Genomic DNA, 57,671 nt, shown 5'->3' with positions numbered 1-57,671 from the left:
GATCCGCCGGGTACGCGCACGCATTTCGGACGGGCTGATACCGGCAGTGTCATCGATGAACAGCTTGCGATCATTGAGCAGGTTGACCGCAGACGTCAGCCGCGGCCAGTCATCGTCGTCGAGCTGACCCGCGCGCACCTTGGTCTGGTCGATGCGCCCAAGCGACGACAACATACGCATGATCAGCGACTCACCTGGCATCTCCAGCGAGTAGACCAGAACCACCTTGTCACTGCGCAGCACCGCGTTCTCGACAAGGTTCATGGCAAACGTGGTTTTACCCATCGACGGACGTCCGGCAACGATAATCAGGTCGGCGGGCTGCATTCCGCTGGTCTTTTCGTCGAGGTCGGTATACCCGGTGGACAGGCCGGTGATGGCGTTATCACTGTTGAACAGGGTATCGATACGGTCGATGGCCTTGGTCAGCAGGTCGTTGACGCTGACCGGACCGCCCGTCTTGGGGCGCGCTTCGGCGATCTGGAAGATCTGCCGTTCAGCCTCGTCAAGAATTTCTTCGGCGGTACGGCCTTCCGGGTTGAACGCACTGTCGGCAATTTCGGTGCTGATGCCGATCAATTGCCGCAATGTGGCACGGGCCCGGACAATCTGCGCGTAGGCCTTGATGTTGGCGACAGAAGGCGTGTTTTTCGCCAGCTCACTGAGGTAGCCCAGGCCGCCTACTTGCGAGGTCTGTCCTTCCTTGTCCAGCTGTTCAGCCAGGGTGACCACGTCAATCGGGCTGTTCTGGTCGGCCAAACGGGCGATGGCGCGGAATATCAGGCGGTGGTCATGTCGATAGAAATCACCATCGGAAACTTGATCGAGCACCCGCTCCCAGGCGTTGTTATCCAGCATCAAACCACCGAGCACGGCCTGTTCGGCCTCGATGGAATGTGGCGGCACCTTCAGGGCAGCGGTTTGCAGATCGTATTGTTCGGGGGTGGAAATATCGTTCATGGCCACTTCAATTCGAGGTTTGCAGAATGGGGATGGCACAAAGACAAAGGGCACGACCTGTGAACAGGATCGTGCCCGATGTTAATCCTCTGGCAGCAATGCCGCCAGACGATTACGTATTGCTTAAGCAGCCACTACGACAACGCGTACGGTCGCTTCTACGTCGCTGTGCAGGTGCACGGCTACGTCGTATTCGCCAACGTTGCGGATAGTGCCGTTCGGCAGACGAACTTCGCTTTTTGCAACTTCAACGCCGGAGGCGGTCAGTGCATCAGCGATGTCGTGCGTACCGATCGAACCGAACAGCTTGCCTTCGTCACCAGCGGTGGCAGTGATAGTCACTTCCAGCTCAGCCAGTTGGGCAGCGCGAGTTTCGGCAGATGCTTTCTTGTCTGCAGCCAGTTTTTCCAGCTCTGCACGACGCTCTTCAAACGCAGCCACGTTGGCAGCGGTTGCAGCGGTTGCTTTGCCGTAAGGCAGCAGGTAGTTACGACCGTAGCCGGCCTTAACGTTTACTTTGTCGCCCAGGTTGCCCAGGTTGGCGACTTTTTCCAGAAGGATCAGTTGCATGTGGAAATCCTCTTAACTTTTAACCTTCACCGTTCGCAGGACCATTGCCGGAATCTTTCGAACTCCGGCGACCGCGAAAATCAATCAGGCTGTCGACAATGGCAATTACCACGAGCAACGGATAGATCAGTTGCATAAACACCAGCAGCGTTATGTACATCCCTACCAGCCAGAACCGGGAAAGCCGCTTTTCAGCAACCAGACCGTGGATCAGAGCCAGCCCCGCAAACACCAGCGGTACGCTGCAAAGCGGTGTAAGCATTGCTATCTGCGGACCGAAATTCGGCCCCACCAGCATGCACACCAACAGCGCCAACGCAGACACCAGCGGGAGTTTCACAGCGCGAAATTCACGCCCGAAACCACCAGGGTTGTACAACATCGCTTGCCAGTACCGCCCAAGAATCAGGCACAACACACTGACAATTTGCAGCACAGCCGCTATCAGGCCATTCAGGACGGGTGCAATCAGTGCCCCCAGACGCGCTCGCTCTTCTACGTTCAACTGCTCGTAGAGCCCGGCCAGCATTGTCGGCAGATGCTTTTGCAGCTCCTGCGACATTGCTTCCAGAGGTTCGCGAAAAACCGTGCCCAGAATTACTGCATACACCACACCCAACGCCACGCTGACCAGCAGCACGCGGACCCAGGACTCGCTGGCACGCAAAACCATTGCCAAACTCAGCGAACCGGCCAGCACCATGGCTGTACGAGGTTCGCCGAAATACCACCAGACCAAAGCCGGCAGCAGAGCCCAGGACAGGACATCAACGGCATCACTGAACCCGCGTCGCAGGAGCACAAGGCACCCTGCGGCAGCACTCAACCAGAACAACAGCGGCAATGCCGCACATCCAGCCACTACAAGAGTGGCCTGCATACGGCCGCGCATGATGAATTCAGCCAGGGCACGCATGCTTTCTATCCTTTGTTACGTTTTGTCGACTACCTGGTCTCAGCGGCCGTGGCTGTCGGTGTAGGCCAGCAGGGCCAGGAAGCGGGCACGCTTGATAGCGGTGGCCAGCTGACGCTGATAACGTGCTTTGGTACCAGTGATACGGCTTGGAACGATTTTGCCGGTCTCGGATACGTAGGCTTTCAGAGTGTTGAGATCTTTGTAATCGATCTCTTTGACGTCTTCAGCGGTGAAGCGGCAGAATTTACGACGACGGAAGAAACGTGCCATGTAATTGGCTCCTCAAAAGGTCCGTGGATTACTCGTCAGCGTTATCGCTAACGTCGCTGTTGTCGCCGTCATCGCCATCGGCGCTGTCGGAGTGCTCAGGACGGTCACGACGCTCACGGCGCTCACTGCGGTTCTCTTCAGCCTTGAGCATCTCGGACTGGCCAGTTACGGCTTCGTCGCGACGGATGACCAGGTTACGGATCACAGCATCGTTGTAACGGAAGTTGTCTTCCAGCTCGGCCAGAGCCTTGCCAGTGCACTCAACGTTCAGCATCACGTAGTGAGCCTTGTGAACATTGTTGATTGCGTAAGCCAGTTGACGACGGCCCCAATCTTCCAGACGGTGGATTTTGCCGCCGTCTTCTTCGATCAGCTTGGTGTAACGCTCTACCATGCCGCCGACTTGCTCGCTTTGATCCGGGTGGACCAAAAAGATAATTTCGTAATGACGCATGAATGCTCCTTACGGGTTGTAGCCTGCCGCTCAAAAGCGGTCAGACAAGGAGTGAATGACACTGTTGGTCTTGCTCAGGGACAGGCACATGCGCGCCTGCCGTGACAGCAAGGGGCGCAATTGTAGAGAAGGGTCGAGGGAGGCGCAAGGCAATTGGTGAATTAATGAGCAGATCGCATGGCGCGACCTGCTCACTCTGGCCAGGCGCCGAAATCAGGCCTTTTTGCCGGCAGCCTTGACGCTGCGCTGACGCAGCGCTTCAAACAGACACACGCCGGTCGCGACCGACACGTTCAGACTGCTGACACTGCCCGCCATCGGCAGACGCACCAGATAATCGCAGTGCTCGCGGGTCAGGCGACGCATGCCCTTGCCTTCCGCGCCCATGATGATGATGGTCGGGCCGGTCAGATCCTGTTGATACAACTCGACCTCGGCCTCGCCTGCCGTACCGACAACCCACAAGCCGCGCTGCTGAAGCTTTTCCAGCGCGCGCGCCAGATTGGTCACAGCCACCAGCGGAATGACTTCGGCCGCACCGCAGGCGACTTTTCGCACAGCTGGCGTCAAGGTCGCAGACTTGTCCTTGGGCACGATCACGGCCAGCGCACCTGCCGCATCGGCGGTACGCAGGCAGGCGCCGAGGTTGTGCGGATCGGTCACGCCATCAAGCACCAGCAGCAACGGCGAACCTTCGCTGCGGTCGAGTAGCTCGTCGAGCATTGCCTCGCCCCAGACCTGACTCGGGCTCACATCGGCAACCACACCCTGATGCACGCCTTCGACCCAGGCATCCATTTCGCGACGCTCCGCCTGACCAATGGTCACGCGATTCTCACCCGCCAGCGCCACCAGCGTCTGTACGCGAGGGTCGTTACGACCCTCGGCCAGCCAGATGTGCTTGACGCGTTTCGGGTGATGACGAAGTAACGCTTCTACGGCGTGAACGCCGTAGATTTTTTCCAGCTGACTCATGACTTGGCCTTGGGTTTACGAGCGCCACCGCTTTTCGCGGTTGGCGCGGAGCCCGATTTTGACGGACCTTTACGGTGTTTACTGGCCGGCTTGCTCGACGAAGGAGCAGAGCCCGACCTGTCAGACTTTCCCGACGACGCCTTGCTACCACCCTTCGCGTCTGCCAGAAGGGCTTTTTTCAGCTCGCGGCTTTTACGCACTTCTGCGTTTTTCGCCGCCGCATCGCTCGGGCGATACGCTTCGGTACTGCTCTCCTTGGCAGAAGCGCTACGGCGACCGGACTTGGCAGGCGCCTTTTCCTTTTCCGTCGTTGTAGTGGCGGCAGGCGGCGCAGTGTCATGACCACGACGCTTGCGACCAGCCGGCGTTGCAGCCGCTGCGGTTTCGGAAATCTCGAAGTCGATCTTGCGCTCATCCAGATCAACACGCATGACACGCACTTCGACGCTGTCGCCCAGACGGAAATTACGTCCGGTACGCTCGCCGGCAAGGCGGTGATGCAGGGGGTCGAAATGGTAGTAATCACCCGGCAGAGCCGTAACGTGAACCAGCCCTTCGACGTAGATGTCAGTCAGCTCGACGAACAGGCCAAAGCCGGTTACCGCCGTAATCACGCCCGGGAATGACTCGCCCACGCGATCTTTCATGTACTCGCACTTGAGCCAGTTGACCACGTCGCGCGTAGCCTCGTCGGCACGGCGCTCGCTCATCGAGCATTGTTCGCCCAACTGATCGAGCAGCGCGTCGTCGTACGGGTAGATACGCGCCTTCGGAATCGTTGCAGCACCGGCACGACGTACGTGTGGAGTATCCTGCTTGGAGCGGATAACGCTGCGAATCGCACGGTGCGTCAGCAGATCCGGATAACGACGGATCGGCGAGGTGAAGTGCGTATACGCTTCATAATTGAGACCGAAGTGGCCGTTGTTGTCCGAGCTGTAAACGGCCTGGCTCAACGAACGCAGCATGACGGTCTGAATCAGGTGGTAATCCGGGCGGTCACGAACGGTTTCAAGCAGCGCCTGATAATCCTTCGGTGTCGGACCTTCCTTGCCTTTGTGCAGCGTCAGACCCAGCTCACCCAGGAATGCACGCAGTTTTTCCAGACGCTCTGGCGGCGGACCATCATGGACGCGGTACAACGCGGGAATTTCGTGCTTCTTCAAGAACTGCGCGGTGGCCACGTTGGCGGCCAGCATGCACTCTTCGATCAGCTTGTGAGCATCGTTGCGAGTGGTCGGACGGATTTCGGCAATCTTGCGCTCGGAACCGAAGATGATCCGGGTTTCCTGAGTTTCGAAATCGATCGCACCGCGCACATGACGCGCACCCAGCAACACCTTGTACATGGCGTAAAGCTGCTTGAGGTGCGGAACCACGTCGCCGTATTCGCCACGAAGGCTTTTGGCTTCAGCTGTTTTCGGCTGTTCCAGGATCGTGCTGACCTTGTTGTAGGTCAGGCGAGCGTGGGAGTGGATGATACCTTCGTAGAATACGTAGTCAGTCATCTCGCCGGTCTTGGAGATGGTCATCTCGCAAACCATGGCCAGACGATCAACGTGCGGGTTCAGCGAGCACAGGCCGTTGGACAATTGCTCAGGCAGCATGGGCACGACGCGCTCGGGGAAGTACACCGAGTTGCCGCGAACCTGGGATTCAGCATCCAGCGCCGAGCCGATTTTCACGTAGCTCGATACGTCGGCAATGGCCACGTAGAGCTTCCAGCCACCGGAGAACAAGCGCAGTTTGCCCGGCTTGGCTTCGCAATAAACCGCGTCGTCGAAATCGCGAGCGTCTTCGCCGTCGATGGTCACAAAAGGCAGGTGGCGCAGGTCTACGCGATTTTCCTTGTCCTTCTCTTCGACTTCCGGCTTGAGCTTCGCTGCTTCCTTGAGTACAGCCTCAGGCCACACGTGCGGAATATCGTAAGTGCGTAGCGCAACATCGATTTCCATGCCCGGCGCCATGTAGTTGCCGACCACTTCGACCACATCACCCTGCGGCTGGAAGCGCGGCGTTGGCCAGTGGGTGATTTTCACCTCGACGAACTGGCCGATCTTCGCATTATTGTTGCGGCCCGGTGTTACCAGCACTTCCTGCTGGATTTTCGGGTTATCGGGTACAACAAAACCAATGCCACTCTCTTCGAAGTAGCGACCAACAATGGTTTCGTGAGCACGCGAGATCACTTCGACAATAACGCCTTCGCGACGACCGCGACGGTCAAGGCCGGAAACACGCGCCAGCGCCCGGTCACCGTCGAACACCAGACGCATCTGCGCCGGGCTCATGAACAGGTCATCGGAACCGTCGTCCGGCACCAGAAAGCCGAAACCGTCACGGTGCCCGGAGATGCGACCCAGAATAAGGTCAAGCTTGTCTACCGGTGCATACGTGCCACGACGGGTATAGATCAACTGGGCGTCACGCTCCATTGCCCGAAGGCGGCGGCGCAGAGCCTCGAATTGATCTTCGGTGGTCAGGCCGAATTCTTCGACCAGTTGCTCGCGACTGGCCGGCGAACCGCGCTCGGCAAGGTGCTGCAAGATCAGCTCACGGCTGGGAATAGGGTTTTCGTATTTTTCCGCTTCACGAGCGGCCTCGGGATCGAGGGACTGCCAATCGGCCATTAGATAGTTTTCACCTTGTATATATAGGGGTTAGTTTGGCATAGACCTCATGAAACGGGAAATTTCACGCTCAAACCACTCGACAAAAAGCCTCCCTGACCACGCTGCAAGACCCGAAACACACCGCTCGCGATTTTTTTCGACTTTTTTTCATCGCCGGGGTTTACAGCCTAAAAAGCGCTCCGTATAGTGCGCGCCATCGGCAGGTTGATGCCTTCCGATACTGCCCAGATGGTGAAATTGGTAGACACGCCAGCTTCAGGTGCTGGTGACCGCAAGGTCGTGGAAGTTCGAGTCTTCTTCTGGGCACCAATTCAGGCAGCAGACTACAACAGTCTCAAGCCTCACAAAAACCCGCGAAAGCGGGTTTTTGCATTTTCAGGTTTTGATTATTAAATCAAAACAGGGGTTTACAGAGCAAAATGATCGCCGTATAGTGCGCCCCATCAACGGCGGAGACGCTGCTGATGCTGCCCAGATGGTGAAATTGGTAGACACGCCAGCTTCAGGTGCTGGTGACCGCAAGGTCGTGGAAGTTCGAGTCTTCTTCTGGGCACCAATTCAAAAAAACCGAGCCAATGGCTCGGTTTTTTGCTTTCCGACTTCAGAAAAGCCCCCCCCCTTCCGCAGGCATGGCAGCGCCACATTTGCAGCGCTGCATGATGCTCAAGCCCGAAACTGCCCCAGGCTCGCCTTCAACTGCGCAGCCAGCCCGCTGAGTACCTTGCCGCTAGCAGTCGTCTCGACCACCGCCTCGGCAGCACGCTCGGCCTGAGCATGAATCACCTCGACCCGACCGCGAACGGCCTGCGCGCCTTCAGCCTGATGTACAGCCGCCTTGGTTGCCAGACCGATGGCAGCATGCACTTGCTCGACGGACGCCTGCACGGTCTGCTGGCGTTTGGCGCTGTCACGTAATACTTCCAGCCCTTCCTTGGCCTGTCGGCCAGCGATGCCGATGGCAGCGACCGCCTCTTTCGCGCCGCGCTGCAAGGCGATGATGTGTTCCTGAATATCGCCCGTCGAGCTTTGTGTCTTGCTGGCCAGCGCACGCACCTCGTCAGCCACCACGGCAAAGCCCCTGCCCGTTTCACCCGCGCGTGCGGCTTCAATGGCTGCGTTGAGTGCGAGCAAGTTGGTTTGCTCGGCAATACCGTGGATAACTTCCAGCACGACCTCGATCTGCTGGCTTTGCTGCGCCAGACGCTCTATGACCTGCGCACCGGTTTCAACCTGCCCGGCCAGCGCCTCGATCAAACCGCCGACCTGATTGGACGTGCGGGTGTTTTCATCGGTCGCTTGTTTGATATCGACCACCTGACGCAAGGCCGCCTGCATCGCCTGGCTTTCCGACTGCGCCTCATCAGCCATCTGCTCCAGCGCCTTGAGGCTGGCCGCCACTTCATCACGCTGCAGCTCGGCCGCCGCATCAGCTCCGGCGTTACGCTGGCTCATGACACCGATTTCCTGCCCGGTGCGCTGCGCCACCTCGCCCGCCTCACGAACGATAGGCTGCAACTTGTCGATGAAGCGATTGACCGCCGCCGACATGTCGCCGATCTCGTCATTGCTGTCCAGCTTGACGCGCTTGGTCAGGTCGCCCTCACCCGCAGCCAAATCATTCAGTGCCGCGATCAGCAGGTGCAACTTGCTGACCACACGACGTCCGAGCACTACCGCGAGTAACAGCAGTACGCCCAGGCCGACCAGCGCCAGCCCCATGCCGATCCGCCAGCGCAACGTTTCGGCGGCTTGCTGAACCGCCACACGTGTATTGGTGGTCATTGCAGCACCCGCCGTCTGAGCGGATTGCAAGCGCGTGCGCAAGGCGGTCGAACTGTCTTTGGAGGCACTGGCAAGGCTGTCGGAAACCAGTTGCTCACCACTGGTTATCAGGGTGGCGAAACGCTTGTCCAGCGCAGCGAGATTTTCCTCGACCGTTGCCGTGGACACCCCCATGCGCACCTTGCCGATCTCGACACCGTTAGGGCTGATAGAGGCCTCGACGTAATACACCGACGGGTCGTTTTTCGCGGCATTGAGGATCTTGTCCATCGCCCGCTCGCCTTCACCCTTGGCCAGCAGCGCCTTGACCAGCGGGTTATCGCGGTTCATGTACCGCGTAAGGTGCTCACCTGCGGCGTCGTCATAGACCACAAACAACACGTTGGGATTGCGCTGAGCGCGTCGGGCAAATTCGGAAAGGGTTGGCGTGTCGTTGTCCCACATGGCGCGCGGGGCAACCGCAGCCAGTAGCTCGGCCATGTCAGTGGCGGACTCTCTCAGGTCTTTTTCCAGCGTGGCACGCAGTTGGGCCTGCTCTTCCTTCAGGCGGGTAGAAAGTCCGACGCTCAAGCGCTGACGCGTACTGGCTGAAAGCGAGTCGAGGCTCGACGTCACTTCGCTACTCGCCAGCTCCAGCTCGGAGGAAAGATGTTGCGAATCTACCCCAAGGCGATTGGCAAGGTCAGCCTCAAGCGCCGTGACCGTGCTCCGGGTAAGAGCAACCGCCACGATGACCTGCACCAAAAGGGCAATGCCCAGGGCAATGAAGACCGGGCGCAGCAGACGGCTTTGCAATAGAGATAAGACAGCAGACACAGGAGAATCCCTCCACCCTCAGCGCCATTAAAATGATGGCACTTTTCTGTCATCTTTGTAGCAAGCGCCGTGCCGTGACACAAGTCTCACTTTTGCCGCGATTGAATCCTGCGGACGCTGAAAACAAAAAGGGCCGCAAACGCGGCCCTCTTGATACAGCGCGGCGAAGTATTAGCCGAACGGGTGACGCAGCACGATGGTTTCGTTACGGTCAGGACCGGTCGAAATGATATCGATAGGCGCGCCAACCAGCTCTTCGACGCGCTTGATGTAGGCGCGAGCGGCTGCAGGCAACTCTTCCAGGGTCTTGGCACCCAGCGTGGATTCGCTCCAGCCAGGCATTTGCTCGTAGACCGGACGCAGACCCAGGTAGCTGTCGGCGTCAGTAGGTGCGTCGATGACCGCGCCTTCTTCGTTCTCGTAGCCGACGCAGATGTTGATGGTCTCAAGACCGTCAAGCACGTCCAGCTTGGTCAGGCACAGGCCCGAGATGCTGTTGATTTCGATGGCGCGACGCAGGATGACGGCATCGAACCAGCCGCAACGACGAGCGCGACCGGTGGTAGCGCCGAACTCATGACCACGCTTGGCCAGGAAAGCACCGACATCGTCGAACAGCTCGGTCGGGAACGGACCCGAACCCACACGCGTGGTGTAAGCCTTGGTAATGCCCAGAATGTAATCCAGGTACATCGGACCAAAACCCGAACCGGTAGCGATACCGCCAGCAGTGGTGTTGGAGCTGGTGACGTACGGATAAGTACCGTGGTCGATGTCCAGCAACGAACCCTGGGCACCTTCGAACATAATGTCCTTGCCGTCGCGACGCATCTCATGCAGCGCAGCGGTGACGTCGAGCATCAGCGGCTTGAGCAGATCGGCGTATTCCATGCACTCGTCGAGTGTCTTCTGGAAGTCGATGGCAGGCTCTTTGTAGTAATTGACCAGCACGAAGTTGTGGTAGTCGAGCAGCTCGCCCAGCTTGGCCGCGAAGCGTTCGCGATGGAACAGGTCGCCAATGCGCAGACCGCGACGCGCAACCTTGTCTTCGTAAGCCGGGCCGATACCACGACCGGTGGTGCCGATCTTGAATTCGCCGCGGGCTTTTTCACGCGCCTGGTCCAGTGCAACATGGTACGACAGGATCAGCGGGCAGGACGGGCTGATGCGCAGACGCTCACGCACTGGAATGCCTTTCTCTTCCAGCTTGATGATTTCGCGCAGGAGCGCGTCTGGAGCAACCACTACACCGTTACCGATCAGGCACTGCACGCCTTCGCGCAGTACACCGGACGGAATCAGGTGCAATACGGTTTTCTCACCGTCGATCACCAGTGTGTGACCAGCGTTGTGGCCACCCTGATAGCGAACTACGGCGGTAGCATGTTCGGTCAGCAGATCAACGATCTTGCCTTTGCCCTCATCACCCCATTGAGTGCCCAGGACTACGACATTCTTACCCATAACACTTGTCCTCATTCACGCAAACTTGGTGCCGGCGGCGGCCGGCAGGAATACTCAAGAAGCCAGCGGCATTACCTGCCAGTGCTCGCCATGCTGAATCAATTGCCGGTCACAGTCGGCTTCACGCGCGGCGCTCGCCTGCTGCCCAGGCAATGCCTGAACCACACGCTGACCTTCACTGCGCAACTGGCAAACCTGCTGCCAGAGTGCCGCATCCGTACTGTCCGGCACCCAGATGCCACCAGACGGTAAGACGATTTCTGCCTGCCCCAGGGTAACCAGGGTTTTCAGGTCGGTAGAAAAGCCGGTCGCCGGACGGGCGCGGCCGAAGTCGGCGCCGATGTCATCGTAACGACCGCCCTGCGCGATCGACTGGCCCACGCCAGGCACGAACACCGCAAAAACCACACCGGTGTGGTAGTGATAGCCACGCAGCTCGCCGAGATCGAAGTACAGCGGCAACTGCGGGAAACGCGCAGCCAGACGCTCGGCGATCGCCAGCAGATCATTCAGCGCAGCCAATACCGGCGCAGGTGCGCCAGCCAGACGGTCGCGCGCCGCATCCAGCACCTCACGACCACCACACAGATCAACCAGCGCGCGCAGCATTGAAGCCAGCTCTTGCGGCAGATCGGCGGTCAGGGCAACCACTTCATCAATAGCCTTGCGCTGCAGTGCATCGAACAACTGCTGCTCGACTTCTCCCGACAGGCCAGCGGCACGCGCCAGACCACGGTAGATGCCGACATGCCCAAGGTCCATGTGCACGTCCGGCACATCGGCCAGTTGCAACATGGCCAGCATCAGGCTGATGACTTCAACGTCACTGCTCGGGCTGGCATCGCCGTACAGCTCGGCGCCCAGTTGAATGGGGCTGCGCGAGGAGGACAGTGCGCGCGGCTGGGCGTGCAGAACGCTGCCCGCATAGCACAGACGGCTCGGACCTTCACGCTTGAGGGTGTGAGCATCGATGCGTGCAACCTGCGGCGTGATGTCGGCGCGAAAGCCCATCTGCCGGCCCGATTGCGGGTCGATAACCTTGAAGGTGCGCAGGTCCAGATCCGAACCCGCGCCAGTCAGCAGGGATTCGAGATACTCGATATGCGGGGTGACGACGAACTCATAGCCCCAGCTCTGAAACAGATCCAACACCTGACGGCGCGCTACTTCAATGCGCGCCGCTTCCGGTGGCAGTACTTCTTCGATGCCATCTGGTAGCAGCCAGCGGTCGACCGTTGCCATTACGCCATTCCCCTGTGATCCAGGCGGCCAGCCTACAGGCCAGCCTTGAGTGAAGCAGAAAGTGGTGCGCTGTATGACGGGCACGACAAATGCCCGAGACAGGTCTTGCAGACCACTTTCCTCGAAAAATCTTGCCGCGTTCTGATTCAGATACGGCCAATCAATCGTGCAGACGCAAAAAAGCCGGGAATTTCCCGGCTGCCGCATGATACACACGTTTCACCGTACGTTCACCCCACCGGGCGGTTTTGCCGCCCGGCGGGTGATTAATTACGGCTTGGCTTTTTCCAGATAGCGAAAGAATTCGCTGTTCGGATCAAGCACCATCACGTCGCTCTTGTTCGCAAAGCTTTCACGGTAGGCACGCAGGCTACGATAAAACGCGTAGAACTCCTGATCCTGACCATACGCCTTGGAGTAGATCGCGGCAGCCTGGGCATCACCATCACCACGCGCTTCTTCCGACTCGCGATAGGCTTCTGCCAGCAACACACGACGCTGACGATCGGCGTCGGCACGAATGCCTTCAGCCAGCTCGTTACCCTTGGCACGATGCTCGCGGGCTTCACGCTCACGCTCGGTGCTCATACGCTCGAAAACGCTGCGATTCACTTCCTTCGGCAGATCGATGGCCTTGACCCGGACATCGACAACTTCGATACCCAGCTCTTTCTCGGCCATGCGGTTCAGCGAACCGGTGATATCAGCCATCAGCGCATCACGCTCACCCGACACGACTTCGTGCAGGGTGCGCTTGCCGAACTGGTCACGCAGGCCGGATTCCAGACGACGCGAAAGACGCTCGTCGGCGATCTGCTTGAGGCCGGAAGTCGCGGTGTAGAAACGCTCCGCGTCCTTCACACGCCACTTGGCGTAGGCATCGACCATGACCGCTTTCTTTTCCAGCGTCAGGAAACGCTGGGTCGGTGCATCGAGGGTCAGCAAACGACCGTCGAACTTGCGCACCTGGTTCACATAAGGAACCTTCACATGCAGACCTGGCTGAACGTCCGCCTGGACCACACGACCGAATTGCAGCAGAACCGCGCGCTCGGTCTGGGACACTATGTAGAAGCTGTTCCAGGCGATGACTGCCAGTACCACGCCGACAATAAGGGTGATCAGTGATTTGTTACTCATCAGCGAGTCTCCCTGGTACGTACTTCACCACGCTGCTGAGCCTCATTCGCCCGGGCAGCGGCGGCAGCAGCGGCAGCAGCGGCAGCAGCGGCAGCATCATTAGCCGACTGCGATGGCGTACCTGAATTGGAGCCATTGCCGTTACTGCTGCGGCTGCTCTCGATCATCTTGTCGAGCGGCAGATAAAGCAGATTGTTCTGCCCCTTGTCGCCGGTCACGAGAACCTTGCTGGTATTGCTGAAGACTTCCTGCATGGTGTCCAGATACAGACGCTGGCGGGTAACTTCAGGAGCCTTGCGGTACTCGGCAACCAGTTTGGTAAAGCGATCCGCCTCACCCTTGGCGCGGGAAACGACTTCATCGCGGTAGCCGTTGGCATCTTCAAGGATGCGCTGAGCCTGACCACGGGCTTCCGGAATCACGCCATTGGCATAGCTTTCAGCCTGGTTACGCGCACGCTGCTCGTCTTCACGGGCGCGGATCACGTCATCGAAGGCTTCCTGAACTTCACGCGGTGCCGCGGCGCTCTGTACGTTGACCTGAGTGACGGTGATGCCGGTACGGTAGGTATCGAGGAAGCGTTGCAGACGCTCCTTGATTTCGCTGGCCATCAGTTCACGACCTTCAGTCAGCACCTGATCCATTGCCGTGGAACCCACGACATGGCGCAGCGCACTTTCAGTGGCGTGCTGCAGGCTGATCTCAGGCTGGTCGACGTTCAGGACGAAGTCTTGCAGGTTGCTGATCTTGTATTGCACGGTCAGTGGCACTTCGACGATGTTCTCGTCTTCGGTGAGCATCTGGCCCTGCTTGCTGTAGGCTCGCTCGCGAGTCACGTTTTCCATGTACTTGCGATCGAACGGCGGGAAGTAGATGTTGAGACCCGGCCCTACGGTTTCGTGGTATTGACCGAAACGCAGCACGACAGCCTGCTCCTGCTCGTCAACAACATAGATAGCGCTGTAGAGCCAGAAAGCGACGAGCACGACCAGGCCGATACCGAGCAAGCCAAAGCCACCGCCCTTGCCTGAACCGCCACCACTGCCGCCGCCATCGCTGCCGCGTTTGTTACCGCCGCCGAACAACCCCTTCAGGCTTTCCTGCAGCTTACGGAAGGCCTCGTCGAGATCAGGTGGTCCCTTGCGGTCGCCGCCACGGCGTTTGCCACCCCAGGGATCTTGATTATTCGAGTTGCCACCCGGCTCATTCCAAGCCATAGCGCTCTCCATCTGATAAAGCAAAGACGCGCCCGCGGCGCGCCGACCAATGCTACAGAATGCTCGCGAAAGCCGTACAACGGCTTTCTCGTGCTTTTATTGCAAAGTGTGTTGCTCGATGAACTCCAGCGGCTGCAATCCTTCGCGACTCACCAGTCGATTGAGTTCAACGCGCGGCAGTCGTACGGCCAACACGCTGGCACCTTCCTCGTCATGCGTTTCGCTCTGCACCGCACCCAATTCGAAAAACTGGGCGCGCAGCCGGGCAAGACTCTGAGGCAAAAGCAGCGTGCCTACAAACAGGTCGTCGCCGAGCAGTTCGGCGATAGCCTGCTTGAGCAGATCAAGCCCTCGACCATCACGGGCAGACACCCAGACACGCTGCGGCTTGCCATCGGCATCCCGCTGTATCTGAGGCTCCACGCCTTCAAGCAGATCGAGTTTGTTATAGACCTCAAGGATCGGCAAGCCCTCGGCACCGATCTCACCGAGCACAGCCATGACCTGTTCGATCTGCGACATGCGGTCAGGCTCGTGGGAGTCGATCACATGCAGCAGTAAATCGGAGTTGCTCGACTCTTCAAGCGTCGCTCGAAACGCTTCTACCAGTTTGTGCGGCAGATGGCGAATGAAGCCTACGGTATCGGCCAGCACGATAGGCCCCAGGTCATCGAGCTGCAGACGACGCAAGGTCGGATCGAGCGTGGCGAACAGCTGGTCCGCCGCAAACACATCCGAATCGGTCACCGAGTTGAAAAGGGTCGATTTGCCGGCGTTGGTATAGCCCACCAGTGAAACCGAAGGGATGTCGGCGCGGCGGCGTCCACGACGTGCCTGATCGCGCTGGCTGCGAACCTTCTCCAGCCGCCCTTTGATCTGCCGCAGGCGAACCCGCAGAAGACGTCGGTCGGTTTCGAGCTGGGTTTCCCCAGGACCGCGCAGGCCGATACCACCTTTCTGACGCTCAAGGTGAGTCCAGCCACGGACCAGACGCGTACTCATATGCTCAAGCTGGGCCAGTTCGACCTGAAGCTTGCCTTCGTGGGTACGTGCGCGCTGCGCAAAAATATCGAGGATCAACCCCGTACGATCAAGCACGCGACACTCGAAAACGCGTTCGAGGTTACGTTCCTGACTGGGCGTGAGGGTGTGATTGAAGATAACGAGATCAGCCTGTTCGGCCTTGACCTGGTCGCGAAGCTCCTCGACCTTGCCAGAGCCAATCAGGTATTTGGCCGATGGCCGATGACGCGGCACGTTGATAAACGCAACGGTATCGGCACCGGCCGATATGGCCAGCTCCTGAAACTCCTGCGGATCTTCGCGCGCCTCAGGGTCCTGACCATCCAGATGAACGAGAATTGCACGTTCACCACCACTGTGGCGCTCAAAGAACAAGGCAGACTCCTATCAGGCGTTACCTGGCTCGGCGTCTGCGCCGTCAGCGTCGGTAGCGCTGGGAAGGCGAATCGGGCGAACCGGTACGACGGTGGAAATGGCGTGTTTGTAGACCATCTGGCTGACAGTATTCTTCAGCAAAATGACGAACTGGTCGAAAGACTCGATCGTGCCCTGCAGCTTGATACCGTTGACCAGGTAGATCGATACCCCGACCTTCTCTTTTCGCAAGGTATTCAAGTAAGGGTCTTGTAGCGAATGCCCTTTTGACATGTGCCGCACTCCTTTAAGGATCAATAAATAATAAATCGAATTCGATTGGCTTACCGGCCACCCCCCAAGGATAGACGGCTATTGCAGGGACTCAGCTCAATATGGAGACCGATCCCAGGTATTTCAAGGCGCGCGACAGATTGTCGCTGGCCAGACTGTCCAGCCAGTGCAAATCCTCCCAGCTGCGTAGCCAGGTGAACTGCCTTTTGGCCAACTGGCGCGTTGCAATAATGACGCGTTCCTGCATTTCATCCCGCGTCAGCTTCCCATCCAGGTGATCCCAGACCTGGCGATAACCGACGGCTCTTATCGAGGGCAACCCGGAATGCAGGTCGCCTCTTGAGCGCAATGCCAGTACTTCGTCCAGAAACCCCTGATCCAGCATTTGCTCAAAACGTAGCGCGATGCGTTGGTGCAGCACCTTGCGATCAGCCGGAGCGATGGCAAGGTTCGCGACAGTATAGGGCAATTGCTGACGCCCTGATGCCGCCGCTTCGGTACTTTGCGCAGTTTGTTGCTCGCGGTGTGCCGTCATGCTCATTCCGCTGACCCGATACACCTCGAGCGCCCTGATCAGTCGTTGCGGATCATTGGGGTGAATGCGCGCCGCCGAAACGGGGTCGACCACCGCCAATTGATCGTGCAATGACTGCCAGCCATAGGCCTGTGCATCAGCTTCAAGCTGTGCCCTTACCTGCGCATCGGCAGCCGGCATATCCGCCAACCCGTGCAATAGAGCCTTGAAATACAACATAGTGCCGCCGACCAGCAAAGGAATATTTCCGCGCGCGGTAATTTCCGCCATGGCCGCCAGGGCGTCACTGCGAAAATCGGCTGCGGAGTAGCTTTGCGCCGGGTCGAGGATGTCGATCAGACGGTGTGGATATTCAGCCAGCTGTGCTTTCGAAGGCTTGGCGGTGCCGATGTCCATGCCGCGATAGACCAACGCCGAATCGACGCTGATCAGCTCACAAGGCAGCACTTTGCTCAGTTCTATCGCAAGGTCGGTCTTGCCTGCGGCGGTAGGCCCCATGAGAAAGATGGCCGGAGGTAAAGCATTCATTCATTGACCGCGCAGGAATAATTTATCCAGGTCATTGAGACCCATCTGGGTCCAGGTAGGACGACCGTGGTTGCATTGCCCGCTGCGTTCGGTGTTTTCCATGTCACGCAACAGGCCGTTCATTTCCGGGATGGCCAGACGCCGATTGGCGCGAATCGCGCCATGACAGGCCATGGTCCCGAGCAACTCGTTCATGTGTGCCTGCACCCGGTCGCTGGTGCCGTACTCCATCAGATCCGCCAGCACATCGCTGACCAGCCGATTGGCCTCGGCCTGCTTGAGCAACGCAGGGATCTGGCGGATCGCCAGGGTTTCCGGGCCAAGCCGCTGCAGCTCGAAGCCCAGGCGCTGAAACGTCGCGATATGTTCTTCAGCGCAGTCCGCTTCACGCTGGCTGACCGCGAGAGATTCGGGCACCAGCAACGGCTGGCCACTCAGGCCTTCATTGGCCATCGCTATTTTCAGGCGCTCATACATGATTCGCTCGTGGGCGGCGTGCATGTCCACCAGCACCAGCCCGTGAGCGTTTTCAGCGAGGATGTAGATACCTTTGAGCTGCGCCAGCGCATAACCCAGCGGCGGAATATCGCCGGGCGACTCCGGCAGCGACGAGGACGCTGCACTGGGCAGCGGTGCGAAGAATTCACGGTAGGCGCTTTGCGCTTCGGCCACCGGCACGCCAGAGGTGGGCCGAGGCGTATATTGATACTGATAACCGCTGCCAGCGCCGCCACCGGCAGCAGGCCGGGCAAAAGGCTCGCCCTGCGGCTGTTCCAGCACGTTGTTGGCCAGACGCATTTCACCCTGCGGCCCGAACTCACCGGCCTCAGGTCCGGTAGGCCGAGGCTCGGCGGCGACCGGTACGCTGCCACCCAGCTGGTTTTCCGGACGCACATCACCCAATGCACGGTGCAGGGTGCCGTAAAGAAAGTCGTGCACCATGCGCCCGTCGCGGAAGCGTACTTCATGCTTGGTCGGGTGAACGTTGACGTCCACAGCGGCCGGGTCGACCTCGAAAAACAGCACGAACGTGGGGTGACGGCCGTTGAACAGCACGTCGCGATACGCCTGACGCACCGCATGAGCGACCAGTTTGTCGCGCACCGCACGCCCGTTTACGAAGAAATATTGCAGGTCTGCCTGGCTGCGCGAAAATGTCGGCAGCCCTACCCAGCCCCACAGATGAAGGCCATTGCGCTCGATCTCAATGGGTAACGCCTGCTCCAGGAAGCCCGGCCCGCAAATGGCCGAGACACGCCGCGCTCGGGCGGTATCGTCATGCGCTTCATGCAGGCTCAACATGGTCTTGCCGTTGTGACGCAAATGGAAGGCCACGTCGAAACGCGCCAGCGCCATACGTTTGATGACTTCCTGCAGGTGATCGAATTCGGTTTTTTCGGCCTTGAGAAACTTGCGTCGGGCAGGCGTGTTGAAGAACAGGTCGCGCACTTCAACGGATGTGCCTACCGGATGCGCTGCCGGCTGAACGCGCGGTGCCATGTCACGGCCTTCGGTTTCCACCTGCCAGGCCTGATCGGCGTCGCGGGTGCGCGAGGTCAGCGTCAGGCGCGCCACGGAGCTGATCGAAGCCAGCGCTTCGCCGCGAAAACCGAGGCTCATGACGCGCTCGAGGTCCTCCAGATCGCGAATCTTGCTGGTGGCATGTCGCGCCAGCGCCAGCGGCAGGTCATCCGAGGAAATACCGCCGCCATCGTCACGCACTTTCAACAACTTGATACCGGCCTGCTCGACATCGACATCAATGCGCCGCGCGCCGGAGTCAAGGCTGTTTTCCAGCAGCTCCTTGATAACCGACGCTGGACGCTCGACGACTTCGCCGGCCGCAATCTGGTTGGCCAGACGCGGACTGAGCAATTCGATGCGCGCAGCGTTCAGGACAGTCTGAGCGTTATCGGCTTCGGTGCCGTCGAGCAGAAGATCGGTCATTGCTGAGTCGCCACCTCGGAACTTGGAATGCGCAGATCCTGGCCAATCTTCAGTTCATCGCTTTTCAGATTGTTGGCGCTGCGCAGCGTGGCAATGTTCATGTCATAGCGCGCTGCGAGCATGGCCAGGGTTTCGCCGGAGCGGACCACATGGTTGCGTGGCCCTTGGGCCAGCTTGCCGTTGTCACGCAGCCAGGCAATATAAGTGCCCTGTGGCGGGTTCTGCTGGAAGAACTGCTTCACCCCGGAATTGATCGAACGCGCCAACGCCTGCTGGTGCGACGCAGAACTGAGCTTGTTGGCTTCGTTGGCGTTGGAGATAAAGCCGGTTTCTACCAGAATCGACGGGATATCCGGCGACTTGAGCACCATGAAGCCCGCCTGCTCGACGCGCGATTTGTGCAGCGAGGTGACGCGGCCAATATTGCTCAGCACCTTCTGGCCGACGTTCAGGCTAGAAGACAGCGAAGCGGTCATGGACAAGTCCAGCAACACCCCGGCGAGCATGCGGTCCTTGTCATCAAGGCTTACCGCACCGGCACCACCGATCAGGTCGGAACGGTTTTCACTGTCCGCCAGCCAGCGTGCGGTTTCGGAGGTCGCACCGCGATCAGACAAGGCGAACACCGAAGCGCCAAACGCCGCCGTGGACGGCGCAGCGTCAGCGTGAATGGACACAAACAGGTCGGCCCCCTTGGCGCGGGCGATCTCGGTACGTTTGCGCAACGGAATAAAGTAGTCACCGGTCCGCGTCAGTTCGGCGCGATAGCCTTTCTCGGCATTGACCTGGCGCTGCAGCTCCTTGGCGATCGACAGCACCACGTTTTTCTCTTTCTGCCCGGCACCGCCGGAGGCACCCGGGTCTTCACCGCCGTGCCCGGCATCGATCACCACGACAATGTCGCGCTTGCCATTGGGCACCGGGGTCAGCTTGATTTCAGGCTTGGCCGGGCTGACCGGGACAGCGGGCGCGGTATTGGCCGCGGTATCCGGGATCACCGGTGTCGGGTTGGCATCGGCGGCGTTATCGAACAGGTCGACCACCAGACGGTTGCCGTACTGCTGGTTCGGCGCAAGCGTGAAGCTTTTGGGCGTCACCGCCTTTTTCAGATCGATGACCACGCGCAGATCCGTCGGCGTGCGCTGGGCAGAGCGCATGCTGTTGATCGGCGTATTGGCTGTCGAGACATTCAACGGGCCACCGAGTGTCGCGCCATTGATATCGATCACCAGACGATCAGGCGAAGTCAGGGTGAATACGCTGTGCTGGACAGGCCCGGACAGGTCGAATACCAGACGTGTGTTGTCCGGTGCTCGCCATAAGCGGACACTTTTTACTTGCGTAGCGGCAACCGCCTCGACAGCCAGGGCCATCAGCAGCAGACCAACTACAGTAACCAGCGCGCGCATGCGCATACCTAACCCCATATCTATTTGAATTCCAAAGCCAAAGTGGCACACCAGCGTTCGCCACGCGAGCCCAGCGGGCTCAATATCACGGACCGACCTTCTCCGTGCGGGCCAATGGTAATGGTCAGGTCAGGCTTTGGCAAAAAGCCTGCACCACGCTGGGGCCATTCAATCAGACAAAGTGCATCGCCGTCGAAGTAATCACGCACCCCCATGTACTCAAGCTCTTCGGGATCGACCAGACGATAAAGGTCAAAGTGAAAGACCCGTATGGCACCTATTTCGTAGGGCTCGACCAGCGTGAAAGTAGGACTCTTGACAGCCCCGGCATGCCCGAACCCGCGAATCATTCCCCGCGAAAGAGTGGTTTTTCCAGCGCCCAGATCGCCATCGAGAAAGATGACGCCCACGCCTTCGGTAACTGCGGCCAGGCGTGCACCAAAATTCATCATGGCCTCTTCGCCAACCACATGCAGCGTTAAATCAGACACGGTTGCAGCTCCTCCAATAACTGACGAATGGCAGGAATAATATCGCTGGCCGCCAGCCCGCGACCGTATTCACCGACTTTCTGACCGGCGCTTGCATGCAGCCACACCGCCAGACAGGCCGCATCGAATGGCGTCAGATGCTGCGCCAGCAGCGCACCGATCAACCCGGCCAGCACGTCCCCCAGTCCGGCGGTGGCCATGGCCGGATGACCGCGGTCGCACAACGCCAGTTGTCCGCTCGCATCGGCGATCAGGCTGCCAGAGCCCTTGAGCACGCAAACTGTATCGAACTTGCGCGCCAGCGCCCGCACAGCAGCGGCCCGGTCAGCCTGAATGTCTTTGATGCCGACGCCCAGCAAACGCGCGGCCTCTCCCGGATGCGGAGTGATGACGCAGCCTTTGGGCAGGCTCACCGCCCCGGCGGCCAGCATATTCAGAGCATCGGCATCCCAAACCTGAGGCCGCTCGGCGTTGGCGGCAGCCGACAGCAAACTACGCCCCCAGGCGGCCTGCCCCAGCCCCGGACCGACCACCAATACGCTGGCCGGCTCGATCAACGCCATCAACTGGTTCGCCGAGCGAATGGCCGCACTCATGATTTCCGGCATGCGCGTCAAGGCGGCCGGAATATGTTCGGCGCGGGTCGCCAGCGTCAGCATGCCTGCCCCGCTGCGCAGGGCGCTTTCGGCGCTGAGCAAGGCAGCACCGCCGAAACCGTGATCGCCACCAATGACAAGCACCCGGCCGAACATGCCTTTATGTGCAGTACGCGGACGCGATGCCAGCGTCGGCAGACTGGATGCGCTCAGACGCTTCGCGCTGACCGGCACCTGCGCAACCAGCGCAGGGTCGGCGCGTAAATCATCAAACACCAGCTCGCCCACCAGGTCCGCCGCATCGCCCGTCAACAAGCCCAGTTTGAGGCCTATGAAGGTAACGGTCACATCGGCACGCACCGCCACGCCCAGCGCTTGGCCGGTGTCTGCACTCAAGCCCGACGGGATGTCCACGGCGGCGACCGGCATGCCGCTGGCATTGATCGCCTTGATGGCCGAAACGTAGGGCTCGCGCACTTCGCCATTGAGCCCGGTACCGAGCAAGGCATCCAGCACCACGCCGGTCAGCGGCTGTCCGGCCCATACCTGAGTGTCGATGCCGGAAGCCGCCGCGTGCGCCGAAGCGGCATCACCGCTCAATGCAGCCGGGTCGCCGACAGCCAGCACCCTGACTTGCCAGCCTGCCTTGTGCGCCAGCGCGGCCACCAGATACCCGTCACCGGCATTGTTGCCACGCCCGGCCAGCACGGTCAGTTCATTGGCCTGCGGCCAGCGTCGGGGTATCGTCCGCCATAGCGCCTGGGCAGCGCGCAGCATCAATTCCAGGCCTGGCGTACCGGCAGCAATCAGCCGTGCATCAAGGTCGCGGACCTGCGCGGCGCTGTACAGCGCGTCGGGTAAATGAGGTTTCGTGTCGAACATGCGTCTATAGGCTCCGATGTCTGGCAGAATTATACGCACCTTGGCCCCGGTTTCTCTCTGCGCATGTCCGCTATTACTGCTGTACTTCCCACTTCCGATGATCTCGCCGCCCTTGCCGTCTCAATCAAGGCATGGGGGCGTGAGCTGGGCTTTCAGGAAGTGGGGATCAGCGGCCTGGACCTGGCAGAGCACGAGCAGCACCTGCAACGCTGGCTCGATGCAGGCTATCACGGCGAAATGGACTATATGGTAGCCCACGGCAGTAAACGTTCCCATCCGGAAGAGCTGGTGCCGGGAACGTTGCGCGTGGTGTCGCTGCGCATGGACTATCTGCCCGGCGACACCGAGATGGCCCAGCGCCTGACAGAACCGGAAAAAGCCTATGTGTCACGCTATGCCCTGGGCCGTGACTATCACAAGCTGATCCGCAAGCGCTTGCAGCAACTGGCCGAGCGCATTCAGCAGGCCATCGGGCCGTTTGGTTTTCGGGCGTTCGTGGACAGCGCGCCAGTGCTGGAAAAGGCGATTGCCGAACAGGCCGGGCTCGGCTGGATCGGCAAGAATACGCTGGTGCTCAACCGCAAGGCGGGAAGCTTTTTCTTTCTCGGCGAGCTGTTTGTCGACATCCCGCTGCCGGTCGATGCGCCGCATGCGACTGAACATTGCGGGCGCTGCACGGCCTGCCTGGACATCTGCCCGACGGCGGCCTTTGTCGGGCCTTATGTGCTGGACGCACGGCGCTGTATTTCCTACCTGACCATCGAGCTCAAGACTGCGATCCCCGAAGAGCTGCGGCCCTTGATCGGCAATCGGGTGTTCGGTTGCGACGATTGCCAGATTGTCTGCCCGTGGAACCGCTTTGCACGGCCAACCGAGCAGAGCGATTTCCAGCCGCGCCACAACCTGGACAACGCAGGGCTGGCCGAGCTGTTTTTATGGGATGAAGACAAATTCCTCAGCAGTACAGAGGGCTCGCCCCTGCGCCGCGCCGGGTACGAACGCTGGCTACGCAATCTGGCTGTCGGACTGGGCAACGCGCCCTCCACCATCCCGGTGATCGAAGCCCTGCACGCACGGCGCGACTATCCCTCGGAACTGGTCAGGGAGCATGTGGAATGGGCGCTGCAGAGGCATGGGGTGGCAGACGCAGGGGGCTAACGCGTCTGAGCGGGCCGGGCGACGCTTAACTTGCGTGGGAGCGGACTTGTCCGCGAACTGTCGGGAACCTGCAGCAAAAACGGTCGCCTTGGTGCATCAGACACAACAGAGTCAGCAGGTTTCAGGGCCGCTTCGCAGCCCATCGCAGCCGTCGTGACCTCCTGAAGCTCCCACGCCCTCCGGGCAGAAGACCACTCTGCGGGCATCTCAGGATGCGAATGAAGCAGAGTGCTGCGTATGGGCATGCAGCTCCGGGCGTTCTGCGCCCTCTTCAGGGCTCGTCTTTATAGACGAACTTGGGCATTTCCCAGCGGAATCGGATCGCCAGCAGGCGCAGCAGCAGGCCGCCGAACAAGGTGATGAGCACGGCCTGTTCATCCGGCAGTTGCAGGTACTGGCACAGCAAAAAACACCACGCGACCAGAAATGAAACGCTGGCATACAGTTCGCGACGGAAGATCAGCGGGATGTCGTTGCAGAAGATGTCGCGCAGGATGCCACCGAAGACCCCAGTGATGACACCGCACACTGACGCGATCACCAGACCATGCCCGGCTTCCAGCGCAGTCATGCAGCCGATCAGGGTGAAGGCCACCAGCCCCAGTGCATCCAGCACCAGAAACAACGAGCGCAGGTGGCGCATCAATGGCGCGATAAAGATCGTCACCAACGCTGCCACACTGGTCAATATGAGGTATTCCGGGTGCTTGACCCAGGTCAGCGGGTAATGGCCGATCAGCACATCGCGCACCGAGCCGCCGCCCAGCGCTGTGACGCAAGCGATCAGCACCACGCCGAACCAGTCCATTCCTCGACGGCCCGCAGACAGCGCGCCAGTCATGGCTTCAGCAGTGATGGCAATCAGATAAAGCATCAGCAACATGGCGGGGACTCTGCGACAAAGGCGCGCAGTCTAACCAGCCGACCAGCGCACTGAAAGAGTGCAGCGAAGATTATTCACTGCACGCGCGAGTCTTGATCAAGGCTTGATGAAGTGCTCACGATAAAAGCGCAGCTCGGCAATCGACTCGCGGATGTCATCCAGCGCCAGGTGGGTGCTGCCTTTCTTGAATTTCAGCTCGGGGGACCAGCGCGCAGCCAGTTCCTTGAGGGTCGAGACATCCAGATTGCGGTAGTGGAACCAGTTTTCCAGCGTCGGCATGTGGCGATACAGGAAGCGGCGATCCTGGCAGATGCTGTTGCCGCAGATCGGCGAACTGCGCTCCGGCACCCACAGCTTGATGAACTCAAGGGTCTGCGCCTCGGCTTCAGCCATGCTGATGGTGCTTTCGCGTACTCGCTGGGTCAGGCCCGAGCCACCGTGCTGGCGGGTGTTCCACTCGTCCATTTTCGCCAGCGTTTCGTCACTCTGGTGCACAGCGATCACCGGGCCTTCGGCCAGGGTGTTCAGCTCGCTATCAGTGATGATCGTGGCCATTTCGATGATGACATCGGTATCAGGGTCCAGACCGGTCATTTCCAGATCGATCCAGATCAGGTTCTGCTTGTTCTGCATGTGTCGACTCCTCAGCGTAGGCGCGCAGTTTAGCTCACCCTGCCGTGCTAGACTCCTGCCGATCAATCGTACTGCCTAATTCATCGGTTACATCACATCGGAACACCCATGGCCAAACGCCAACTCAATCGTCGTCAGAACTGGCGCATCGAAAAAATTCAGGGCGAGCGTGCTGCCCGCGCTGCAAAACGCGAGTCCGCTACGCTTGAAACACTGGAAGGCGGCGACCTCGGCCCCGAACAGACCGGCCTTGTGATTGCTCACTTCGGTGTACAGGTCGAAGTCGAGGCTCAGGAAGGCGAAGCAAGCGGTCAGGTCTTCCGCTGCCACCTGCGCGCCAACCTGCCGGCACTGGTCACGGGTGATCGCGTTGTATGGCGCGCCGGCAATCAGGGCATTGGCGTCATCGTTGCGCAACTGCCCCGCACCACCGAACTGCGCCGCCCGGACTCACGTGGCCAGCTCAAGCCTGTGGCTGCCAACGTCGATCTGATCGTGATCGTGTTCGCGCCCATGCCCGAGCCACATGCCAACCTGATTGACCGCTATCTGGTGGCCGCCGAGCATGCCGGGATTCGTCCGCTGCTGCTGCTCAACAAGGCTGACCTGATCGACGAACAGAACGCGCCCGCGCTCAATGCGTTGCTGGCGGTCTACCGCACACTGGGTTACCCGGTGCTGGAAGTGTCGGCGCATCATGGCGATGGCATGCAGACACTGCAAAGCCAGCTTGATGGCCACATCAGTGTGTTCGTTGGCCAGTCCGGCGTCGGCAAGTCTTCGTTGGTCAACAGCCTGCTGCCGGAAACGGATACCCGGGTCGGGCCGTTGTCCGAAGTCTCCGGCCAGGGCACACACACCACCACAACCGCCCGCCTGTTCCACTTTCCGCGTGGCGGCGATCTGATCGACTCACCGGGTATCCGCGAATTCGGCCTGGGGCATGTCAGCCGTGCAGACGTAGAAGCTGGCTTCATCGAATTCAACGACCTGATCGGCACGTGCCGCTTTCGCGACTGCAAGCATGACCGCGAACCGGGCTGCGCCCTGCTCAAGGGGCTTGAAGATGGCCGCGTGCAGCAACAGCGCATGAACAGCTACCGTTCGATCATTGCCAGCCTGCCGCAAGACAGTTACTGAGCACCGAACGCCGCACACAAAAACGCCGCGATGATCGCGGCGTTTCTGTATCGGTTGCAGCTCAGTTCTGGGCTGGCTCGACCCGCAACTTGCCATCGTCAAAGATATTCAGCTTCTGCCGGATCTCGTGAGGCTGGGCGTATGCCCGTGGGTCTGGCGGTGCCCCGACCGAAGCACCCGGAGCAGCGGGAGTAGCAGGAGTAGCAGGAGTAGCAGGAGCGGCGGGCGCAGGTTTGGACTGAGGCGCACCACCGGAGTTCTGGTCGCCTTCGATACGCTGCTGAGCCTTTTTGGTCAAAACCACAATGTCGATGCGGCGGTTGACCGGATTGGTCGGGTTCTCGTGATCATAAAGAGCTGACGAGGCATAACCCACCACCCTGGCCACCTGTGAGTCCGGATAGGTACCGGCCACTAGCGCACGACGTGCAGCATTGGCGCGGTTGGCCGACAGTTCCCAGTTACCGAATCCGCCGTTGCCTACAAAAGGTGTCGCGTCGGTATGACCGCTGATGCTGATCTTGTTCGGCACGCTTTTGATGGTGTCAGCCATTGCCAGCAGGATGTCTTCGAAATAAGGCTTGAGACGTGCGCTGCCCGAGTCGAACATCGGCCGGTTGTCAGCGTCCATGATCTGGATACGCAAACCGTCCTGGGTGATCTCGAACAGAATCTGGTCCTTGAATTTCTGCAGTTGCGGGTTTTCCTCGACCTTGTTCTGCAGCTCTTGCAACAGCATCTCCAGACGCTCCTGCTCGACCTCTTCAGCTTTGGTCTCGGAAGTCTCGGCCTCAAGGGGCACGGTGTCAGGTGACGGCGTGGTCTTGACCTCAGGGTTCAGCGTCTGATTCGGCGACATCTCGGGCGAGCCGCCCAGGTCGATCACATACGGCGAACCGCTGTCCGAAAAACCGACCGGGTCCTTGAAGTAACCGGCCACCGCGAGCAACTGTTCGGGCGTGGCAGAAGACATCAGCCACAGCACCAGAAAGAACGCCATCATCGCCGTCGCGAAGTCGGCAAACGCGATTTTCCAGGCACCGCCGTGATGTCCGCCACCAAAGCGCTTTACGCGCTTGATGATAATCGGCTGATTATTTTCCATGACTTAGCGACCGCGAACCGCTTGTTCCAGCTCGCTGAAGCTGGGGCGATGCAGCGGGTAGAGAACCTTGCGGCCAAATTCGACGGCCAGCGAAGGCGGCATGCCGGAGGCCGACGCCACCAGCGACGCCTTGATGCTCTCATAGACGTTCATTTCTTCCTTGGCATCATGGGCAAGGCAGGTGGCCAACGGACCGAAGAAACCGTATGCCGCAAGAATACCGAAGAAGGTACCTACCAGCGCCGCACCTACGTGCATGCCGATTGCAGCCTTGTCGCCCGACCCCAGCGACGCCATGGTCACCACGATACCGAGTACCGCCGCCACGATACCGAAGCCAGGCATACCGTCGGCGATACCGGTAATGGCATGGGATGGATGCTCGAGCTCTTCTTTCATGCTCAGCAGTTCCATGTCGAACAAGCCTTCCAGCTCGTGAGGAGCCATGTTGCCGGACGACATGATGCGCAGGTAGTCGCAGATGTACGCGGTCATGCGCTCATCTTTCAGCACACCAGGGTATTTGGCGAAGATCGGGCTGGAGGCGGCGTCTTCGATATCCCCTTCAATCGCCATCATGCCTTCACGGCGGCTCTTGTTGAGGATTTCGTACACCAGCCCCAGCACCTCAAGGTAATAGGCGTGTGTGAAGCGCGAACCGAACATCTTCAGCGACTTCTTGAACACGTGCATGGTCATGTAGCCAGGGTTGGCCTGGAGGAACGCGCCCAGTGCAGCACCGCCGATGATCAAGACCTCGTAGGGCTGGAATAGCGCCATGATCTTGCCATGGGACAGCACATATCCGCCGAGGACACTCGCGATAACGACAATGATGCCGATAATTTTAGCCATAGGAAAAAATACTTTACTGAGTCGGGTTCAGGGACAGTCCGGAAGTTCTTGAATCTCTTCTTCTCCTTATCGGCCTAACTGGGCCAGACTATAGCCGGTTCTTTTGAAAAACCCATTTATCCGCCTCCATAAAAGGAGGAAAATGGCCTCAGCGTCCCGTACGCTGGCGGTTTCCCAGCTCAGATAATCAGCCGCACAGGCCATCGAATGTCGACAGCACACGCAGCACATCATCTCGTTCCGAAAACGCTGGATGCCTGGGTCAAGCTGCTTGACGGCATCGCGTTACCGGTCCCTGCCGTCAATCATGGGCACGTTCGCGCAGCATTGAACGACAGTCGCCGCTCACTGCGTGAAATCGCTGAAATGATGCAGGAAAGCCCCGCACTGGTATTGAGTGTGATGCGCGAGGCCAACCATCACACCCACGGTTTGACCGAGCAGGCCGAGAGCCTCGAGATTGCGATCAACCGTCTGGGGCTGGCGCGTACTGAAATCCTTCTGGGCCGCTTGCCAGCCAAGCCGCCCGAGGAAATTCCCGCGGTCTATCGCCAATTGATTCTGGTCAGCCAGCACGCCACACAACAGGCCAACGGGTTGTTTGCCAGTCGCCTTGCACGACTCTGGCAAGACATCCATATGGGCAGCCTGCTTTTCCTCTCCCCCCTTTGGCCGATGGCGCTGGCCTATCCGAAGCTGCTCGAAGAGCTGGAGTTGCGGGTTATCCACAAGGGCCATTCCAGCCTTGCAGTGGAAAAAGAGCTGTTCGGCGTCAATCTGCTGGAGCTGTGCCTGGCACTCGCCGAATTCTGGCGCCTGCCGATCTGGGTCACGCGCGGTTATAAGTTGCTGATCAACGAGCGACGCGATCTGGCCAAGGTGCTGCGCATCGCCCGCGAAGAACACAGCCCGCTGCAACAGCAACAACTCATGGACGCCGACCCCAACCTGCGGCGCTGGCTGAACCAGCCAGCCAATACTGTTTTGCTGGGTAACGGCCTGGCGCTGGCGGCGCAACATGCCTGGAACAGCCCGCATTGCCTGCGCTGGGAACGGCTGACCAGCCTTTACCTGCAACAGTCGATCAGCGAAGTGCAGCAGCAGGCGCATCAAAACGCTGCCAGCAGCGCGCGTATTCATGCGGAAAAAGACCTCTGGCACCCGGCCGAATCGCTGATCTGGCCTTGGGATGCGCGCCGTGTAAGGCGCGACAACGAACCAGCGCCACCGCCATCGGCCGACGCCCTGCAGCTATGGCGCAAGCACTGCGCCGAGCTGCTGCAGGACCCCAGCCCGTTCATCAACGCCATGCACTTGACCACCTCGGCCCGCGACGCGTTCATGTCGTGCGGTATGGAGCGGGTCATGCTGCTGATGCTGGACAAGACCTCGACCGTACTGCGCGTCAATCAGATGGCCGGACTGCCGGCCGAAACCGCCTCCTTGCAGCTGTTCATCAAGGAAAGCACCGTGTTGCAACGCTTGCTGACCCAGCCGACGCAGTTGCGCATGACCCCCGCGAACAACGCGCAGTTTGCCGTCCTGCTGCCCGCGCCACTGAAAACCCTGTTCAGTGGCCAGCACTGGCTTATTCGCTCGCTGAGCAACAACGGTAAAGTCATGCTGCTGGTGGTCGCCGACCAGGGTGGTGGGGCCTTGTCGGAAATTTCCGTCCAGGCATTCGGAAAAACCGCGCAATGTATTGAAAGGGCACTTGGCATCTTTAGTCATCGCAAAGCGTGAGGCCTGGCGTACAATTCGCCTCTTTCCTTTCATCGGAGGCTGCAAATGTCCGCATTCACTGGCTTGTCGCTGGTCATCGAACCCAACGATCTGCTTGAGCGTCTAGACGCCCCGGAACTGATCCTCGTGGATCTGACCAGCAGCGCTCGCTACGAAGCCGGGCACATTCGCGGCGCACGCTTTGTCGATCCGAAACGTACGCAACTGGGCAAGCCTCCTGCGCCTGGCCTACTGCCCGACACTGCCGATCTGCAGCAGCTGTTCGGCGAGCTGGGCCACAACCCTGATGCAGTCTATGTCGTCTACGATGACGAAGGCGGTGGCTGGGCCGGGCGTTTTATCTGGCTGCTGGATGTCATCGGCCATCACCGTTATCACTATCTGGATGGCGGCGTGCTGGCCTGGGAAGCGCAATCGCTGCCGTTGAGCACAGAGGTTGCGCCCGTTGCAGGCGGCCCGGTCACGCTGACGCTGCACGACGAACCTACCGCCACACGCGAATACCTGCAAAGCCGTCTGGGTGCCGCCGACCTGGCAATCTGGGACGCTCGCGGCCCTACCGAGTATTCGGGCGAAAAAGTAGTCGCGGCCAAGGGCGGACACATACCCGGCGCAGTCAATTTCGAATGGACTGCGGGCATGGACAAGGCACGCAACCTGCGTATTCGTCAGGACATGCCAGAGATTCTTCGCGACCTGGGCATAACGCCCGACAAGGAAGTGATCACCCATTGCCAGACTCACCACCGCTCGGGCTTCACCTATCTGGTGGCGAAAGCGCTGGGCTACCCAAGGGTCAAGGCCTATGCCGGCTCGTGGGGTGAATGGGGCAATCACCCGGAGACACCGGTAGAACTTCCGGAAGTGGCCGCCGCGCCCGCCCAGGCAGTCGAGGTTGCGCAACCCGTCGCGCCTGCGCAGCCAGCACCAGCCGAAACCGTCGAACCTGTCCGCTCTAGCGAACCGCGACAGGCCTCGCAGAAATATTCAGGACACTCATCCTCAGGACCTTCAATGAAAGACCGCTTGTTCATCATCAGCCAGTACCTGCTGCCGCACCACCTGCTGTCCCGACTGGCAGGCTGCGTTGCCGAATGCCGCGTACGCTGGTTCAAAAACGCTTTCACCGCGTGGTTTGCCCGCCGTTATCAAGTGGACATGTCGCAGGCCCTGGTCGAAGACCTGACGTCCTACGAGCACTTCAATGCGTTCTTCACCCGCGCATTGAAAGCCGACGCCCGCCCGCTCGATACCACGCCGAGCGCGATTCTTTCGCCAGCCGACGGCGCCATCAGCCAGTTGGGCCCTATCGACCACGGCCGGATCTTCCAGGCCAAGGGCCACAGCTTCAGCGTACTGGAACTGCTCGGCGGTGATCCCAAGCTGTCAGCGCCCTTCATGGGCGGCGAGTTCGCAACCGTCTACCTGTCGCCAAAGGACTATCACCGCGTCCACATGCCACTGGCTGGCACGCTGCGTGAAATGGTCTACGTGCCGGGCCGCATCTTCTCGGTCAACCAGACCACGGCTGAAAACGTACCCGAGCTGTTCGCCCGTAACGAGCGAGTGGTCTGCCTGTTCGACACCGAGCGCGGACCAATGGCAGTGGTGCTGGTCGGCGCGATGATCGTGGCGTCGGTCGAGACGGTATGGGCCGGGCTGGTCACGCCGCCCAAGCGTGAATTGAAGACGTTCAGCTACGACGAAGCAGCGCGTGCGCCAATCCATCTGGAAAAAGGTGCCGAGATGGGCCGCTTCAAACTGGGCTCCACGGCCATTGTGCTGTTCGGGCCAAATCAGGTGAAATGGGCCGAGCAACTGACCGCGGGCTCCAAGGTACAGATGGGCCAGGCATTGGCAGTTCCGACACAGGCATGATCGTGACTTGAAGTCACAGTGCCCGGCATGGGCGCCCCATTAACAGGGGCGCTCATGCAGTTTAAAACCGGACAGTAATGGCTCCAGGCCATACTTACTGCGTAGTGATGCCGATACTGGTAAAGTCGCCCGATCGGTGCTGTAGGATACTTCGCACTTTCATGGGCGTATGCTCGACATGTCCCCGCTCCGCGATGACGTCAGCCACCCATCTAAAGCCTCCGTCCGGGCCAATGAGTTGTTGGAGTTCGCCTGTCACATGAGTAATTTTAGCCTCCCTCTGCTATTGCGTGCCCCTACGCCGACGCAGTCGAGCCTGACATTCAGTGAAGCCAACCCCCGCGACCTCAAACGCTGGATTTCCAGATTGCCCAAGGCGAACCTCGGAGAAATGGCGCGCCAGCTCTATCAAGGGCTGACCGAGCTCAACCAGTTGATCACCCCGAGCGAGAACCGCCTGCAATTGCTTGAATTGCTGCGGCCCGAGGTGTACTTCGTCTGCAAGCACCTTGAACGTCACTTTCTCAATCAGGCCATTGTGCTGGACGAGCGACCACGCAAGGTGGCCAACCTCTGCCAGGCGCTGCAAAACCATCTCGCAACCGGTTACAAGCAGATCATTCAGCAGGTCGCCCCGCGCTACACCCGAGACCAGGCCGGGCTGTTCAGCACTGCGCTGCAACGCGCACTGCATGGTCTCAACGGGCCACTGATACGCGCCAACCAGCTTTACTGTCCCGTTCAGGATGGCCTGTGGCTCGAGCTGCATCAGATCTACCAGATTGCCCGTCAGTACCAGTTGCACAACACGCCGGTCGAAGAGCCCCTGGCCCATCACAGCAAAGTGCTGAGCGTGGAGCAAACCTACGTGATCGCGCTGCTGATGGGTTGCTCACGCTGCAACCAGATGCGTCAGTTGAACATCGGCAAACTGGCCGATGCGCTGGAGGCCTGGAGCCCTCTGGTAAAGCTGCAATTGCCGGTCACTGAAAGCAGCCTCTTCGCTCTGGACCCGACGGTCGACAAACCACCGCTGTATCGCACCCTGTTCAGCGACGAACAATCTCCTCGGCTGCTGGGTATCAACACCTACGCGCTGGCTGAAGCGATCAATCAGTACCTGGCCCTGCCGGATGACCAGCGCACCCCTTCGCCGTTGCTTATTCCAACCGGTATCAACACCGACCTGCTGCAACATCTGGCGGTCGCCTGGGGTGATGTGGCCGAACGCACCTTTCAGCGCACGGCAGGCCAGGGCACCCTGAAGCTGTGCATAGGCATGAGCGCCCTGCATTTTTATGTAGCCGGTCAGAAGTCGTTCAGCGAACTCCTGCAACTCAACAGCGCAGGCAGTGCTGCGAGTTTTTCGCTGAAGATCGCCAATGATGACGAAGACGACCCTTGGGCTTCAGCCTTCGATACACAGCGCGGCAAGACCTCATCGCACCTGCTGCCCTATGAAGAAATCGAATACCCGAAGAACGATGGCGATAACGACTCGCTTTCCAACGGTCAGCACACGTTTCCGACCTTCGACCTGAATATCGTCAACCACAGCCCGGGCGGTTACTGCCTGGCGTGGCAGAGGGAAGTGCCTCAGCAATTACAGGCTGGCGAACTGGTGGGTATTCAGGACGACTCCGGCCAGGGCTGGAGCATTGCCATCGTGCGCTGGATCCGCCAGGTACGCAGCGGCGGTACACAGATGGGGATCGAACTGATCGCCCCGTTTGCCCAACCGTGCGGCATGCAGCTGATTCGCGAACAGCAGAATAGCCAGTACCTGCGAACCCTGATGCTGCCGGAAGTACGCGCCATGGAAAAACCGCCCACCGTGCTCGCACCGCGTCTGCCTTTTCAGGAGGGCAACAAGGTGATGATCAACGTCGCCGGTGAAGAACGCCGCGCGTCACTGAGCAACCGGCAGGTCAGCAGCGCCAGTTACAATCAGTTCGAGTATCAGATGTACGACGCCCCGAAAGCGACCGAAACCGAAAAGGCCAGGCCGGATCAGGAATTCGATTCCTTGTGGGGCACGCTGTAGCGATCACTGCGACAGCCGTCGCGATTGGCCCCTCGCCATCAGGGGCAAACCACCACGGCCTGAGCGTCAGCGCTTTCCTTCGCGGTCGCGAAAACCCAACAGATATAGCACGCCATCGAGTCCCAGCGTCGAGATCGCCTGCTTTGCTGATTGCTTGACCAGCGGCTTGGCGCGAAATGCGACACCCAGCCCGGCAATCGCCAGCATCGGCAAGTCATTGGCACCGTCGCCGACCGCGATGGTCTGCTCCAGACTCAAGCCTTCCTTATGCGCCAGCTCGCGCAACAGGTCTGCCTTGCGCTGCGCATTGACGATCGGCTCTACAGCGACGCCGGTTACCTTGCCATCGACCACTTCCAGCTCGTTGGCGTACACATAATCGATGCCCAGCTTTGCTTGCAGCTGCCTGGCGAAGTAGGTGAAGCCACCCGAAAGAATAGCGGTCTTGTAACCCAGACGCTTGAGCTCGGAGAACAGCGTTTCGGCGCCTTCGGTCAAGCGCAGAGAAGCGCCGATTTCATCCAGCACACTGACATCCAGCCCCTTGAGCAGAGCCAGACGCTCCTTGAAGCTTTCGCTGAAATCCAGTTCGCCGCGCATCGCACGCTCGGTAATCTCGGAAACCTGCTCGCCCACACCGGCAGCCTTGGCCAACTCGTCGATCACTTCGGCCTCGATGAGGGTCGAATCCATGTCGAACACAGCCAGACGCCGGTTGCGGCGAAACAGCGAATCCTGCTGGAACGCGATATCTACGTTGAGATCCTGGGCAACTGCGAGGAACTCCGCCTGCATGGCTTTCGGGTCGGCTGGCTCGCCGCGCACGGTGAACTCGATGCAACCCTTGCCCTTGTCGGCCGGCGTGTCGAGCGGCATACGCCCGGACAGACGATCGATCTGATCGATATTCAGCCCGTATTTAGCCGTAATGGCGCTGACGCACTGCAATTGCTCGGCCGTAACCTTGCGGGTCAGCAGTGTGACGATATGACGGGCCTTGCCCTGACCTTCAACCCAGTGCTGATAATCCGCTTCGGACACCGCCGTGAAACGGACCTGCTGATCGAGTTTGTAGGCGGTGAACAGGATGTCCTTGAGCACGGAAGAACCCTGCACGGTATCCGGAATTTCAACCAGGATGCCGAACGACAGGGTGTCGTGGATAACCGCCTGACCAATATCGAGAATGTTCACGCCACCCTGGGCGAGGACGCCGGTGATGGCAGCAGTGAGACCTGGACGGTCGACACCTGTGATGTTAATCAGGACGATTTCGCGCAAGGCGCACCCCCATAGTGGAAAAAAACCGCATTCTAACCACATTCAGTGACCACCGGGCACAGGCAGCGCTTTGCCGCTACTGGGTCGCTCGTTATACTGCGCGACAACTTCACCGAAAGAGCCGTGCTCTGTGAACCGGCCCACGCCCGTTAAAACCGATAATTTCTTCCTGCTCATCTTTCGTGCCCTGCGTCATCGCCGTGTACCGATCGCTTTGCGCATTGCCAGCCATAACGTGATCCTGATCGCTTTGGCGCTGGTGATCTACGCCGGTGTCATGGGTCTGCAATTCAAGCAGGCCATGCATGAACAGGCGGATGCGCTGGGGCAGGCCCTGACGACCCAGACCGCCACCTCGGCCACCGAGCTGTTGGTGTCCAACGACATCCTCAGTCTCAACGTGCTGCTGGGCAATCTGGTCAAGAACCCGCTGGTAGCGCATGCCGCTATCTACAGTGTGGATAACCGCATTCTTGCGGAAGCTGGCCAGCGCCCGAAAAACGGGCTTCTGGGTGAGGCTCAGGGCCTGTATGAAATCAAGATCACGTTTCAGGACGTGATGGCGGGTCATCTGCGCATCAGCCTCGACATGTCACAGTTCCAGCAGCCGATGACCATCAGCCTGCAGAGCATGGGCATTCTGGCGGGCATTCTGCTGGCCCTGGCGCTGGCCCTGAGCCTGCGCCTCGGTCGCCATATCTCCACGCCATTGATGCAGATGCGCATCTGGCTGCGCGACATCGACCCATACACCCCGGCTACCGACCGCCAGGATGAAATAGGCGATCTGGCCCGGCAACTGCGCACCTCGTTCGCACCACCGGTTCCAGAGCCGGAGCCGCTGCCCGAACCCGAGTATGACGGCGACGAGGACGACGGTGACGATCCGTACCTGGAGCCAGAAGAGCGACCTGCACCACCGGTCTCGGCACGCAGCAGCGAACCGAAGCCGCGCCTGCCGGCACCGCCAGTCCAGCGTCGCATTGTTGCCGAAGAAGATGAAGACGACGACGAAGATCCGTTTGCGGACCTGCGTGACAATTCGAATACCGCACCAGTTGCACGCCCTGTGGCTGCGCCGGTAGCGCCCGTCGAGCCGCACAACAGCGCCGTGCTGGCCGTACAATTGGGCGCGCAGGACCAATTGCGCCGCCTGCCGCGCGCACGACTGACCGAATTGCTGCAACGTTATCGCGACTGCCTCGATCAGGCCGCCTCGCTGTATGAAAGCGAGCTGCATACCCTGAACGATGGCAGCACCCTGATGCTGTTTCACAGCCACGAAAGCGGTGATGACTACCTCACCAACGCAATCTGCTGCGGCGAGCTATTGCGTGCCCTGAGCCATGCCTTGCAGATCGAGGTGGCCGACAGCGGCATCACCTTGCAACTGCAACTGGGCCTGACGCTGGGTGAGGGCCTGAGCGGTCTGAGCCAGATCGACCTGCTGCTGACTGAAACGGCGCAGGATGCGTTGGCGCTGTCTCAGCACAGCCGCAACCTGCTGCTGGTTGAACGCCGTATCAACGACGACCCGTTGATACGCCAGCGCGCCCGTATCCGTCCTATCGCCAGCCCTGAAGGCGCATGCTGTGTGGAACGCCTGATGGAGCCCTACCCTTCGATGCTCGAACGCCAGCTGGCGCGCATGCACGAATCCAACAAGGCCTGACCACCGCCTCTCGTTCACATGCGTAAGCACAGGACGAGAGGCGCCCGACCTTGACTGTGGCAGCGCGGCGCAGATCTGTGACGCAGAGCGTCACCCAAGGCATTCCCACGCTGGAGCGTGCGGAACGATAGGTGTCTACAAGATCACCATCGTGCCCATGCTCCGCGTGGGCATGCCGTTCTGAACGCTCCGCGTCCGATCCTGACGGTGCAGCGCGGCACAGATCTGTGACGCAGAGCGTCACTCAAGGCATTCCCACGCTGGAGCGTGCGGAACGATAGGTGCCCGCAAGATCACCATCGTGCCCATGCTCCGCGTGGGCATGCCGTTCTGGACGCTCCGCGTCCGATCCTGACCTCACTGGAGCATTTGGAACGATAGGCGTCCGCAAGATCACCATCGTGCCCATGCTCCGCGTGGGCATGCCGTTCTGGACGCTCTGCGTCCTCCTGACTGCGTTGTGCGTCAGGAACGTCGAGGTGTGAGAAGCGAAGATTCGCGTCCAACAAAAAGCCCGCATCGCTGCGGGCTTTTTTGTTGGGCCAACCCTAGAAGCGGAACACTTCAAGATCGGTACGTATGGGCGAGGCCATTGGAATTCTTGGTTTGTCAGGCTCTTTGGCCTTGGCGACCGGGGGCTTTTTCGGTTCTTCGATCGGCTGCCAGGAAATCGGCTTGATCGCCGTACTGACCTGATCGGCCAGGCGTTGCAACAGCATGCCCTGGGCCTTGACCTGGTCGGCGGAGCTGCCGGCATGGACCTGTTCAAGGTGCACCAGTCGGCTGTCACGAACATGACCTTTACGGTCCAGAAGACGCCATTGCGCATCCAGAACGGCAGGCTGTTTGGCACCGGAGTCCAGACGGGTGATCGACAGTACGACCTGAACGTCCGGTGTGAAGTTGGCAACCGCAGGCGCCATGACGACACGCTGGCTGTCCAGCTTCCAGGCCAGCTGACGCAAGAGCAACTGGTCGATATCCGAAGACAGATTGCCCGCCCAGCGCCCGTCTGGCGATGCGGTCAAAGTGCCGTCAGGCTGGCGTTGCAGCAGGGTTTCGCGTTGCAGATAGTCGGCCACCGAAACAGGACCCAGCAATACTGCCAGACCACTACTCTGTTTCGGCTGACCAGGCTCACCGCTATCGAGCTGATAAAGCGCGGTCGGCTGGCGCACACTGCAACCAGCCAGACCCAAAACGCCAGTCATCAGCAAGATCAGGGGAAGGCGTAGAAAATTCATCATCCCATCCAGGTGGCCGCCCCGAGGCAGGCCACAGTATAAGTACTTTCAAGACCCATGCAGGCACTGAGCCACGCATGCACCCCAAGACCCCATATCATCCGTGAATATGCATCATGACTCCAGCGATTATGCATCGTACTTCATGGCAAAACGAAGAACGCTGGTGCCAGATCAATGTTTTTAGCTATTTTCCACCAATAACGCGTCTACGCGCTGGAAGCCTCTTGGCAATTTATTGCCACGTCGGCCCCGCTCCCCCTTGTAATGTTCAAGGTCTTCAGGTTTAAGCGACAGCGTTCGCTTGCCTGCCTGGAGTACCAGCGTCGCGCCCTGCGCAATCACCGCCAGATCGGTCACATATTCTTCTCGGCTGGCTACCCGCTCACCCGGAATACCGATGATCTTGTTGCCTTTGCCTTTGCCTTTGCCCAACTGCGGCAAATCGCTGATCTTGAACACCAGCAGGCGGCCTTCGGTGGTCACCGCTGCCAGCCAGTTCTGTTCACGGTCGGGCACCGGCCGAGGCAAGATGACTTTTGCCCCGTTCGGCAAGCTCAGCAACGCCTTGCCCGCCTTGTTCTTGGCCTGCAGGTCTTCGCCTTTGACGACAAACCCATAACCGGCATCCGAAGCGATCACATACAGCGCGTCATCTTCGGGCATCAATACGCACTCGAACGTCGCACCCGGTGGCGGTTGCAGTTTACCGGTCAACGGCTCGCCCTGGCCTCGTGCAGATGGCAGGGTGTGTGCTGCCACCGAATAGCTGCGCCCGGTCGAGTCGATGAACACGGCGAACTGATTTGAGCGGCCGATGGACGACGTCTTGAAACCATCCCCTGCTTTGTAGGAAAGCCCGGTGGCATCAATATCGTGGCCTTTGGCGCAACGCACCCAGCCTTTTTCCGAAAGCACGACAGTTACCGGCTCGGTGGGCATCAATTCGTTTTCAGACAGCGCCTTGGCTTCGGCACGGGCAACAATCGGCGAACGACGATTATCGCCATAGGTTTCAGCGTCGGCGATCAGTTCGGCACGGACCAGCTTGCGCAGTTTGGACTCACTGCCCAGCAGCGCCAGAAGCTTGGCCTGCTCTTTGCGCAGGGCCTCCTGCTCGCTGCGCAGCTTCATCTCTTCCAGACGCGCCAACTGACGCAGACGGGTATCGAGGATGTAGTCCGCCTGGATTTCCGACAGGCCAAAGCGTGCAATCAGTTCCGCCTTGGGATGTTCGGCGGTGCGGATGATGTGGATCACTTCATCCAGGTTCAGGTAAGCCGTGAGCAGACCGTCCAACAGGTGCAGACGATGCTCGACCTTGTCCAGACGAAACTGCAGACGACGACGCACAGTACCGATGCGGAACGTCAGCCATTCGCCGAGCAGTGTCTTGAGATTCTTGAGCTGCGGCTTGCCGTCCAGACCAATGATGTTGATGTTCACCCGATAGCTGGATTCCAGCTCGGTGGTCGCGAACAAATGCTGCATCAGCTCGTCCAGTTCAACCCGGTTGGAGCGCGGAATGATCACGATACGACAAGGATTTTCGTGGTCAGACTCGTCACGCAGGTCGGCAACCATCGGCAGCTTCTTGGCCTGCATCTGCGCGGCGATCTGCTCCAGCACCTTGGCGCCGGAAACCTGATGCGGCAGTGAAGTAACGACAATGTCGCCATCTTCAATGCGGTACACGGCCCGCATGCGCACCGAACCGCGCCCGGTCTCGTAGATTTTCAGCAGGTCGGCACGCGGCGTGATGATTTCCGCTTCGGTCGGATAGTCCGGCCCCAGAATGTGCTCGCACAGTTCCGGAACCGTGGCCTTGGGGTCGTCCAGCAGATGAACGCAGGCGCTGGCGACTTCGCGCAGATTGTGCGGCGGCACGTCGGTGGCCATACCGACGGCAATGCCGGTGGTGCCATTGAGCAGAATGTTCGGCAAACGCGCCGGCAGCACGGCCGGTTCCTCCAGTGTGCCGTCAAAGTTCGGCACCCAGTCAGCCGTGCCCTGGCCCAGTTCACTGAGCAGGACTTCGGAATAGCGCGACAGACGCGCCTCGGTGTAACGCATGGCCGCGAAGGATTTGGGATCATCCGGCGCACCCCAGTTACCCTGCCCGTCTACCAGCGTGTAGCGGTAGCTGAACGGCTGGGCCATCAGCACCATCGCTTCGTAGCAGGCCGAGTCGCCGTGTGGGTGGAATTTACCGAGTACGTCGCCGACGGTACGCGCCGATTTCTTGTGCTTGGCGTCAGCCCCCAGGCCCAGTTCGCTCATCGCGTAGATGATGCGCCGCTGAACAGGCTTCAGGCCGTCCCCGATATGCGGCAAGGCACGGTCCATGATCACGTACATGGAGTAGTTGAGGTAGGCCTGTTCGGTGAAGTCAGCCAGTGATCGGCGTTCTACACCATCCAGGCTGAGGTCAAGGGAGTCGCTCATGCGGGCCTCATTATTTCGTTGACTGGCGCAGCAGCAAGTTGCCGCCACGCTGTGTGAATTCAAGTTGTTTCATGGCGCTCATGCCCAGCAGCACCTGCTCACCGTCCAGACCGGGTGCCACCAGAGCACGCACATTGGTCAGGACTATATCGCCCAGTTGCAAGCAGTCGAGCGTGGTCCGAAAACCCTGACTGTTGCCATTGGCCGTGCTGAGCGTGACCGCAAAGCCGCGTTTCAGGCCCAGGCTGTCAGCCATATCACCGGGTACGGCCACGTCGGTCGCCCCGGTGTCGATCATGAACTCTACCGTCCGGCCGTTGATCTGGCCGGTACTGACAAAGTGCCCCTGACGATTACCCGCCAGTTGCACTTCGATGTATCCGTCACCGTGTTGCGAAGCAACCACCGTATTAGGGTTCTGCTGCTTGTCTTCCCAACTGCCGAAAAAGCGCGTCGCCAGAAACAGGCCAGCAGCCCAGGCCACGATCATTAATATCTTGCCAGCGCGCTTGCCGGGTTGCGGTTGATTCGCGGGCTGGCTCACTGACCGGCGCTCCAGCCCGCTTCAGGCGCAGCGAACCGCCAGACAATCGGGCGTTTTTCACCATCGGCGCGCGCACCGAAGTTATTGTCGATGCCGATCCACGCGCCCTTCTCGTCCACGACCAGCGCCTCGGTCAGGCCGTAGGGCTGATCATAGCGACGCGAAGGCACCATCGCTTCCTTGGCGAACGACCAGCAACGTTCGATCTGCCCGGTCTCAAGCCCACGCCGACAGATGCGATAGGCCGCACGTTCGAGCGTGAACAGCTTGCCGTTGTAGAGCGACAGATCGGAAAAGTCCGTAGACACGGTCTTGTGCCCCTGTTCTGCGGGCAGCAGGTCTTTACCATCTTCGGACAGCAGCACGCAGCTTTGCCCGCAGCTCCATTGTTCCTTGTCGCGCTGCACAACCAGCAGCCCGCGCTTCTCGCGCTCGGCGGCCAGCCAGATGCGGTCGCCAGAGGCGTTCACGGCAATCCCTTCGAAAATCGCATTGAAGTGTTGCAACATGCCCTGGCCGCGCGCCTGTTCTATCAGTACCTGCGGCAAGTCCAGCCAGAACGGTGCACCACTGACCGGAACCTTGAGCACCGTGCCATAGGCCTCGCTGACCAGATAACGGTTACCGGCTGCATCACAACTCACGCCTTCGAAATCCAGATCACCACCACGCACCAACGCGGAAAGGCCTGCCAGCGAACGCAGCTTGAGCGGCAGATAGCTGTGCGGCGCAGGTGCGTCAATGCGGTGTGCTTCTGCCTTCCAGGTATTTTGCGACACATCAAGGCTGTACAGCACATTGTCGTCACGGTCGGAAACGGTCCACAGCTGGCCATTGCACATGGCCAGACCCGACAGATTGCCGCCGACCATGTCGTCTACCGGGTGCTCGGATTGCAGTTTCAGGACCTCAAGCGGCGCGGCGAAAACCGGCGCGGCAACCAGGGTCAGGGCGGCGAGCCAGGCTCGTATCAAGTCAGGACCTCGGCGAGGTTGCCCTTCGATTCAAGCCAGGACTTGCGATCACCTGCACGTTTCTTCGCCAGCAACATGTCCATCATTTCCGACGTAGCAGCGAAATCATCCAGCGTGAGCTGCACCAGACGCCGTGTGTTCGGGTCCATGGTGGTTTCGCGCAATTGCGGCGGGTTCATTTCACCCAGGCCCTTGAATCGGGTGACCTGTGGTTTGCCCCGTTTCTTTTCAGCCACCAGACGGTCAAGGATTCCGTCGCGCTCGCTTTCGTCCAGCGCGTAGTAGATTTCCTTGCCAAGGTCGATCCGGTACAGCGGCGGCATGGCCACATACACATGCCCGGCGTCGACCAGCGGGCGGAAGTGCTGGACGAACAACGCACACAGCAAGGTGGCGATGTGCAAACCATCCGAGTCGGCGTCGGCGAGAATACAGATTTTGCCGTAACGCAACTGGCTGATGTCCGCCGCGCCCGGATCAACCCCGATGGCAACCGCGATGTTGTGCACTTCCTGGCTGGCGAGCACTTCGCCGCCGTCCACTTCCCAGGTATTCAGAATCTTGCCGCGCAGGGGCAGGATGGCCTGGAATTCCTTGTCCCGCGCCTGCTTGGCCGAACCACCGGCGGAATCACCTTCGACCAGAAACAGCTCGGAGCGCGCCGGATCCTGTCCGGCACAGTCAGCCAGCTTGCCCGGCAACGCGGGGCCTTGGGTAATGCGCTTGCGTTCAACCTTCTTGCTGGCCTTGAGGCGGCGACCGGCGTTGTTGATCGCCAGGTCAGCCAGTTGCAGGCCCAGCTCCGAGTGGGTATTGAGCCACAGACTGAACGCGTCCTTGACCACGCCGGAAACGAACGCCGCCGCCTCACGGGACGACAGACGTTCCTTGGTCTGCCCGGAGAACTGCGGCTCCTGCATTTTCATCGACAGGACGAAGGCAATTCGCTCCCAGACATCTTCAGGTGCCAGCTTGACGCCACGCGGCAACAGGTTGCGGAACTCGCAGAACTCGCGCATCGCATCCAGCAATCCCTGGCGCAAGCCGTTCACATGGGTGCCACCCTGCGCCGTAGGGATCAGGTTGACGTAGCTTTCCTGAACGCTGTCGCCACCTTCGGGCAGCCAGAGCAGCGCCCAGTCGACCGCTTCCTTGTTACCGGCGAAGCTGCCGCAGAACGGTTCGTCCGGCAGTCGCAGGAAGTCGCTGACCGAATCCTGTAGATACGAGCGCAAGCCGTCTTCGTAATGCCACTCGACTTTTTCGTTAGTGGACTTGTCTTCAAAGCTGACCAGCAGGCCCGGGCACAGAACCGCCTTGGCCTTGAGTACGTGCTTGAGACGACTGACGGAGAACTTCGGGGTATCGAAATACTTCGGATCGGGCGCGAAATAGACGCTGGTCCCGGTGTTGCGCTTGCCGACAGTGCCGATAACCGCCAGCTCTGTGGCCTTGTAGCCGTCGGCGAAGGTCATTTCATATTCGTTGCCATCGCGCTTGACCCGCACCCGAACCTGAGTGGAAAGCGCGTTGACCACGGAAATCCCTACGCCGTGCAGGCCGCCGGAGAACTGGTAGTTCTTGTTGGAGAACTTGCCACCCGCATGCAGCTTGGTGAGGATCAGCTCGACGCCGGACACACCTTCTTCCGGGTGAATGTCCACCGGCATGCCGCGGCCGTCGTCGGACACCTCAAGCGAGTTGTCGGCATGAAGGATGACCTGTACCGAGCGCGCGTGACCAGCCAGAGCTTCGTCGACACTGTTGTCGATGACTTCCTGAGCCAGGTGGTTGGGCCGCGAGGTGTCGGTGTACATGCCCGGACGTTTGCGAACCGGATCGAGGCCCGAGAGGACTTCGATGGCGTCTGCGTTATAAGAGCTAGCGCTGGGATTGGCCATGGGTTCTCGTTATCAATCTTTCATGGAATTTCGGGGGTTCAATGTTCTTGCATTCAGTAGGCCGGGCATCGATCGCCTATAGCGCCGACAGGTCGATCTTCTGCAACAGATCGGGGGCAAACCCGGCAAAGCTCAACAACGCTGGCATTTGCTCGGCAAAACCCTGAAAACTGTGGTCGCCGCCCGCCTGAATGCGCAAGGCACAGGCCCGGTAAAACTTCTCGGCGCGACGATAATCAAGGGTCTCGTCACCGGTCTGCAACCACACCTGAAACTGCTGCGGGTCCTGGGGAGCAGGAACCTCCAGCTCGGCCAGTGCCTGAATATGGTCTTCGGTCAACTGCCACTGCTCGCCGGTGTACAGGTTCTGCTGCACGCCGAGAAACCCGTCAAACAGCTGATGCGGGTTGACTGCCGGGTTGATCAGCACCGCCTTGAGGCCATGCTGCTGCGCCAAATGAGTCGCATAGTAGCCGCCGAGCGAGCTGCCGACCAGTAATGGCCGTCCCAGCTCCTTTATAGCGGTTTCAAGCTGCCCCATAGCCTGACGCGGATGGTGATGCAGTTCAGGGACTTGCAGACGATCAGCCAGACCCAATGACTTCATCAGCGCGGCCAACTGACAGGCCTTTCTCGACAGGGCCGAGCTGTTCAAGCCATGGATGTATAGCAGTGAAGGTGTGTCGCTCGTCACGCTGTCGCTCCCGAGTGCAAGGCAAAGCCGTGTAGTTTACAGGGACTTACGCTACAACACCTCACTGGAAACGTGTCCGCCCGCTCATTCAGTAGCCGGTGCCGCCGTAATCGACTTCGAACTCCATGCCGACCACTCGGGAAACAGCGGTTTCCAGCCGTCCGTCGTCATGCAGTCGCAGCCAGCGATAGCCCGGTGCCGTGGTGTCCACCTTGAAATCGGCACTGCCCGGCGCGAACTGAATGCAGGTCGAGGGCGACGCCAGCAGGCGCACGCCGTTACGCATCTGGTCGAACTCCTGATGTACATGCCCCCACAATACGGCCCGAACCTGCGGGAATCGATCCAGCACCGCAAACAACGCGTCAGCATTGCGCAGACCGATGGGTGCCATCCATTCACAGCCGATGGCCACCGGGTGGTGATGCAGGCAAACCAGATGATGCCGGTCAGGCGCTTCGCTCAGGGACTGCTCCAGCAACTGCAATTGCCCAGCGGCCAGAAAACCTGGCACCGAACCGGGCACTGCCGAATCCAGCAGTGTCACCCGCCACCGGCCGATGTTGATGATCGGCTCAAGCAGCCCTTCAGCCTGTGCGACATGCTCCATCTGCGGCAATTCATCATGATTACCGGCAAACCAGCGCGCGGGCGCGGCGATCTGCGTACTTATCCGGCGAAACGCTTCGTAAGACTCGACACTGCCATCCTGGGAGATATCCCCGCTTGCAACCACAAGATCAACCTGCGGCTGCTCGGCGAGGACCAGATCAACGACTTTTTCCAGACTGTCGCGGGTACTCATACCCAACAACGCCCCGTCCGCCTCGGCGAACAGGTGGCTGTCGGATATCTGTACCAGCAAAACTGACGATGAAGGGGCTGCGCTTGGCAAGACCGTCTCCCAGAGAGGATTCAGCGCGATTATGTGACGTGGCAGCGGGCGGGTAAACCGGGAATGTGAGCGCAGACGAGCATTTGGTCACATTTGCTGATTTGCTCGGTGCTTGAGCACAATTAAAGCAATAAGTCCGGCAGACACCATGCCCGCCAGTCCCGCACCCAAGAGATAGCTCAGCACCCGCTCATAAGGCATTCCAGGCCAGAGATATCCCGCCAACAAAAGCTCCAGGACAACGCCAAGAATCATTCCTGCCAGTCCAGCCAGATGAACGATCCACGGCATGAGCCTCAAAGACAGAATACCGATGACCACTCCGGTAATGGCCGTATATAGGAAGTGTTCCCAACGCAGAGCGCTGCCTGTCAGGGTTATCAACCCGAGATAGCTGAAAAGGCTGAGGGTGATTCCCGAGAAGCACGCTAACAGACATCGTGGGGTGCCTAAGTCACTCATTCGTTATACCTGCAAATAAATTCAGGTCGAATGTAAGGCATGTGGTTTCAAATCCAAGGTGCCGGGGGATTTTCAGAAACCACCTACAAGACTGGAGCCTGCCCGCTGTCAGCTGCCGTCACTTATCGGTCAATCCGGTGTGGGATAAATACAGGGCGAAGCCAAGGAGCAGTAGTGCAATGACAATTGATGAGGCGTTAACGCACTGCCTCAAACTCATGCCCACACGCCAGGCAATGACTCAGCCACTCGCCCAGAAACAAATTGAGCTGGGCCTTTTCGTCTGGCTGGTGCATGTCGGCGTTGGGGTAGGGATAAATGCCGCGAAAGCGCCGCGCATGCTCGGCGCCGATGACTTCGGCCATGCGTGCGTCGTGGTATACCTGAACCTCGAGCACCGGCACCGGCAGCCATGGCAGGCTGTGTTCCTGGCGGACTTGCAGGGTGGTGGTGTACGGGCAGTCGAGCAATACTTCGACGGCCAGTACGCCCAGCATCTGGTCGCCCTGGGTGACGGCGACGCGGCGTGAGCGCTGTTCGTTACGCATGTCGGGCAGCAGGCGCATCAGGCGCGCGTAGTTGGCCTCACACGCAGCCTGCAGCCCGGCAAGGTCGACACGATAGCGCTCGCGTAATAGATTCACGACCATAAACCCCTTATCTCCGCACGATTCAGCGCCAGCCATTGCAAGGCGATGATCGTCGACGCGTTTTTGATTGTTCCGTCTTTCATCGCCTGCATTGCGTCATCGAATGACCAGACTGTGACCCGGATGTCTTCGCCTTCGGACTCAAGCCCGTGAATTCCGCCTGCCCCTTCACTGCTGCACTGCCCCAGGTACAAGTGAACAAACTCATTACTGCCACCTGGAGAAGGAAAGTATTTGGTGATGGGCCAAAGCGAGCGGAACACCAGTCCAGCTTCCTCCTCTGCCTCGCGATGAGCAACTTCTTCCGGCTGTTCATCCTTGTCGATCAGCCCGGCGACCAGTTCGATCAGCCACGGGTTGCTGGTCTTTTCCATGGCACCCACGCGGAACTGCTCGATGAGCACCACTTCGTCACGCTTGGCATCGTAAGGAAGTACACAAACCGCATCGTGGCGAACGAAAAGCTCGCGGCTGATTTCCTTGCTCATGCCACCTGCGAACAGCTCGTGGCGCACATGCAGCTTGTCCAGCCTATAGAAGCCCTTGAAGCAGTTTTCACGCTGTATGGTTTCAAAAGCGCTTGGTGCAGATCGTGTGGTCTGGGTCATGGGTTTCTCGCTTGCCGCCGTTTTTGACATCGGGCCATCCTAACGCGCATCGACGTTAAGATGCAGCCCCCTTGAAGATGCAGGGTAGACGGCCGGGACTTAAAACAATTCTAATCTGCCATGATCGAACCGAAGACGTTGTTTACAGTCCAACCAGCCTGCATACGCACAACGCAACCGCCTTTACTGACACTGCCAAGGATCAACATGTCGTTATTGAGGATCACTTCACTGGCTTGCCTGGCCCTGTTGCTCGGCGCCTGCCAAAGCCTCTTCACGCCCAACATGCGCACACCGCTGCAGGTCCAGCGCGATGCCTCCGAGCTGATCAAGCCAGGCTGCACCACGGCGGACTGCCCGCTGGTGAACATCGATACCGTGCATTTTCCCGATGAGCCGCGATTGGACGCCATCGTCCAGAAGACCTTGCTGCAACTGACCGTTGCTGACAGCAGCGCCTCGCCGCCTGCGTCTATCAAAGCCTATCAGGAACAGTTCCTGAGCCAGGCCCAGGGCCGCAACAGCAGTTATCTGCAAGCCAAGGTACGCGAGCAGCATGACGGTATCGTGGTTGTCGAACTGTCCAGCTACCTGGATACCGGTGGTGCCCACGGCAACCCTGGCCGGGCGTTCATCAACTATTCGCGTCAGCAGCAGAAAGTTCTGACGCTGGCCGACATGATCATTCCGGGCAAGGAAAGCGAATTCTGGCAGAAGGCCCAACTGGCCCACCAGGGCTGGCTGGTCTCGACCAAGATGAATGAAGACAGCGAGTTCATGAAGACTTGGCCGTTCAAGCGCACGCCACACATCGCGCTGACCTACGGCGCGGTGATCCTCAAGTACTCGGTGGATACCATTGCGCCATATTCGATGGGTCACATCGAGCTGAAGATTCCTTACCCTCAGCTCAACGGCATCCTCAAGCCGGAACTGTTCCCCGGTCGCGGTTGATCGCACCGCCGATCAACAGCTGCAACACGCCAGCGACAACGAGCGCTGGCAGTGTTGCACCGACATTCGGGTAAAAGCCAGCCAGCAGGTGATAGGTGCTGAGCCCGCCCAGCCACGCCAGCAGACTCATCCAGCGCAAACCGCCCTCTACTACCTGACCACTGCGACGACGCAGGATGAAATGGTCGACCAGCACCACGCCGAACAGCGGCGCAAACACCGAGCCGATCAGCAGCAGAAAGTTCTGGTACTGGGCCAGCGGTGCCAGACAGGCGATCAGCGTGCAGATCACGCCGATGGTCAATGCCAGGTGCTCGACCTTGATACGTGACAGCAAAGCACTCGATACCGCCGCCGAATGAATATCGGCGAACGCATTTTCCGTCTCATCCAGCAGAATCAGCAGCAACGGGATACCCAGACCTGCGCCGGCCAGCGCCAGCAGCAAGGCATTGACCTCACCGCTCGGCGCGAACGCCAACGTATAGGCAACGCCCAGACTCATCAGCCAGAAGTTACCGATGAAAAAGCCTGCAGCCGTGCCGCCGAAGACACTTTTCGCACGTTGGCCGAAGCGCGAGTAGTCGGCAATGAGCGGCAGCCAGGACAGCGGCATGGCGATGGCAATGTCGAACCCCGAAGCAAACGGCAGTGAACCGTCCCCGGATGTCGCCCACAGCGCTGCCAGATCAGCCTTGGTCAGCAGGTTCCAGGTCAGCCATGAACACGCGGCCAGCAGTATCCAGATCCCCCACTTGCGCAAGAATCGGCGCACGAAGGTCAATGGTCCGCTGACCGCCAGCAGAGTGGCCAGCGCTCCAAAAAACAGCGTCCAGAGCAGCGGGCTGGTCCACAGACTGCCCTGCGAAAAAGCCCGATCGCCCAACAGACTGGCGGCGTCGCGCATGACGATGATCTCGAACGAACCCCAACCGATCAGTTGCAGCAGGTTCAACACTGTGGGCAGCGATGCGCCTTTGCTGCCCAGGCTGAGTTTGAGGGCTGCCATGGAAGACAAACCGGTGTCACTGCCGATCACGCCGACACTGGCGAGCAGTAAAACGCCCACCAGCGTGCCGAGGAAAATCGCCAGCATCGAGCCGGACATGCCCAGCCCCGGCGCCAGCAAGGCCCCGGTTTGCAGCACCATCAAACCGATGCCGAGGGAAAACCACAGGGAGAACAGATCCCGCCCACCGAATACCCGCTGGCTGGCAGGGATGGGGGTGTCGGGAGAATAGGTGCCAGGTGTGTTCACGTTGGTGTCTCGTGTGGGGTGTTGATCGGTGATTCGGGATCGGACGCGGAGCTTCCAGAACAGCGCTACCACGCAGAGCGTGGGATCATCGCAATTATCGTGCGGCGCTCTGCGTCGCATGCCGTTCTGGACGCTCTGCGTCCTCTTGACGACGCAGAGCGTCGAGACCTGCATTCCCACGCTGGAGCGTGCGGAACGATAATCGCAACTATCGTGCGACGCTCCGAGTCGTAAAGCCCAATGCTGGAGCGTAGCGATAACCGCTAGCGGTGTTCTGTCGTGCACGTACCGCTTTCTACACCTTCTTGTACAACTGGCTGCCTTCCTGCTTGAAGCGCTCGGCCTGCTCGGCCAGGCCTTTGGCGACATCGACGTCGACTGCTTCGATCCGCTGGTTGGCGGCGTACTCGCGTACTTCCTGAGTGATTTTCATCGAGCAGAATTTCGGCCCGCACATGGAACAGAAATGCGCGACCTTGGCCGAGTCCTTGGGCAGGGTTTCGTCGTGATAAGAGCGTGCGGTGTCCGGGTCCAGGCCAAGGTTGAACTGGTCTTCCCAGCGGAACTCGAAACGCGCCTTGCTCAAGGCGTTATCACGGATCTGCGCCCCTGGATGGCCTTTGGCAAGGTCCGCTGCGTGGGCAGCGATCTTGTAGGTGATGATCCCGGTCTTCACGTCATCCTTATTCGGCAGCCCCAGGTGCTCTTTGGGCGTGACGTAGCACAGCATGGCGCAACCGAACCAGCCAATCATCGCGGCACCGATGCCCGACGTGATGTGGTCATACCCCGGCGCAATATCGGTGGTCAGCGGGCCCAGAGTGTAAAACGGCGCTTCGTCGCAGCATTCCAGCTGCTTGTCCATGTTTTCCTTGATCAACTGCATCGGCACATGACCGGGGCCTTCGATCATGGTCTGCACGTCGTGCTTCCAGGCGATCTTGGTCAGTTCACCCAAGGTTTCCAGCTCACCGAACTGCGCCGCATCGTTGGCGTCGGCAATCGAGCCAGGACGCAAACCATCGCCCAGCGAGAAGCTGACGTCATAAGCCTTCATGATTTCGCAAATGTCTTCGAAATGGGTGTACAGGAAGTTTTCCTGATGATGCGCCAGGCACCACTTGGCCATGATTGAACCACCACGGCTGACAATCCCGGTCACACGTTTGGCGGTCAGCGGTACATAACGCAGCAACACACCGGCGTGGATGGTGAAGTAATCAACGCCCTGCTCGGCCTGCTCGATCAGTGTGTCGCGGAACAGCTCCCAGGTCAGGTCCTCGGCCGCACCGCCGACTTTTTCCAGAGCCTGATAGATCGGCACAGTGCCGATCGGCACCGGCGAGTTGCGGATGATCCATTCACGGGTTTCATGAATATGCTTGCCGGTAGACAGGTCCATGACCGTGTCAGAACCCCAGCGAATGCCCCAGGTCAGCTTGGCGACTTCTTCTTCGATGGAAGATCCCAGCGCGCTGTTACCGATGTTGCCGTTGATCTTCACCAGAAAGTTACGGCCGATAATCATCGGTTCCAGTTCGACGTGGTTGATGTTGGCCGGGATGATCGCGCGACCACGGGCGATCTCTTCGCGCACGAACTCGGCAGTAATTTCCTTCGGGATGCTCGCGCCGAAGCTGTGCCCCGCATGCTGCTGGGTCAGCAGGCCAGCGGCACGGGCTTCCTGAAGCTTCATGTTTTCGCGGATGGCAACGTATTCCATCTCGGCGGTAATGATGCCCTGACGCGCATAGTGCATCTGGCTGACGTTGGCCCCCGCCTTGGCCCGGCGCGGGTTGCGCACATGAGCAAAGCGCAGCGCAGTCAGTTCGGCGTCGCTCAGGCGTTGCTGGCCGAAGTTGGAACTCAGGCCGGGCAGACGCTCGGTGTCATTGCGCGAGTCGATCCACGGCGAGCGAACATCCGCCAGGCCTTTACGCACGTCGATGATCACGTTGGGGTCGGTGTACGGGCCGGAGGTGTCATAGACCGTGACCGGCGCGTTGATCTCGCCGCCGAAGTCAGTCGGTGTGACGTCCAGAGTGATTTCGCGCATCGGCACGCGGATGTCCGGGCGTGAGCCCTGAACGTAGATTTTCTGCGAACGGGTAAACGGCTGTACCGATCCGGAATCGACTTGTGCCGACTCGCTCAAATGGGCTGCGTTTTTTAGTGTTGTACTCATCACGGGCTCTCCAGACATCCGGTTGCGGATTTATTGTCGGAGTGACCTGACGTGACGGACGGGTGCACCAGTGCTGGTGCTGAGTATCGAAAGGAGACGTACGCTGTTCATTTTTTGAACAATCGACCCCGGACGATACTCAAGAGGACTCGCCGGGAGACGAGAAATCTTGTTCCCTACGCAGGCGCTAACCTGATCAGGTTCAACGGGATCCGGTTTAACCGATCTCAGCCTCATAGCAAGGCACCCCGACAAGAACGCGATCAGTCTATGCCGGGGCGCGGTCGCAATGCCAGCCTATTTGCACAGGGCTCGATAAATGGCGCAAATCGCCGATTGTTGCTAAAAGAGTCTGGCTCTACACTCGCTAACCCGGTTTCGCTTAAAACCGTGATTACTTTCTTCATGAACAGGGAATGCCTCATGCTGCGCAAACTTTCGTTGGTTGTGGCCGTTTCGTTTGCGTCCAGCGGCCTGACGTGGGCAGCCGATGTGCCACTGCCGACCCAGACAGGTCTGCTGAATGTCTATCAGCAGGCGGTGGACAACAATGCCGACCTTGCGGCATCCCGCGCCGATTACGATGCCCGCAAGGAAGCCGTACCGCAGGCCCGCGCCGGTTTGCTGCCGAACATTTCCGGCAGCGCACAAAGCAACAATACCCGCACCAGTATCGACCAGCCAAGAGCCGTGGCCACCCGTAGCGGTAACGTCTATCAAGCCACCCTGAGCCAGCCGATCTTCCGTGCCGACCGCTGGTTCCAGTTGCAGGCCGCCGAGGCGAGCAACGAGCAGGCGGCACTCGAGCTGTCGGCTACCGAGCAGAACCTGATCCTGCAAGCGGCACAAAGCTATTTCAGCGTGCTGCGCGCCCAGGACAATCTGGCCTCGACCAAGGCCGAGGAGGCAGCGTTCAAACGCCAGCTCGATCAGGCCAACGAGCGTTTCGATGTCGGCCTGTCGGACAAGACCGACGTGTTGCAGGCGCAGGCCAGCTACGACACCTCGCGTGCCAGCAGGATTCTCGCCAAGCGCCAGGTGGATGATGCGTTTCAAGCCCTGGTGACGCTGACCAATCGGGAATACAACTCCATCGAAGGCATCGTGCATACCTTGCCTGTGCTGGCGCCAACGCCGAACGATGCCAAGGCCTGGGTCGACACCGCAGCACAACAGAACCTCAACCTGCTGGCCAGTAACTACGCCGTCAACGCTGCCGAGGAGACCCTGCGTCAGCGCAAGGCCGGGCATGCCCCGACACTCGATGCCGTGGCGACTTATCAGCGTGGCGACAACGACGCACTGGGTTTCAGCAACCCTAACTACACCGGGCGCAATTATGGCGGCGACGTCGAGCAGCGCAGTATTGGTGTGCAGTTGAATATCCCGATCTACAGCGGTGGCCTGACCAGTTCACAGGTACGCGAAGCCTATGCGCGCCTGAGCCAGAGCGAGCAACGCCGTGAAAGCCTGCGTCGTCAGGTGGTGGAAAACACGCGTAATCTGCACCGGGCGGTGAATACCGATGTCGAGCAGGTCCAGGCCCGCAAACAGTCGATCATCTCCAACCAGAGCGCGCTGGAAGCCACCGAAATCGGTTATCAGGTGGGCACCCGCAACATCGTCGACGTGCTGGATGCGCAGCGCCAGTTGTATGCCTCGGTGCGTGACTACAACAACACGCGCTATGACTACATCCTCGACAACCTGCGCCTCAAGCAGGCAGCCGGCACCCTGAGCCCGGGCGACCTGCAGGATCTGTCACGCTACCTGAAGGCTGACTACAACCCGGACAAGGACTTCCTTCCGCCCGACCTGGCAACCGCCGCGCAGAAGAACTTCGAGCGACCTGCAAAGCGCTGAGATTGCTGACCGATCTGGATGCTCTGCGCCCGACTTCAAGTCATGCAGCGCGACGCAGATTTGTGACGCGGAGCGTCACCCAAGGCATTCCCACGCTGGAGCGTGAGGAACGATAGGCGTCTGGACGAGCTCAACTATCGTGCCGACGCTCTGCGTCGGCATGCAGTTCTGGACGCTCCGCGTCCTCCGACTCAGCGCCTGCCCATCAACCGCCCGATCCCGTCGAGCAGGCGTTGCAGCGCGCCCTGATTGGCCTTCATCACAGCCAGCCCTGCATCGGCCATGCTGCGAGCCTGCTGTGGCTGGTCGAAAAGCCCCTGCACGGCGGCGGCCAGCGTGGTCGCATCGCTGACCTCTTGCAACGCACCGGCAGTGCGCAGCATGGCGGCAATCTCGAGGAAGTTGAACAGGTGCGGGCCGCTGAGCACCGGTTTGGCCAGCGCAGCAGGCTCCAGCAGGTTGTGGCCGCCGTTAGGCACCAGGCTGCCGCCCACAAAAGCGATATCCGCCAGCGCATAGAGAAACAGCAATTCGCCCATGGTATCGCCCATCAGCACCGAGACGTCCGGCGTGACAGCCTGCGCGGATGAGCGCCGAACCGTCGCAAAACCCTGCTGCTGACACAGCGCATGCACGCTGTCGAAACGCTCGGGATGACGCGGCACCAGGATCAGCAGCGCATCAGGATGGCTCGTCAATAACGTGCGATGAGCTGAAAGAACGCTTTCATCCTCGCCTGCATGGGTGCTGGCGGCGATCCATACCGGACGCTGCGTCGCCTGCCATTGCTCACGCAAGTGCGCGGCACGTTCCAGCAATTGCGGGTCAATACTCAGGTCGAACTTGATCGAACCGGTCACTGCAACGCACTCGGGACGCGCGCCCAGATCACGAAAGCGCTGCGCCTCGACTTCTGTCTGCACCGCGAACCAGGCCATTTGCGCCAGCATCGGCCGGGCAAGCTTGGCAAAACGTGCGTAGCCCCTCGCCGAGCGCTCCGAAAGCCGCGCATTGGCGAGCACCACGGGGATCCCGCGCAGGGCGCATTGGTGGATGTGGTTGGGCCACAGCTCGGTTTCCATGATGATGCCCAGCCGGGGCTGCACATGATCGAGAAAACGCCCTGCCGCCCAAGGCAAGTCATACGGCAGGTAGCAATGCTGAATGCGCGGTTCGCTGGCGAACAGCGCCATGATTCGTTCCGAACCTGTGGGCGTCATGCAAGTCACAGTGATCGGCAGTTGGGGGTATTGCAGCAGCAGCGCGCGAATCATCGGCGCGGCCGCGATGCTTTCGCCCACTGACACCGCATGCACCCAGATACCACCGCGCTGCATGGCAGGCAGGCCGCTGGCGAACCGCTCGCCGATACGTTGGCGATATGCCGGAGCCTTGCGCGCACGTAACCACAGGCGCAGGGCAACCAGTGGCAGGCCGAGATGAAACAGTAGGGTATAAAGGGTTCTATTCATGGGCGCGGAGTTTATCAGCCCGCCATCACAAGTCGCTAGAATGCGCAGCCTGACAAAAAGGAATGCACCATGAACGCTTATTACCTGCTGGCTATCGCCGTTTGCGCGGAAGTCATCGCCACCACCTCCATGAAAGCCGTGAAAGGGTTCAGCACTCCCCTGCCGTTGTTGCTGCTGATCACTGGTTATGCGATTGCATTCTGGATGCTGATTCTGGTGATGCGCACGATCCCGGTCGGCATCACCTACGCCATCTGGTCGGGCATGGGCATTGTCATGGTGAGCATTGCGGCGTTCTTCATCTACGGCCAGAAACTCGACCTGCCCGCGTTGTTGGGCATGGGCATGATTGTGGCTGGCGTAGCCGTCATCCAGCTGTTCTCGAAAACCGCCGGGCATTGAAAAGCCGATCCTTTATAATGCTTGTACTTTTTGCTCACTGAGGTGCTCATGCCATCGGTTATTTCCACTGACGTGCTGATTGTCGGGGCTGGCGTAGCCGGTCTATGGCTCAACGCCCGGTTGCGTCGTCAAGGGTTCTCGACAGTGCTGGTAGAAAGCGCCAGCCTGGGTGGCGGGCAAAGCCTCAAGTCTCAGGGGATCATCCACGGCGGTGCCAAGTACGCGCTGCACGGCGCGCTTTCCGGTGCCTCCGAGGCCATCGCCGATATGCCGCGCCGCTGGCGTGAAGCTCTCGATGGCAAAGGCGAGCTGGACCTGTCCGGTGTACGCCTGCTGTCCGAGGCCCACTACTTGTGGTCGCCAGGCACCATCGCCGGCAATCTCACCAGCTTCTTCGCCAGCAAGGCGGTGCGCGGCCGTGTGGATCAGGTCAAGGGCGAGCAATTACCGCCCGCACTGCAAAACCCCAAATTCAAGGGCAAGGTCTATCGTCTCGCGGAACTGGTGGTCGATGTGCCGAGCCTGATCGAGCGACTCGCCGAGCTGGCCGGTGACAGCCTGCTGGCCGGTCAGAATGTTGAGCCGCTGTACGAGGGCGATGAGCTGGTCGGGCTGCGCGTCGATGGGCGCGATATTCATGCCCAGCGCATCGTACTCAGTGCTGGCGGTGGCAACGCCGACCTGCTCAATGCACTTGGCGTATCGCAACCGCAGATGCAGCGCCGCCCGTTGCACATGGTGCTGGTCAAGGGCCCGACCCTGAAACCGCTGTTCGCCCACTGCCTGGGTGGCGGTCCCAAGCCGCGCATCACGGTTACCACCCACCCTGCGGCTGACGGCCAGTGCGTGTGGTACCTGGGTGGCGATCTGGCTGAGGCCGAGGGCGTGGTGCGCGAGCCGGACGCGCAGATCGCCGTCGCCCGCAAGGAGCTTGAAGCCCTGCTGCCGTGGGTCGACCTGAGTCAGGCACAATGGGCGACCCTGCGCGTGGACCGCGCCGAGCCTGCCCAGTCGGGGCTGGTGCGGCCAGACAACGCCTTTCTCGACAGCCAGCGTCGCCTGATGGTTGGCTGGCCGACCAAACTGGCACTGGCTCCGGACTTCGCTGACCGGGTTCTGTCGCAGCTTTCGAGAGATGGCATCCATCCGACACCGCAGTCACCACTGGTTGATGTACCAAGGCCGCCGATGGCCATACCTGTCTGGGATGAGCTGCTGCCATGAGCCTGAAAACCCTGCACGACCTGCATCGCCCGCTGGGCAATAGCGGCCTGAGCGTATCGCCCCTTGGCCTGGGCACCGTCAAGCTGGGCCGCGACCAAGGCGTCAAATACCCCAGCGGCTTCAAGATTCCCGATGACCAGCAGGCGCAGATGCTGCTGCGCATGGCCCGCGACATGGGCATCAACCTGATCGACACTGCACCCGCCTATGGCACCAGCGAAGAGCGCCTGGGACCGCTGCTGCGCGGTCAGCGCCAGGACTGGGTGATTGTCAGCAAGGTCGGCGAAGAATTCGACAACGGTCAGTCGAGCCATGACTTCAGCGCTGAGCACACCCGCAAATCGGTCGAGCGTAGCCTGAAACGACTTGAAACCGATTTTCTCGATCTGGTGCTGGTGCATTCGGACGGCAACGACCTGGCGATCCTCAACGAGGCCGAGGTGTATCAGACCCTCGCCGACCTCAAGCGCGAAGGCAAGGTTCGCGGCTTCGGCTTTTCCGGCAAGACGGTCGAAGGCGGCCTGTTGGCATTGCGCGAGGGGGATTGTGCGATGGTCACCTACAACCTCAACGAGCAAGGCGAGAAACCGGTGCTGGATTACGCTGCCGCCCACGGCAAAGGCATCCTGGTGAAGAAAGCGCTGGCCAGCGGTCATGTCTGTCTGACGCCGGGCACAGACCCGGTGCAGGCCAGTTTTCAGCTACTGTTTAAACATCCGGCGGTAGCCAGTGCTATTGTCGGCACCATCAATCCGTTGCACCTGGCGCACAACGTTGCAACTGCCGCTGCCGTGATTTGCCGTCAAGCCTGATTGAGGCGGCCGACCCCAACGCAAGAAGGAGCCGTTATGCCGCGAACACTGATCCGCAAGAACCCCAGCAACTTCAAGACCCTGCCGCTGTTTGTCGAGGCCACGCCGGAAGGCCTGAGCTACCAGAGCATCGGCATGCCGATGAACTTCGCGCAGACCTTGCAGCGGCGGCGCAAGATCGACGTGCCAGACAC

At 59.8% G+C, this 57,671-nt stretch carries 49 protein-coding genes, 2 tRNA genes, 1 pseudogene and 1 riboswitch (2 of these 53 running past the window's edge); of the genes and pseudogenes, 15 read left to right on the top strand and 37 right to left on the bottom strand.

From position 1 onward, the window contains the following. The 7 genes from dnaB to rnr all read right to left on the bottom strand — a co-directional run. Positions 1-960, bottom strand: partial view of a replicative DNA helicase gene (dnaB, locus tag AC4ANE_RS03055; RefSeq protein ID WP_002551832.1) — the 5' portion only. It extends 435 nt beyond the left edge of the window; only the first 960 of its 1,395 coding nucleotides appear in the window; its start codon is at positions 958-960; its stop codon lies beyond the left edge, outside the window. Positions 961-1,083: 123 nt separating this feature from the next. After that, the gene (rplI, locus tag AC4ANE_RS03050) at positions 1,084-1,530 is read right to left on the bottom strand and encodes a 50S ribosomal protein L9 (protein ID WP_002551831.1); all 447 of its coding nucleotides are present in this window, start codon (positions 1,528-1,530) and stop codon (positions 1,084-1,086) included. Positions 1,531-1,549: 19 nt separating this feature from the next. Continuing rightward, positions 1,550-2,446 carry a YybS family protein gene (locus tag AC4ANE_RS03045; RefSeq protein WP_002551830.1) on the bottom strand — a complete coding sequence of 299 codons (897 nt, stop codon included), beginning with the start codon at positions 2,444-2,446 and terminating at the stop codon, positions 1,550-1,552. 39 nt (positions 2,447-2,485) lie between these two features. Next, positions 2,486-2,716, bottom strand: a complete 231-nt coding sequence (rpsR, locus tag AC4ANE_RS03040) for a 30S ribosomal protein S18 (RefSeq protein ID WP_002551829.1) — start codon at positions 2,714-2,716, stop codon at positions 2,486-2,488. 28 nt (positions 2,717-2,744) lie between these two features. Beyond that, entirely contained in the window at positions 2,745-3,170 is a 426-nt protein-coding gene (gene rpsF, locus AC4ANE_RS03035) for a 30S ribosomal protein S6 (protein WP_002551828.1), read from the bottom strand. A gap of 213 nt (positions 3,171-3,383) precedes the next feature. Then, the gene (rlmB, locus tag AC4ANE_RS03030; protein WP_002551827.1) at positions 3,384-4,145 is read right to left on the bottom strand and encodes a 23S rRNA (guanosine(2251)-2'-O)-methyltransferase RlmB; all 762 of its coding nucleotides are present in this window, start codon (positions 4,143-4,145) and stop codon (positions 3,384-3,386) included. Next, positions 4,142-6,775: a ribonuclease R gene (gene rnr, locus AC4ANE_RS03025; protein ID WP_002551826.1), complete on the bottom strand. Its 2,634-nt coding sequence runs from the start codon at positions 6,773-6,775 to the stop codon at positions 4,142-4,144. Before rnr ends, rlmB begins: the two co-directional genes overlap by 4 nt. A 225-nt stretch (positions 6,776-7,000) precedes the next feature. On the opposite strand from rnr, the gene AC4ANE_RS03020 reads away from it, so the two are divergent. Together AC4ANE_RS03020 and AC4ANE_RS03015 are read left to right on the top strand one after the other, a co-directional pair. Next, a tRNA-Leu gene (locus AC4ANE_RS03020) sits at positions 7,001-7,087 on the top strand. A 160-nt stretch (positions 7,088-7,247) separates the two neighbouring features. Next, a tRNA-Leu gene (locus AC4ANE_RS03015) sits at positions 7,248-7,334 on the top strand. A gap of 107 nt (positions 7,335-7,441) precedes the next feature. Here AC4ANE_RS03015 and AC4ANE_RS03010 read toward each other — a convergent pair. The 12 genes from AC4ANE_RS03010 to AC4ANE_RS02955 form a co-directional block, all read right to left on the bottom strand. Next, positions 7,442-9,376, bottom strand: coding sequence for a methyl-accepting chemotaxis protein (locus AC4ANE_RS03010; RefSeq protein ID WP_002551825.1), 1,935 nt, complete (start codon positions 9,374-9,376; stop codon positions 7,442-7,444). Between the two features lie 171 nt (positions 9,377-9,547). Next, positions 9,548-10,840: an adenylosuccinate synthase gene (locus tag AC4ANE_RS03005; RefSeq protein WP_002551824.1), complete on the bottom strand. Its 1,293-nt coding sequence runs from the start codon at positions 10,838-10,840 to the stop codon at positions 9,548-9,550. A 54-nt stretch (positions 10,841-10,894) separates the two neighbouring features. Next, on the bottom strand, positions 10,895-12,082 hold the full coding sequence (locus AC4ANE_RS03000) for an ATP phosphoribosyltransferase regulatory subunit (RefSeq protein WP_002551823.1): 1,188 nt from the start codon (positions 12,080-12,082) through the stop codon (positions 10,895-10,897). 270 nt (positions 12,083-12,352) lie between these two features. Continuing rightward, the gene (gene hflC, locus AC4ANE_RS02995) at positions 12,353-13,222 is read right to left on the bottom strand and encodes a protease modulator HflC (RefSeq protein ID WP_002551822.1); all 870 of its coding nucleotides are present in this window, start codon (positions 13,220-13,222) and stop codon (positions 12,353-12,355) included. Continuing rightward, positions 13,222-14,439 carry an FtsH protease activity modulator HflK gene (hflK, locus tag AC4ANE_RS02990; protein WP_060411614.1) on the bottom strand — a complete coding sequence of 406 codons (1,218 nt, stop codon included), beginning with the start codon at positions 14,437-14,439 and terminating at the stop codon, positions 13,222-13,224. Before hflK ends, hflC begins: the two co-directional genes overlap by 1 nt. Before the next feature lie 96 nt (positions 14,440-14,535). Continuing rightward, positions 14,536-15,837, bottom strand: a complete 1,302-nt coding sequence (gene hflX, locus AC4ANE_RS02985; RefSeq protein ID WP_002551820.1) for a ribosome rescue GTPase HflX — start codon at positions 15,835-15,837, stop codon at positions 14,536-14,538. Positions 15,838-15,849: 12 nt separating this feature from the next. Continuing rightward, positions 15,850-16,110, bottom strand: a complete 261-nt coding sequence (hfq, locus tag AC4ANE_RS02980) for an RNA chaperone Hfq (RefSeq protein ID WP_002551819.1) — start codon at positions 16,108-16,110, stop codon at positions 15,850-15,852. Between the two features lie 91 nt (positions 16,111-16,201). Next, the gene (gene miaA / locus AC4ANE_RS02975; protein ID WP_031594762.1) at positions 16,202-17,173 is read right to left on the bottom strand and encodes a tRNA (adenosine(37)-N6)-dimethylallyltransferase MiaA; all 972 of its coding nucleotides are present in this window, start codon (positions 17,171-17,173) and stop codon (positions 16,202-16,204) included. Continuing rightward, entirely contained in the window at positions 17,174-19,120 is a 1,947-nt protein-coding gene (gene mutL / locus AC4ANE_RS02970; RefSeq protein WP_002551818.1) for a DNA mismatch repair endonuclease MutL, read from the bottom strand. It lies immediately after the preceding gene. Further along, positions 19,117-20,547: an N-acetylmuramoyl-L-alanine amidase gene (locus AC4ANE_RS02965; RefSeq protein ID WP_199523490.1), complete on the bottom strand. Its 1,431-nt coding sequence runs from the start codon at positions 20,545-20,547 to the stop codon at positions 19,117-19,119. The genes mutL and AC4ANE_RS02965 overlap by 4 nt, the downstream gene beginning before the upstream one ends. Before the next feature lie 2 nt (positions 20,548-20,549). Then, entirely contained in the window at positions 20,550-20,978 is a 429-nt protein-coding gene (tsaE, locus tag AC4ANE_RS02960) for a tRNA (adenosine(37)-N6)-threonylcarbamoyltransferase complex ATPase subunit type 1 TsaE (RefSeq protein ID WP_220273530.1), read from the bottom strand. Between the two features lie 29 nt (positions 20,979-21,007). Then, a complete protein-coding gene (locus tag AC4ANE_RS02955; protein ID WP_460408689.1) occupies positions 21,008-22,498 on the bottom strand; it encodes an NAD(P)H-hydrate dehydratase in 1,491 nt (496 codons plus the stop codon). 63 nt (positions 22,499-22,561) lie between these two features. Here AC4ANE_RS02955 and queG point away from each other — a divergent pair, with 63 nt between their 5' ends. Then, the gene (queG, locus tag AC4ANE_RS02950) at positions 22,562-23,656 is read left to right on the top strand and encodes a tRNA epoxyqueuosine(34) reductase QueG (protein ID WP_002551814.1); all 1,095 of its coding nucleotides are present in this window, start codon (positions 22,562-22,564) and stop codon (positions 23,654-23,656) included. 271 nt (positions 23,657-23,927) lie between these two features. Here queG and AC4ANE_RS02945 read toward each other — a convergent pair whose 3' ends face one another. Together AC4ANE_RS02945 and orn are read right to left on the bottom strand one after the other, a co-directional pair. Next, complete coding sequence (locus AC4ANE_RS02945; RefSeq protein WP_002551813.1) at positions 23,928-24,539, bottom strand: trimeric intracellular cation channel family protein; 612 nt, start codon at positions 24,537-24,539, stop codon at positions 23,928-23,930. 96 nt (positions 24,540-24,635) lie between these two features. Next, positions 24,636-25,172, bottom strand: coding sequence for an oligoribonuclease (gene orn, locus AC4ANE_RS02940; protein WP_002551812.1), 537 nt, complete (start codon positions 25,170-25,172; stop codon positions 24,636-24,638). 108 nt (positions 25,173-25,280) lie between these two features. On the opposite strand from orn, the gene rsgA reads away from it, so the two are divergent. Continuing rightward, on the top strand, positions 25,281-26,312 hold the full coding sequence (gene rsgA, locus AC4ANE_RS02935; RefSeq protein ID WP_002551811.1) for a small ribosomal subunit biogenesis GTPase RsgA: 1,032 nt from the start codon (positions 25,281-25,283) through the stop codon (positions 26,310-26,312). Between the two features lie 61 nt (positions 26,313-26,373). Here rsgA and motB read toward each other — a convergent pair whose 3' ends face one another. After that, the gene (gene motB, locus AC4ANE_RS02930) at positions 26,374-27,417 is read right to left on the bottom strand and encodes a flagellar motor protein MotB (protein ID WP_057442641.1); all 1,044 of its coding nucleotides are present in this window, start codon (positions 27,415-27,417) and stop codon (positions 26,374-26,376) included. A 3-nt stretch (positions 27,418-27,420) separates the two neighbouring features. Further along, complete coding sequence (gene motA / locus AC4ANE_RS02925) at positions 27,421-28,272, bottom strand: flagellar motor stator protein MotA (RefSeq protein WP_002551809.1); 852 nt, start codon at positions 28,270-28,272, stop codon at positions 27,421-27,423. 207 nt (positions 28,273-28,479) lie between these two features. Between motA and AC4ANE_RS02920 the strand changes: the two genes are divergently transcribed. From AC4ANE_RS02920 to AC4ANE_RS02905, 4 genes and pseudogenes are all read left to right on the top strand, one after another. Beyond that, positions 28,480-30,015, top strand: a complete 1,536-nt coding sequence (locus AC4ANE_RS02920; RefSeq protein ID WP_002551808.1) for an HDOD domain-containing protein — start codon at positions 28,480-28,482, stop codon at positions 30,013-30,015. A 45-nt stretch (positions 30,016-30,060) separates the two neighbouring features. Further along, positions 30,061-30,873, top strand: a pseudogene (locus AC4ANE_RS02915) (rhodanese-like domain-containing protein); the annotation flags it as partial. A gap of 156 nt (positions 30,874-31,029) precedes the next feature. Then, positions 31,030-31,893, top strand: a complete 864-nt coding sequence (asd, locus tag AC4ANE_RS02910; RefSeq protein WP_031594760.1) for an archaetidylserine decarboxylase — start codon at positions 31,030-31,032, stop codon at positions 31,891-31,893. 259 nt (positions 31,894-32,152) lie between these two features. Further along, a complete protein-coding gene (locus AC4ANE_RS02905) occupies positions 32,153-33,937 on the top strand; it encodes a cyclic-di-GMP receptor FimW-related protein (RefSeq protein WP_002551806.1) in 1,785 nt (594 codons plus the stop codon). Between the two features lie 66 nt (positions 33,938-34,003). Here the strand turns inward: AC4ANE_RS02905 and serB are convergent, their stop codons facing one another. Next, entirely contained in the window at positions 34,004-35,218 is a 1,215-nt protein-coding gene (gene serB / locus AC4ANE_RS02900) for a phosphoserine phosphatase SerB (RefSeq protein ID WP_002551805.1), read from the bottom strand. A gap of 130 nt (positions 35,219-35,348) precedes the next feature. Here serB and AC4ANE_RS02895 point away from each other — a divergent pair, with 130 nt between their 5' ends. Next, positions 35,349-36,890, top strand: coding sequence for an AhpA/YtjB family protein (locus tag AC4ANE_RS02895; protein WP_002551804.1), 1,542 nt, complete (start codon positions 35,349-35,351; stop codon positions 36,888-36,890). Positions 36,891-37,438: 548 nt separating this feature from the next. On the opposite strand, the gene AC4ANE_RS02890 is transcribed toward AC4ANE_RS02895, so the two are convergent. The 10 genes from AC4ANE_RS02890 to AC4ANE_RS02845 form a co-directional block, all read right to left on the bottom strand. Beyond that, entirely contained in the window at positions 37,439-38,134 is a 696-nt protein-coding gene (locus tag AC4ANE_RS02890) for a PqiC family protein (protein WP_029241083.1), read from the bottom strand. Positions 38,135-38,317: 183 nt separating this feature from the next. After that, positions 38,318-40,579: a DNA topoisomerase IV subunit A gene (gene parC / locus AC4ANE_RS02885; protein ID WP_002551802.1), complete on the bottom strand. Its 2,262-nt coding sequence runs from the start codon at positions 40,577-40,579 to the stop codon at positions 38,318-38,320. A 10-nt stretch (positions 40,580-40,589) separates the two neighbouring features. Next, a complete protein-coding gene (locus AC4ANE_RS02880) occupies positions 40,590-41,123 on the bottom strand; it encodes a retropepsin-like aspartic protease family protein (RefSeq protein WP_002551801.1) in 534 nt (177 codons plus the stop codon). Next, a complete protein-coding gene (locus AC4ANE_RS02875; RefSeq protein WP_002551800.1) occupies positions 41,120-42,097 on the bottom strand; it encodes an esterase-like activity of phytase family protein in 978 nt (325 codons plus the stop codon). Before AC4ANE_RS02875 ends, AC4ANE_RS02880 begins: the two co-directional genes overlap by 4 nt. Further along, positions 42,094-43,998, bottom strand: coding sequence for a DNA topoisomerase IV subunit B (gene parE, locus AC4ANE_RS02870; RefSeq protein WP_002551799.1), 1,905 nt, complete (start codon positions 43,996-43,998; stop codon positions 42,094-42,096). The genes AC4ANE_RS02875 and parE overlap by 4 nt, the downstream gene beginning before the upstream one ends. Positions 43,999-44,074: 76 nt before the next feature. Continuing rightward, complete coding sequence (locus tag AC4ANE_RS02865) at positions 44,075-44,692, bottom strand: YqiA/YcfP family alpha/beta fold hydrolase (protein ID WP_005731105.1); 618 nt, start codon at positions 44,690-44,692, stop codon at positions 44,075-44,077. 88 nt (positions 44,693-44,780) lie between these two features. After that, positions 44,781-45,587, bottom strand: coding sequence for a 3',5'-cyclic-AMP phosphodiesterase (cpdA, locus tag AC4ANE_RS02860; protein WP_002551797.1), 807 nt, complete (start codon positions 45,585-45,587; stop codon positions 44,781-44,783). Positions 45,588-45,674: 87 nt separating this feature from the next. Next, positions 45,675-46,049, bottom strand: a complete 375-nt coding sequence (locus AC4ANE_RS02855) for a hypothetical protein (RefSeq protein ID WP_005731103.1) — start codon at positions 46,047-46,049, stop codon at positions 45,675-45,677. 197 nt (positions 46,050-46,246) lie between these two features. After that, positions 46,247-46,699 (bottom strand): DUF1249 domain-containing protein, encoded by a 453-nt coding sequence (locus AC4ANE_RS02850; RefSeq protein ID WP_002551796.1) that lies wholly within the window; start codon positions 46,697-46,699, stop codon positions 46,247-46,249. Further along, on the bottom strand, positions 46,690-47,307 hold the full coding sequence (locus tag AC4ANE_RS02845) for an NUDIX domain-containing protein (protein WP_002551795.1): 618 nt from the start codon (positions 47,305-47,307) through the stop codon (positions 46,690-46,692). Before AC4ANE_RS02845 ends, AC4ANE_RS02850 begins: the two co-directional genes overlap by 10 nt. Positions 47,308-47,514: 207 nt before the next feature. Between AC4ANE_RS02845 and AC4ANE_RS02840 the strand changes: the two genes are divergently transcribed. Beyond that, positions 47,515-48,261 (top strand): RsiV family protein, encoded by a 747-nt coding sequence (locus AC4ANE_RS02840; RefSeq protein WP_004654549.1) that lies wholly within the window; start codon positions 47,515-47,517, stop codon positions 48,259-48,261. Here AC4ANE_RS02840 and cytX read toward each other — a convergent pair. Together cytX and thiC are read right to left on the bottom strand one after the other, a co-directional pair. Next, positions 48,230-49,519 (bottom strand): putative hydroxymethylpyrimidine transporter CytX, encoded by a 1,290-nt coding sequence (gene cytX, locus AC4ANE_RS02835; RefSeq protein ID WP_002551793.1) that lies wholly within the window; start codon positions 49,517-49,519, stop codon positions 48,230-48,232. The two genes, AC4ANE_RS02840 and cytX, sit on opposite strands and share 32 nt — an antisense overlap. A 295-nt stretch (positions 49,520-49,814) precedes the next feature. Beyond that, complete coding sequence (gene thiC, locus AC4ANE_RS02830) at positions 49,815-51,704, bottom strand: phosphomethylpyrimidine synthase ThiC (protein WP_005731099.1); 1,890 nt, start codon at positions 51,702-51,704, stop codon at positions 49,815-49,817. A gap of 156 nt (positions 51,705-51,860) precedes the next feature. Then, positions 51,861-51,965: riboswitch (TPP riboswitch) on the bottom strand. A 162-nt stretch (positions 51,966-52,127) separates the two neighbouring features. Between thiC and AC4ANE_RS02825 the strand changes: the two genes are divergently transcribed. Beyond that, a complete protein-coding gene (locus AC4ANE_RS02825) occupies positions 52,128-53,567 on the top strand; it encodes a TolC family outer membrane protein (protein ID WP_002551791.1) in 1,440 nt (479 codons plus the stop codon). Positions 53,568-53,758: 191 nt separating this feature from the next. Here the strand turns inward: AC4ANE_RS02825 and waaA are convergent, their stop codons facing one another. Next, entirely contained in the window at positions 53,759-55,039 is a 1,281-nt protein-coding gene (gene waaA, locus AC4ANE_RS02820; RefSeq protein WP_002551790.1) for a lipid IV(A) 3-deoxy-D-manno-octulosonic acid transferase, read from the bottom strand. Between the two features lie 69 nt (positions 55,040-55,108). On the opposite strand from waaA, the gene AC4ANE_RS02815 reads away from it, so the two are divergent. The 4 genes in view from AC4ANE_RS02815 to AC4ANE_RS02800 are tightly spaced (at most 48 nt apart) and all read left to right on the top strand, a layout consistent with a single transcriptional unit that may run on beyond the window. Beyond that, positions 55,109-55,441 carry an SMR family transporter gene (locus tag AC4ANE_RS02815; protein ID WP_002551789.1) on the top strand — a complete coding sequence of 111 codons (333 nt, stop codon included), beginning with the start codon at positions 55,109-55,111 and terminating at the stop codon, positions 55,439-55,441. Positions 55,442-55,489: 48 nt separating this feature from the next. After that, entirely contained in the window at positions 55,490-56,665 is a 1,176-nt protein-coding gene (locus AC4ANE_RS02810) for an NAD(P)/FAD-dependent oxidoreductase (RefSeq protein ID WP_002551788.1), read from the top strand. Then, on the top strand, positions 56,662-57,477 hold the full coding sequence (locus AC4ANE_RS02805) for an aldo/keto reductase (RefSeq protein ID WP_002551787.1): 816 nt from the start codon (positions 56,662-56,664) through the stop codon (positions 57,475-57,477). Before AC4ANE_RS02810 ends, AC4ANE_RS02805 begins: the two co-directional genes overlap by 4 nt. A 36-nt stretch (positions 57,478-57,513) precedes the next feature. Beyond that, positions 57,514-57,671 carry the 5' portion of a hypothetical protein gene (locus AC4ANE_RS02800; protein WP_002551786.1) on the top strand. It continues 799 nt past the right edge of the window, so the window shows 158 of its 957 coding nt (coding positions 1-158); it begins with the start codon at positions 57,514-57,516; its stop codon lies off the right edge, out of view.

Source organism: Pseudomonas sp. Pme6b (assembly GCF_058129925.1).
This window is presented reverse-complemented; position numbering and strand designations above follow the sequence as displayed.

Coding starts and splice junctions, on each gene's coding strand:
- orn (WP_002551812.1), bottom strand. CDS start 25,172: ATGCAGAACAAGCAGAACCTGATCTGGATCGATCTGGAAATGACCGGT.
- AC4ANE_RS02840 (WP_004654549.1), top strand. CDS start 47,515: ATGTCGTTATTGAGGATCACTTCACTGGCTTGCCTGGCCCTGTTGCTC.
- queG (WP_002551814.1), top strand. CDS start 22,562: ATGTCCGCTATTACTGCTGTACTTCCCACTTCCGATGATCTCGCCGCC.
- rlmB (WP_002551827.1), bottom strand. CDS start 4,145: ATGAGTCAGCTGGAAAAAATCTACGGCGTTCACGCCGTAGAAGCGTTA.
- hfq (WP_002551819.1), bottom strand. CDS start 16,110: ATGTCAAAAGGGCATTCGCTACAAGACCCTTACTTGAATACCTTGCGA.
- AC4ANE_RS02945 (WP_002551813.1), bottom strand. CDS start 24,539: ATGTTGCTGATGCTTTATCTGATTGCCATCACTGCTGAAGCCATGACT.
- AC4ANE_RS02810 (WP_002551788.1), top strand. CDS start 55,490: ATGCCATCGGTTATTTCCACTGACGTGCTGATTGTCGGGGCTGGCGTA.
- AC4ANE_RS02825 (WP_002551791.1), top strand. CDS start 52,128: ATGCTGCGCAAACTTTCGTTGGTTGTGGCCGTTTCGTTTGCGTCCAGC.
- mutL (WP_002551818.1), bottom strand. CDS start 19,120: ATGACCGATCTTCTGCTCGACGGCACCGAAGCCGATAACGCTCAGACT.
- waaA (WP_002551790.1), bottom strand. CDS start 55,039: ATGAATAGAACCCTTTATACCCTACTGTTTCATCTCGGCCTGCCACTG.
- motB (WP_057442641.1), bottom strand. CDS start 27,417: ATGGAAAATAATCAGCCGATTATCATCAAGCGCGTAAAGCGCTTTGGT.
- AC4ANE_RS02905 (WP_002551806.1), top strand. CDS start 32,153: ATGAGTAATTTTAGCCTCCCTCTGCTATTGCGTGCCCCTACGCCGACG.
- rsgA (WP_002551811.1), top strand. CDS start 25,281: ATGGCCAAACGCCAACTCAATCGTCGTCAGAACTGGCGCATCGAAAAA.
- asd (WP_031594760.1), top strand. CDS start 31,030: ATGAAAGACCGCTTGTTCATCATCAGCCAGTACCTGCTGCCGCACCAC.
- AC4ANE_RS02890 (WP_029241083.1), bottom strand. CDS start 38,134: ATGAATTTTCTACGCCTTCCCCTGATCTTGCTGATGACTGGCGTTTTG.
- rplI (WP_002551831.1), bottom strand. CDS start 1,530: ATGCAACTGATCCTTCTGGAAAAAGTCGCCAACCTGGGCAACCTGGGC.
- AC4ANE_RS03005 (WP_002551824.1), bottom strand. CDS start 10,840: ATGGGTAAGAATGTCGTAGTCCTGGGCACTCAATGGGGTGATGAGGGC.
- rnr (WP_002551826.1), bottom strand. CDS start 6,775: ATGGCCGATTGGCAGTCCCTCGATCCCGAGGCCGCTCGTGAAGCGGAA.
- AC4ANE_RS02965 (WP_199523490.1), bottom strand. CDS start 20,547: ATGGGGTTAGGTATGCGCATGCGCGCGCTGGTTACTGTAGTTGGTCTG.
- parC (WP_002551802.1), bottom strand. CDS start 40,579: ATGAGCGACTCCCTTGACCTCAGCCTGGATGGTGTAGAACGCCGATCA.
- parE (WP_002551799.1), bottom strand. CDS start 43,998: ATGGCCAATCCCAGCGCTAGCTCTTATAACGCAGACGCCATCGAAGTC.
- miaA (WP_031594762.1), bottom strand. CDS start 17,173: ATGAATGCTTTACCTCCGGCCATCTTTCTCATGGGGCCTACCGCCGCA.
- AC4ANE_RS02805 (WP_002551787.1), top strand. CDS start 56,662: ATGAGCCTGAAAACCCTGCACGACCTGCATCGCCCGCTGGGCAATAGC.
- AC4ANE_RS02815 (WP_002551789.1), top strand. CDS start 55,109: ATGAACGCTTATTACCTGCTGGCTATCGCCGTTTGCGCGGAAGTCATC.
- AC4ANE_RS02920 (WP_002551808.1), top strand. CDS start 28,480: ATGTCGACAGCACACGCAGCACATCATCTCGTTCCGAAAACGCTGGAT.
- motA (WP_002551809.1), bottom strand. CDS start 28,272: ATGGCTAAAATTATCGGCATCATTGTCGTTATCGCGAGTGTCCTCGGC.
- AC4ANE_RS02955 (WP_460408689.1), bottom strand. CDS start 22,498: ATGTTCGACACGAAACCTCATTTACCCGACGCGCTGTACAGCGCCGCG.
- AC4ANE_RS02855 (WP_005731103.1), bottom strand. CDS start 46,049: ATGAGTGACTTAGGCACCCCACGATGTCTGTTAGCGTGCTTCTCGGGA.
- AC4ANE_RS02845 (WP_002551795.1), bottom strand. CDS start 47,307: ATGACCCAGACCACACGATCTGCACCAAGCGCTTTTGAAACCATACAG.
- AC4ANE_RS02850 (WP_002551796.1), bottom strand. CDS start 46,699: ATGGTCGTGAATCTATTACGCGAGCGCTATCGTGTCGACCTTGCCGGG.
- AC4ANE_RS03000 (WP_002551823.1), bottom strand. CDS start 12,082: ATGGCAACGGTCGACCGCTGGCTGCTACCAGATGGCATCGAAGAAGTA.
- AC4ANE_RS03045 (WP_002551830.1), bottom strand. CDS start 2,446: ATGCGTGCCCTGGCTGAATTCATCATGCGCGGCCGTATGCAGGCCACT.
- thiC (WP_005731099.1), bottom strand. CDS start 51,704: ATGAGTACAACACTAAAAAACGCAGCCCATTTGAGCGAGTCGGCACAA.
- rpsR (WP_002551829.1), bottom strand. CDS start 2,716: ATGGCACGTTTCTTCCGTCGTCGTAAATTCTGCCGCTTCACCGCTGAA.
- hflK (WP_060411614.1), bottom strand. CDS start 14,439: ATGGCTTGGAATGAGCCGGGTGGCAACTCGAATAATCAAGATCCCTGG.
- rpsF (WP_002551828.1), bottom strand. CDS start 3,170: ATGCGTCATTACGAAATTATCTTTTTGGTCCACCCGGATCAAAGCGAG.
- hflC (WP_002551822.1), bottom strand. CDS start 13,222: ATGAGTAACAAATCACTGATCACCCTTATTGTCGGCGTGGTACTGGCA.
- tsaE (WP_220273530.1), bottom strand. CDS start 20,978: ATGAATTTTGGTGCACGCCTGGCCGCAGTTACCGAAGGCGTGGGCGTC.